Origin of the sequence: Streptomyces racemochromogenes, from assembly GCF_044129415.1 — a bacterium.
GTDB lineage: Bacteria > Actinomycetota > Actinomycetes > Streptomycetales > Streptomycetaceae > Streptomyces > Streptomyces racemochromogenes_A.
In genome coordinates, this window is record NZ_JBBDHD010000043.1 from 1 (window position 1) to 57,348 (window position 57,348).

47 protein-coding genes (1 of these 47 only partly in view) are annotated in these 57,348 nt (G+C 73.3%); 16 read left to right on the forward strand and 31 right to left on the reverse strand.

Annotation, left to right across the window (positions count from 1 at the left end; translation table 11 throughout):
- On the reverse strand, positions 1-668 hold a 668-nt coding region (locus WDV06_RS18065; RefSeq protein ID WP_395510783.1), incomplete at its 3' end, for an adenosylhomocysteinase.
- A 470-nt stretch (positions 669-1,138) separates the two neighbouring features.
- Here WDV06_RS18065 and lepB point away from each other — a divergent pair.
- Positions 1,139-1,930 carry a signal peptidase I gene (lepB, locus tag WDV06_RS18070; protein WP_395510784.1) on the forward strand — a complete coding sequence of 264 codons (792 nt, stop codon included), beginning with the start codon at positions 1,139-1,141 and terminating at the stop codon, positions 1,928-1,930.
- Between the two features lie 100 nt (positions 1,931-2,030).
- Here the strand turns inward: lepB and WDV06_RS18075 are convergent, their stop codons facing one another.
- The 6 genes from WDV06_RS18075 to WDV06_RS18100 form a co-directional block, all read right to left on the reverse strand.
- On the reverse strand, positions 2,031-2,966 hold the full coding sequence (locus WDV06_RS18075; RefSeq protein ID WP_395510785.1) for a cation diffusion facilitator family transporter: 936 nt from the start codon (positions 2,964-2,966) through the stop codon (positions 2,031-2,033).
- Between the two features lie 75 nt (positions 2,967-3,041).
- Positions 3,042-4,199, reverse strand: a complete 1,158-nt coding sequence (gene manA, locus WDV06_RS18080) for a mannose-6-phosphate isomerase, class I (RefSeq protein WP_395510786.1) — start codon at positions 4,197-4,199, stop codon at positions 3,042-3,044.
- Between the two features lie 48 nt (positions 4,200-4,247).
- Positions 4,248-5,381: an SIS domain-containing protein gene (locus tag WDV06_RS18085; RefSeq protein WP_395510787.1), complete on the reverse strand. Its 1,134-nt coding sequence runs from the start codon at positions 5,379-5,381 to the stop codon at positions 4,248-4,250.
- Between the two features lie 57 nt (positions 5,382-5,438).
- Entirely contained in the window at positions 5,439-5,624 is a 186-nt protein-coding gene (locus WDV06_RS18090) for a Trm112 family protein (protein WP_395510788.1), read from the reverse strand.
- A 192-nt stretch (positions 5,625-5,816) separates the two neighbouring features.
- Positions 5,817-7,187 (reverse strand): phosphomannomutase/phosphoglucomutase, encoded by a 1,371-nt coding sequence (locus WDV06_RS18095; RefSeq protein ID WP_395510789.1) that lies wholly within the window; start codon positions 7,185-7,187, stop codon positions 5,817-5,819.
- 78 nt (positions 7,188-7,265) lie between these two features.
- Complete coding sequence (locus WDV06_RS18100) at positions 7,266-7,685, reverse strand: DUF3499 domain-containing protein (protein ID WP_395510790.1); 420 nt, start codon at positions 7,683-7,685, stop codon at positions 7,266-7,268.
- Positions 7,686-7,856: 171 nt separating this feature from the next.
- On the opposite strand from WDV06_RS18100, the gene WDV06_RS18105 reads away from it, so the two are divergent.
- Positions 7,857-8,330, forward strand: a complete 474-nt coding sequence (locus tag WDV06_RS18105; protein ID WP_395510791.1) for a metallopeptidase family protein — start codon at positions 7,857-7,859, stop codon at positions 8,328-8,330.
- Positions 8,331-8,366: 36 nt separating this feature from the next.
- On the opposite strand, the gene WDV06_RS18110 is transcribed toward WDV06_RS18105, so the two are convergent.
- The 3 genes from WDV06_RS18110 to WDV06_RS18120 form a co-directional block, all read right to left on the reverse strand.
- Positions 8,367-9,857: a DUF5719 family protein gene (locus tag WDV06_RS18110; RefSeq protein ID WP_395510792.1), complete on the reverse strand. Its 1,491-nt coding sequence runs from the start codon at positions 9,855-9,857 to the stop codon at positions 8,367-8,369.
- On the reverse strand, positions 9,854-13,468 hold the full coding sequence (locus WDV06_RS18115) for a glycosyltransferase family 2 protein (protein ID WP_395510793.1): 3,615 nt from the start codon (positions 13,466-13,468) through the stop codon (positions 9,854-9,856). Before WDV06_RS18115 ends, WDV06_RS18110 begins: the two co-directional genes overlap by 4 nt.
- A gap of 274 nt (positions 13,469-13,742) precedes the next feature.
- The gene (locus WDV06_RS18120) at positions 13,743-14,006 is read right to left on the reverse strand and encodes a WhiB family transcriptional regulator (RefSeq protein WP_003983763.1); all 264 of its coding nucleotides are present in this window, start codon (positions 14,004-14,006) and stop codon (positions 13,743-13,745) included.
- Between the two features lie 650 nt (positions 14,007-14,656).
- On the opposite strand from WDV06_RS18120, the gene WDV06_RS18125 reads away from it, so the two are divergent.
- The 3 genes from WDV06_RS18125 to WDV06_RS18135 all read left to right on the forward strand — a co-directional run bounded on the left by WDV06_RS18125 (position 14,657) and on the right by WDV06_RS18135 (position 17,520).
- A complete protein-coding gene (locus WDV06_RS18125) occupies positions 14,657-15,205 on the forward strand; it encodes a cysteine dioxygenase (protein WP_395510794.1) in 549 nt (182 codons plus the stop codon).
- Positions 15,206-15,268: 63 nt separating this feature from the next.
- Positions 15,269-16,228, forward strand: coding sequence for a 2-phospho-L-lactate transferase (gene cofD, locus WDV06_RS18130; RefSeq protein WP_395510795.1), 960 nt, complete (start codon positions 15,269-15,271; stop codon positions 16,226-16,228).
- The gene (locus WDV06_RS18135) at positions 16,225-17,520 is read left to right on the forward strand and encodes a coenzyme F420-0:L-glutamate ligase (protein WP_395510796.1); all 1,296 of its coding nucleotides are present in this window, start codon (positions 16,225-16,227) and stop codon (positions 17,518-17,520) included. The genes cofD and WDV06_RS18135 overlap by 4 nt, the downstream gene beginning before the upstream one ends.
- Before the next feature lie 18 nt (positions 17,521-17,538).
- Here WDV06_RS18135 and WDV06_RS18140 read toward each other — a convergent pair whose 3' ends face one another.
- Both WDV06_RS18140 and WDV06_RS18145 read right to left on the reverse strand, forming a co-directional pair.
- The gene (locus WDV06_RS18140; protein WP_395510797.1) at positions 17,539-18,540 is read right to left on the reverse strand and encodes a DNA-3-methyladenine glycosylase family protein; all 1,002 of its coding nucleotides are present in this window, start codon (positions 18,538-18,540) and stop codon (positions 17,539-17,541) included.
- Positions 18,541-18,646: 106 nt separating this feature from the next.
- The gene (locus tag WDV06_RS18145) at positions 18,647-20,071 is read right to left on the reverse strand and encodes a peptidoglycan recognition protein family protein (RefSeq protein ID WP_395510798.1); all 1,425 of its coding nucleotides are present in this window, start codon (positions 20,069-20,071) and stop codon (positions 18,647-18,649) included.
- A gap of 140 nt (positions 20,072-20,211) precedes the next feature.
- Here WDV06_RS18145 and WDV06_RS18150 point away from each other — a divergent pair, with 140 nt between their 5' ends.
- The 4 genes from WDV06_RS18150 (at position 20,212) to WDV06_RS18165 (ending at position 26,264) form a co-directional block, all read left to right on the forward strand.
- Positions 20,212-20,961: a TIGR03089 family protein gene (locus WDV06_RS18150; RefSeq protein WP_395510799.1), complete on the forward strand. Its 750-nt coding sequence runs from the start codon at positions 20,212-20,214 to the stop codon at positions 20,959-20,961.
- Between the two features lie 179 nt (positions 20,962-21,140).
- Positions 21,141-22,427 (forward strand): LCP family protein, encoded by a 1,287-nt coding sequence (locus WDV06_RS18155; RefSeq protein WP_395510800.1) that lies wholly within the window; start codon positions 21,141-21,143, stop codon positions 22,425-22,427.
- Positions 22,428-22,649: 222 nt separating this feature from the next.
- Positions 22,650-24,395 (forward strand): LCP family protein, encoded by a 1,746-nt coding sequence (locus WDV06_RS18160; protein ID WP_395510801.1) that lies wholly within the window; start codon positions 22,650-22,652, stop codon positions 24,393-24,395.
- A 150-nt stretch (positions 24,396-24,545) separates the two neighbouring features.
- The gene (locus tag WDV06_RS18165; RefSeq protein ID WP_395510802.1) at positions 24,546-26,264 is read left to right on the forward strand and encodes an LCP family glycopolymer transferase; all 1,719 of its coding nucleotides are present in this window, start codon (positions 24,546-24,548) and stop codon (positions 26,262-26,264) included.
- 71 nt (positions 26,265-26,335) lie between these two features.
- On the opposite strand, the gene WDV06_RS18170 is transcribed toward WDV06_RS18165, so the two are convergent.
- A complete protein-coding gene (locus WDV06_RS18170) occupies positions 26,336-27,361 on the reverse strand; it encodes a glycosyltransferase family 2 protein (protein ID WP_395510803.1) in 1,026 nt (341 codons plus the stop codon).
- Between the two features lie 144 nt (positions 27,362-27,505).
- Between WDV06_RS18170 and WDV06_RS18175 the strand changes: the two genes are divergently transcribed.
- On the forward strand, positions 27,506-29,032 hold the full coding sequence (locus tag WDV06_RS18175) for an LCP family protein (protein WP_463668221.1): 1,527 nt from the start codon (positions 27,506-27,508) through the stop codon (positions 29,030-29,032).
- A gap of 21 nt (positions 29,033-29,053) precedes the next feature.
- Here WDV06_RS18175 and WDV06_RS18180 read toward each other — a convergent pair whose 3' ends face one another.
- Together WDV06_RS18180 and WDV06_RS18185 are read right to left on the reverse strand one after the other, a co-directional pair.
- Positions 29,054-30,553: a glycosyltransferase family 39 protein gene (locus WDV06_RS18180; RefSeq protein WP_395510804.1), complete on the reverse strand. Its 1,500-nt coding sequence runs from the start codon at positions 30,551-30,553 to the stop codon at positions 29,054-29,056.
- Between the two features lie 153 nt (positions 30,554-30,706).
- Positions 30,707-31,246, reverse strand: a complete 540-nt coding sequence (locus WDV06_RS18185; RefSeq protein ID WP_395510805.1) for an acyl-CoA thioesterase — start codon at positions 31,244-31,246, stop codon at positions 30,707-30,709.
- Positions 31,247-31,352: 106 nt separating this feature from the next.
- Here WDV06_RS18185 and WDV06_RS18190 point away from each other — a divergent pair, with 106 nt between their 5' ends.
- Together WDV06_RS18190 and WDV06_RS18195 are read left to right on the forward strand one after the other, a co-directional pair.
- The gene (locus WDV06_RS18190) at positions 31,353-32,759 is read left to right on the forward strand and encodes an LCP family protein (protein WP_395510806.1); all 1,407 of its coding nucleotides are present in this window, start codon (positions 31,353-31,355) and stop codon (positions 32,757-32,759) included.
- Positions 32,760-32,849: 90 nt separating this feature from the next.
- Positions 32,850-33,995: an acyltransferase family protein gene (locus WDV06_RS18195; protein ID WP_395510807.1), complete on the forward strand. Its 1,146-nt coding sequence runs from the start codon at positions 32,850-32,852 to the stop codon at positions 33,993-33,995.
- Between the two features lie 64 nt (positions 33,996-34,059).
- Here WDV06_RS18195 and WDV06_RS18200 read toward each other — a convergent pair whose 3' ends face one another.
- The 3 genes from WDV06_RS18200 to WDV06_RS18210 all read right to left on the reverse strand — a co-directional run bounded on the left by WDV06_RS18200 (position 34,060) and on the right by WDV06_RS18210 (position 37,596).
- Positions 34,060-34,866 (reverse strand): polyprenol monophosphomannose synthase, encoded by an 807-nt coding sequence (locus tag WDV06_RS18200; RefSeq protein WP_395510808.1) that lies wholly within the window; start codon positions 34,864-34,866, stop codon positions 34,060-34,062.
- A 24-nt stretch (positions 34,867-34,890) separates the two neighbouring features.
- Entirely contained in the window at positions 34,891-35,973 is a 1,083-nt protein-coding gene (gene manB / locus WDV06_RS18205) for a mannose-1-phosphate guanylyltransferase (RefSeq protein WP_395510809.1), read from the reverse strand.
- 465 nt (positions 35,974-36,438) lie between these two features.
- A complete protein-coding gene (locus WDV06_RS18210; RefSeq protein WP_042812866.1) occupies positions 36,439-37,596 on the reverse strand; it encodes an acyl-CoA dehydrogenase family protein in 1,158 nt (385 codons plus the stop codon).
- Positions 37,597-37,836: 240 nt separating this feature from the next.
- On the opposite strand from WDV06_RS18210, the gene WDV06_RS18215 reads away from it, so the two are divergent.
- Together WDV06_RS18215 and WDV06_RS18220 are read left to right on the forward strand one after the other, a co-directional pair.
- On the forward strand, positions 37,837-39,180 hold the full coding sequence (locus tag WDV06_RS18215; protein ID WP_395510810.1) for a UDP-glucose dehydrogenase family protein: 1,344 nt from the start codon (positions 37,837-37,839) through the stop codon (positions 39,178-39,180).
- 67 nt (positions 39,181-39,247) lie between these two features.
- Positions 39,248-40,555, forward strand: coding sequence for a glycosyltransferase 87 family protein (locus tag WDV06_RS18220; RefSeq protein ID WP_395510811.1), 1,308 nt, complete (start codon positions 39,248-39,250; stop codon positions 40,553-40,555).
- Here WDV06_RS18220 and WDV06_RS18225 read toward each other — a convergent pair.
- The 4 genes from WDV06_RS18225 to WDV06_RS18240 all read right to left on the reverse strand — a co-directional run bounded on the left by WDV06_RS18225 (position 40,552) and on the right by WDV06_RS18240 (position 44,634).
- Positions 40,552-41,625 (reverse strand): membrane dipeptidase, encoded by a 1,074-nt coding sequence (locus WDV06_RS18225; protein WP_395510812.1) that lies wholly within the window; start codon positions 41,623-41,625, stop codon positions 40,552-40,554. The genes WDV06_RS18220 and WDV06_RS18225 overlap by 4 nt on opposite strands.
- Before the next feature lie 170 nt (positions 41,626-41,795).
- Positions 41,796-42,974, reverse strand: coding sequence for a dipeptidase (locus tag WDV06_RS18230; RefSeq protein WP_395510813.1), 1,179 nt, complete (start codon positions 42,972-42,974; stop codon positions 41,796-41,798).
- Positions 42,971-43,498 (reverse strand): 5-(carboxyamino)imidazole ribonucleotide mutase, encoded by a 528-nt coding sequence (purE, locus tag WDV06_RS18235; RefSeq protein ID WP_395510814.1) that lies wholly within the window; start codon positions 43,496-43,498, stop codon positions 42,971-42,973. Before purE ends, WDV06_RS18230 begins: the two co-directional genes overlap by 4 nt.
- On the reverse strand, positions 43,495-44,634 hold the full coding sequence (locus WDV06_RS18240; RefSeq protein WP_395510815.1) for a 5-(carboxyamino)imidazole ribonucleotide synthase: 1,140 nt from the start codon (positions 44,632-44,634) through the stop codon (positions 43,495-43,497). Before WDV06_RS18240 ends, purE begins: the two co-directional genes overlap by 4 nt.
- A gap of 235 nt (positions 44,635-44,869) precedes the next feature.
- Between WDV06_RS18240 and WDV06_RS18245 the strand changes: the two genes are divergently transcribed.
- Positions 44,870-45,409, forward strand: a complete 540-nt coding sequence (locus tag WDV06_RS18245) for a GtrA family protein (protein WP_395510816.1) — start codon at positions 44,870-44,872, stop codon at positions 45,407-45,409.
- A 9-nt stretch (positions 45,410-45,418) separates the two neighbouring features.
- Here WDV06_RS18245 and WDV06_RS18250 read toward each other — a convergent pair whose 3' ends face one another.
- A complete protein-coding gene (locus tag WDV06_RS18250) occupies positions 45,419-46,684 on the reverse strand; it encodes an ATP-binding protein (RefSeq protein ID WP_395510817.1) in 1,266 nt (421 codons plus the stop codon).
- A gap of 31 nt (positions 46,685-46,715) precedes the next feature.
- Entirely contained in the window at positions 46,716-47,393 is a 678-nt protein-coding gene (locus tag WDV06_RS18255; RefSeq protein WP_395510818.1) for a response regulator transcription factor, read from the reverse strand.
- 471 nt (positions 47,394-47,864) lie between these two features.
- On the opposite strand from WDV06_RS18255, the gene WDV06_RS18260 reads away from it, so the two are divergent.
- Positions 47,865-49,385: a peptide MFS transporter gene (locus WDV06_RS18260; protein WP_395510819.1), complete on the forward strand. Its 1,521-nt coding sequence runs from the start codon at positions 47,865-47,867 to the stop codon at positions 49,383-49,385.
- A gap of 75 nt (positions 49,386-49,460) precedes the next feature.
- On the opposite strand, the gene WDV06_RS18265 is transcribed toward WDV06_RS18260, so the two are convergent.
- The 7 genes from WDV06_RS18265 to WDV06_RS18295 all read right to left on the reverse strand — a co-directional run.
- Entirely contained in the window at positions 49,461-50,822 is a 1,362-nt protein-coding gene (locus tag WDV06_RS18265; RefSeq protein ID WP_395510820.1) for a hypothetical protein, read from the reverse strand.
- Entirely contained in the window at positions 50,819-51,901 is a 1,083-nt protein-coding gene (locus tag WDV06_RS18270; protein ID WP_395510821.1) for a hypothetical protein, read from the reverse strand. Before WDV06_RS18270 ends, WDV06_RS18265 begins: the two co-directional genes overlap by 4 nt.
- Positions 51,898-52,932, reverse strand: coding sequence for a COG1470 family protein (locus WDV06_RS18275; protein ID WP_395510822.1), 1,035 nt, complete (start codon positions 52,930-52,932; stop codon positions 51,898-51,900). Before WDV06_RS18275 ends, WDV06_RS18270 begins: the two co-directional genes overlap by 4 nt.
- Positions 52,933-52,946: 14 nt before the next feature.
- A complete protein-coding gene (locus WDV06_RS18280; RefSeq protein WP_395510823.1) occupies positions 52,947-53,633 on the reverse strand; it encodes an LPXTG cell wall anchor domain-containing protein in 687 nt (228 codons plus the stop codon).
- Between the two features lie 166 nt (positions 53,634-53,799).
- On the reverse strand, positions 53,800-54,978 hold the full coding sequence (gene hutI / locus WDV06_RS18285; RefSeq protein WP_395510824.1) for an imidazolonepropionase: 1,179 nt from the start codon (positions 54,976-54,978) through the stop codon (positions 53,800-53,802).
- A 100-nt stretch (positions 54,979-55,078) separates the two neighbouring features.
- The gene (locus WDV06_RS18290; RefSeq protein WP_395510827.1) at positions 55,079-56,419 is read right to left on the reverse strand and encodes a formimidoylglutamate deiminase; all 1,341 of its coding nucleotides are present in this window, start codon (positions 56,417-56,419) and stop codon (positions 55,079-55,081) included.
- 14 nt (positions 56,420-56,433) lie between these two features.
- Positions 56,434-57,348, reverse strand: partial view of an allantoate amidohydrolase gene (locus tag WDV06_RS18295; protein ID WP_395510825.1) — the 3' portion only. Its footprint extends 276 nt past the window's final position; only the last 915 of its 1,191 coding nucleotides appear in the window; the start codon falls outside the window, past its right edge; its stop codon occupies positions 56,434-56,436.

The following is a 57,348-nucleotide window of genomic DNA, read 5'->3' on the forward strand; positions in this document are numbered from 1 at the left end:
ATCGCCGGGAACAGCAGCTCACCGGACTGCATCATCTCGTACAGACGGTGCACACCCGTGGTCGTCTCCTCCGTCACGCCGCGGATCTCGGACGCGAGCTGGGTCCACTTCCGGGGGGACTCGGCGAGGGTGCGGTTGAGGAGGGTGAGGATGTGGCCGTACTCCTCGGAGTCCGCCGTGGACGGGTCCGGGGCCGCGCCGGCCTTCTCGAACTCGACGCCCTTGTGGACGAGGAGGGTGGCGTCACCACCGTCGTCGAGGATCATGTTCGGGCCGCCGGTGGGGGTGTTCGGCCAGGTCAGCGCCTGCTCCGTGCACCACCAGTACTCCTCCAGCGTCTCGCCCTTCCAGGCGAAGACCGGAACGCCCTGCGGGTTCTCGGGGGTGCCGTTCGGGCCGACGGCGATGGCGGCGGCCGCGTGGTCCTGGGTGGAGAAGATGTTGCAGGAGGCCCAGCGGACGTCGGCGCCGAGCGCGACCAGCGTCTCGATCAGGACGGCGGTCTGCACGGTCATGTGCAGCGAGCCGGTGATGCGGGCGCCGGCCAGCGGCTGCGCCTCGGCGTACTCCCGGCGGATCGACATCAGACCCGGCATCTCGTGCTCGGCCAGGGTGATCTCCTTGCGGCCGAAGGCGGCAAGGGAAAGGTCGGCGACCTTGAAGTCCATGGGTGCTGCTCCTCATGGGTCGAGAGGTGGGTACGGCTGAGCCGCGCACGGGCGGGCCGGTGCGCCGAGCACAGTCCGTCGCGGGGCCCTCTCTCCCCTCGGCCGGTCCCGAGGACCGCCCGACCGCCATCAGCAGCGACGCCTGACACTGATGACGAATCTACACCGATCGGCGCAGCGGGCCCCAGCCCGCACGGGGACGAGTCATGCGTCGTTTTCGGGTCGTCCGGTGGAAGGTTCGGGGCCTTTCGGACTTTTGATCCACTCCTCGTGGGGTGGAGCATGCCCTGCGCCGAGGGCCGGGAGCACGGCGCCGCCATGGGCACGGCCGCCGCCGCGATCCGGGTCACGCCCCCCTTGCGGGCAGTGTCCGAATCGGTATCTACGGAGTGCCCGGACCAGGGCCCCGGCGGCGTTCGCGGCGCCGACGTCGACCTACGATGCAAGGCAGGTACATCGGAAGGGACGAAATGACACACAGGCCAGGACGCGGGCGCGGGATCGCGGCGATCGTCCTGCTGGTGCTCGGAGCGGTCATCCTCGCAGGGGTGACGGTGGCGAAGGCCGTGAACCCTCCGTCGCCCTATTCGGAGGGCGAGGCGGCCGGCTGGCAGATGGCGCCGACCTACACCGCCGGGGAGAGCATCTACCTGGAGCCGGTGGCCGCGGGGCAGGTCCGCCGGGGGGACATCGTCCTCTCCCCCGTTCCGTGGTCCCTGCAGAAGACGCAGATGAACCGGGTCATCGCCGTGGGCGGTGACCGCATCCGGTACAAGCCGAGCAGCAAGACCGCCGGCCAGTACCGCCTGGTGCTCAACGGTGAGCCGCTGGACGAGCCGTACCTGGAACAGTGGAAGAACCCGTCGGCCGTGGCCTTCGACGTGACGGTGCCCGAGGGGTACCTGTTCCTGATGGGCGACAACCGGATGAACTCGGACGGCTCGCAGTACGCGAACAACGGGCCGGTTCCGGCGGACGGGGTCGTCGCCAAGGTGGTGACCTACCCGATGGCGGAGCTGGCCGTGTGGGGGCAGCTGGCCGGCGGGCTGCTGCTGGTGGCCGGTGCGGTGCTGGCGTTCCTGTCCCTGCGGGCCGGGCGGGCGGCGCGGTCCGCCGACGCCGCCGCGTCCGGGCCCGGGTCCGACCCCGCGTCCGCTTCCGGGTCCCCGTCCGCAGCGGCGCCCGTGGCGGCCGCGGCCGAACCGGGGGAGGCCGGGGAGGTTCCGGCGGCGCCCGGGGAGCGCGCGGACGTGCCCTCGTAGCGTCCCCTCCGTCAGGGCGAAGGCCCCCGCGGCTCGATGGGAGCAGCGGGGGCCTTCGTGTGTCGGGGCGCGGGCGGGCCCGCGGGACGGAGCGGGCCGCTCAGCGGCCGTCGGCCTTGGCGGCCTCGGGGTTGTAGATGTCCGGCTCCAGGTAGATCACGCGGGCGATCGGCACGGAGGCGCGGATCCGGGCCTCGGCGGCGTTGATGGCGTTGGCCACCTCGGTCGCGGTGTCGTCGTGCTGGACGGCGATCTTGGCGGCGACCAGCAGCTCCTCGGGGCCCAGGTGCAGGGTGCGCATGTGGATGACGCCGGTGACGGTGTCCCCGTCGACGAGCGCCGCCTTGATCTTCTCAACCTCCGCCGTGCCGGCGGACTCGCCCAGCAGCAGGGACTTGGTCTCCAGGGCCAGGACGACGGCGATGACGAGCAGCAGCGCGCCGATGCAGACGGTGCCGACGCCGTCCCAGACGCCGTTGCCGGTGATCAGGGCGAGGCCGACGCCGAACAGGGCGAGGACCAGGCCGACGAGCGCGCCGAAGTCCTCCAGCAGGACCACGGGGAGCTCGGGGGCCTTGGCGCTCCTGATGAACTGGGTCCAGGACTGGCTGCCGCGGGTCTCGTTCGACTCCTTGATCGCGGTGCGGAAGGAGAAGCCCTCCGCGACGATCGCGAAGACGAGCACGCCGACGGGCCAGTACCAGGCCTCGATGGGGTGCGGGTCGTGGATCTTCTCGTAGCCCTCGTAGATGGCGAAGAGGCCGCCGACCGTGAAGAGGACGATGGAGACGAGGAAGGCGTAGATGTAGCGTTCGCGCCCGTACCCGAAGGGGTGTTGCGGGGTCGCCTCGCGCTTGGCCTTCTTGCCGCCGAGGAGCAGCAGGCCCTGGTTCCCGGAGTCGGCGACCGAGTGGACGCTCTCCGCGAGCATCGACGAGGAGCCGCTGAAGAGGAATGCCACGAACTTGGCCACAGCGATGGCCAGGTTGGCGGCGAGTGCCGCCACGATCGCCTTGGTGCCGCCCGACGCGCTCATGGGTGCTGGGTGTCCTTTCCTGGCCACTGGCTACGGCCGCACATTGTTGCAGCTGCCCGTGCGGCCGAAGTCACGTCAGATGACGACCGTGGCGCGGAAAACCGTACCGGTTCCGGACAGTTCGACCTTTTCGCCCGCCGGGACGAATACCGACTCACCCGGGGCGAGGGTCAGTTCGCCGGCCTTCGGGGTGCCCGCGACGCAGAGCAGGATCTGCGGGGTGGTGTCCGGGAGGGTGCGGGGGGTGCCGCCGGGGGCCAGCACGAAGCGGGAGAGGCGGAATTCGTCGACGGGGGTCTCGTAGACCTCCTCGCCGTCGCCCTCCGGGCGCAGCAGGCCGGGGACGCTGGGCTCGAAGACGACGACCTTCAGCAGCTCGGGGACGTCGACGTGCTTGGGGGTGAGCCCGCAGCGCAGCACGTTGTCCGAGTTGGCCATCAACTCGACGCCGAGGCCGTCGAGGTAGGCGTGCGGGATGCCGGCACCGAGGAACATGGCCTCGCCGGGCTGGAGCCGGACGTGGTTGAGGAGCAGGGCGGCGATCACGCCCGGGTCGCCGGGGTAGTCGTGGACGAGGCCCGCGTACGGGGCGTACGGGCCGCCGAGGCGCTCGGCGGCGGCCGCGGTCTCGGCGACGGTGTGGGCCATCTCCGCGCGGTCGGCGGTGAGGACGGCGGTGAGGACCTCGCGCAGGGCCGCGTCCTCGGGGTGGGCGCGCAGCAGGTCGACGTACGGCTTGAGGGAGTCCACGCCGAGGCCTTCGAGGAGGTCCGCGGCCTCCAGCGGCGGGCGGAATCCGCACAGGCCGTCGAAGGGGGTGAGGGCGCAGACCAGTTCGGGCTTGTGGTTGGGGTCCTTGTAGTTGCGGTGGCCCGCGTCCACGGGGACGCCGCGGCGCTCCTCGTCCTCGAAGCCGGCCCTGGCCTGCGCGAGGTCGGGGTGGACCTGGAGGGAGAGGGGGGCGCCGGCGGCCAGGAGCTTCAGCAGGAACGGCAGGGAGGGGCCGAACTTGGCGACGGCGGCGGGTCCGAGCTCGCCCTCGGGGTCGGCGGCGATGACGGCCGACAGGGTGGTCTCGCCCGCTCCGCGGTCGAGGCGGGACGGGGCTCCGGGGTGGGCGCCCATCCACATCTCGGCCTGGGGCTCCCCGGTGGGCTCGACCCCCAGGAGGGCCGGGATCGCGGTGGTGGATCCCCACGCGTAGGGGCGGATCGTGTTCGTCAGGCGGTCCATCGTCGTCGTCTTCCTGGAGCTGGTGCGGTGCGGGCACGGATGCGTGCCTCAGCTGTGTCCCCGCGCCGCCAGCGCCAGGTAGGCGGTGGCGAAGTCGGTGACGGCGAGGAGTTCGGCGAGCTGTTCCAGCTCACCGCCCTCCTCCGGTTCGAGCTCGCTGACGGCGGTGTCGTGGCTGAGGGCGAGCTCGCGCGCGGCCGGTGCGGCGGTGAGTCCGCCGGTGGGCCGGTCGCGCAGCAGTACGACGCGGGCGCGCAGGGCCTGGGGCTCCTCGACGCGGTCGCGGAAGAAGTCGTCGGGGTCGGCTCCGGCGGCGAGGGCACCGGAGAGCAGGACGCCGTGCGCGGGCAGCGCCTCGGGGAGGTCGGCGGCCAGCGCGGGGCGGCCGGCGAGCTCGGCGAGGGTCGCGGCGAAGCGGCGGCCGGCCGGGCCGGCGCCGGTGCCCTCGCTCCAGATGAGGGGGAGGGAGTCGGCGAGCTCGGCGGCGAGCGTCTTGGTCGGGTTGGAGTACGTGGCGATGGCCGGCCCGCAGCGCTCGGCGGTGCGGTCGAGGCGGTCGGCGACGCGCTGGAGGGTGTCCGGGGCGGCCGCGATCAGCCCGACCTTGTCGAGGAGCAGCAGCAGCGGGGTGAGCAGGGCCCACAGCGCGCCGGGTCCGGCCGCGGCCGATTCGTCGTACTCCTGGTACGGGGCCTTGGCCATCGGGACGAGGAGTCCGTGCGCGCCGTCGACGCTCTCGGCGAGGGGGGAGCGCTCGGGGGCGACGGCGACGACTGTGCAGCCGCGCCGGTAGGCCTGCTCCGCGAGGACGCCGAGCCCGGGCTCGGTGCCGTCGGTGGTGGCGAGGAGCAGCAGGTCCACGGGGCCCGCCCAGCCGGGCAGGGTCCAGCGCAGCGCCCCGGCGGCGTGCGCGACGCCGGTGGGGTGCAGGCGGGTGACCGGGGCGGAGGCTCCGGCGAGGGCGCCGAGGAGGTCGGCGACGCCGGTGGCGGCGGTGCCGGGGCCGGCGATGAGCACGGCGCGGGGGCGCCCGTCGGGGCGCAGGTCCGCGAGGCCGGCCTCGGCGGCGTGCCGGGCGGCGGTGCGCACTCTGGCCCCGGCCTCGGCGGCGCCGCGGAGCAGGCCGCGGCGGTCGGCACGGGCGAGATCGTCCGGTGCGTCGAGGAGTGACTCGTCGAGCATGGGGGCCTCCGGCGGGGTTGACGGATCCAGGCTGGTCGAGCGGGGGTGCGGGGCGGATCAGGCCGGGCGGCGGGCCTCGTCGACGAGGAGGACCGGGATGCCGTCGCGGACCGGGTAGGCGAGGCCGCAGTCCTGGCCGGTGCAGACCAGCTCGGGGTTGGTCTCGTCCGCCGAGTCGTCCCGGAGCGGGGCGTGGCAGGCGGGGCAGGCGAGGATCTCCAGCAGGCCGGCTTCGAGCGGCATGGGGCGGTGTCCCTTCGGGGATGCGGATTGGGCGTGGTCAGCGTACCGCCGAGTCACCTGCGGTGCCGCGTGGCTCCGGCTGGGTGCGGGGGGCCGGGGGCGGGTGGGTGTGGTTCCGTTGCCGCGGGCCCTGCTTCCGGACCCCCGCGCCCCGGAGGCCGGCGGGGCTGATCGTGCCCCGCCGGCCATGGCTTACGCCCGGACCAGGGCGAGGACCTCGTCGCGGAGCTTGGCGAGGGTGGCCTCGTCGCGGGCCTCGACGTTGAGGCGCAGGAGGGGCTCGGTGTTCGAGGGGCGGAGGTTGAACCACCAGTCGGCGGCGGAGACGGTCAGGCCGTCCAGCTCGTCGAAGGTGACGCCCTCGCGGCCGGCATAGGCGGCCTTGACCTCGGCGGTGCGGGCGGCCTGGTCGGCGACGGTCGAGTTGATCTCTCCGGAGCCGGTGTAGCGGTCGTAGGAGGAGACGAGCTCGGAGAGCGCGCCGTCCTGGCCGCCGAGGGCCGCGAGGACGTGGAGCGCGGCGAGCATGCCGGTGTCCGCGTTCCAGAAGTCCTTGAAGTAGTAGTGCGCGGAGTGCTCGCCGCCGAAGATCGCGCCGGAGGCGGCCATCTCGGCCTTGATGAAGGAGTGGCCCACGCGGGTGCGGACGGGGGTGCCGCCGTTCTCGCGGACGACCTCCGGGACCGACCAGGAGGTGATCAGGTTGTGGATGATCGTGCCGGTGCCGCCGTTGCGGGCCAGCTCGCGGGCCGCGACCAGGGCGGTGATGGCGGACGGGGAGACGCCCTCGCCGCGCTCGTCGACGACGAAGCAGCGGTCGGCGTCGCCGTCGAAGGCGAGGCCGAGGTCGGCGCCCTCGGCCTTCACGCGCTCCTGGAGGTCGACGATGTTCTTCGGGTCGAGGGGGTTGGCCTCGTGGTTGGGGAAGGTGCCGTCCAGCTCGAAGTACATCGGGACGAGGTCGAGCGGGAGGCCCTCGAAGACGGTGGGGACGGTGTGGCCGCCCATGCCGTTGCCCGCGTCGACGACGACCTTCAGCGGGCGGATCGCGCTGAGGTCCACGAGCGACTTCAGGTGCTCGGCGTAACCGGCGAGGGTGTCCTGCTCGGTGATGGTGCCCGGGACGGTGCCGGCGGGGATCTCCGGGGCGCCCTCGTCGGTCCACTTCTCGGCGAGCTCGCGGATGGTGGCGAGGCCGGTGTCCTGGCCCACGGGGGCGGCGCCGGCGCGGCACAGCTTGATGCCGTTGTACTGGGCCGGGTTGTGGGAGGCCGTGAACATGGCGCCGGGCAGGTCCAGCTTGCCGGAGGCGTAGTACAGCTGGTCGGTCGAGCACAGCCCGATGAGGGTGACGTCGACGCCGCGGGCGGCCGCGCCGCGGGCGAAGGCCGCCGACAGGCCGGGCGAGGAGGGCCGCATGTCGTGGCCGACGACGATGGCGCTCGCACCGGTGACCGCGACGAAGGCCGCGCCGAACAGTTCGGCCAGCGGCTCGTCCCACTCGTCCGGCACGACGCCGCGTACGTCGTATGCCTTGACGATGTTCGAAAGATCTGCGGCCACTGCCTGCCCTCCTGAAGGTTCCGTGCGGTGCAGCAAACCTACCTTGTACGGAGAGTGGCTTTTCAGACGATCCGGGTGTCAGGAATCGGGCGAACGCAGGACGCGGAGGTGTCCACGCCGGGTCTCGCCGGGCGTCGGGGCGCCCCCGGTGGAGCCGCCGGCCTCGGCCGCGCGCTCGGGCGGACGGGCCGCCTCCCGGACGGCGTTGGCCAGGGCTTCGAGGTCGTCGCCGCTGCGGGCGGACGGCCCGGAGCCGTCCGACAGGCGGACGACCTCCCAGCCGCGCGGGGCGGTCAGGCGCTCGGAGTGCTCGGCGCACAGGTCATAGCAGTGGGGTTCGGCGTAGGTGGCGAGCGGGCCGAGAACTGCGGTCGAGTCGGCGTAGACGTACGTCAGTGTGGCGACGGCAGGGCGGCCGCACGCGGTGCGCGAACAGCGACGTACAAGGCTCACGACGTTGGACGGTACCGCACTCTTGACCGGGCCGCGACGACTCACCCCCGGCCGCTCCCCCGTGTCGTGTCCCGCGGGCGGTGACGAAGGGGGGCAGCGAGTCCGGAATGGTGCGCGATCTTGCCCGGATCGTTCGGGCGGCGACACCGGCGCGACACCAGGTCGTGACCGGATCGAGGCCGTGGCGCGTCCTCGCGCGGGAGCTACCCTGCCGGGGTGACGGACAGTTCGCTTCCTCCTCGCCCCGCTCCCGACGCCGCGCCCCGGGAGCCCAGACTCCGGCGGCGCGACCGGCACGGCCGCGGGATGCGCGGGCCGCTGGCCCCGCCGCAGGTGCCGCTGTCGGCGAGCCGGGCGGAGCTGTTCGGCGACCTCGTACGGGATTCCGTGGAGCGGCTGGAGCGGCGCTGGCCGCAGCTGGACGAGGTGGAGTTCGTGGTCGCGGACGTGCCCGGGCCGCCGGGCGGCCCGGACGGCGGCTGGAACGACGAGGCGGTGCCGCTGGGCGGGCTGGTGGAGGCCCACGACGGGCGGCCGGCCCGGATCGTGGTGTTCCGGCGGCCGGTGGAGATCCGGGTGAAGACGCGCGACGAGCGGGCGCTGCTGGTGCACGAGATCGTCGTGGAGCAGGTGGCGGAGCTGCTGGGGCTCTCACCGGAGACGGTGGACCCCCGGTACGGGCAGGACTGAGTCCGCCGTCCAGGGGTCCCGGGCCGGCCGGGTTCCTCAGCGGAGCAGGACCGACGGGTCCTCGACGGCCTGGGGGACGGAGACCCGCGAGCGGTCGTCCGCGAAGGCCTGGACGGTGAACATCGGGATCCCGTCCTGCGGCAGGGTCAGGGTGCGGGCCGCGTGGACCGGGCCGCCGGAGAGCGTCTCGACGGTCAGCGCGTACGGGCCCTTGCCGCCGGAGGGGGCCGGCGTCGGGGTCAGGACGCGGGTGGTGCCCGCCTTGAGGGTGAGCTCCTGGACGGCCGGCTGGCCGCCCTCGGTGCCCGCGGAGGCGGTGACGCGGACCTTGGCGTCGGCGCCGGAGGCGGTGAGGGTCACGGTGGTGGCCTTGTCGTCGGCCCGGTTGTCGGCGACGGTGGCGCGCTCCCCGACCGGCGGGCTCGCCGGGATGAAGGCCACCTCCTGCTTGGCGCCGGTGCCGCGGACCACCCGCAGCGCCGCCACCACCGGTACGGGCTTCTTCGGGTCGGCGGGGGCCAGGAGCAGGGAGCCGGCCTCGCCGCGGGTGACGTCGGCCAGGTCGACCGAGGCCGTCATCCCCGCCTTGACGTGCAGCCGCTCCTTGCCGGCCGGGCTGATGGAACCGTTCTGGCCGGACAGCTTCACGGTCAGGTCCGCGTCGTCCTCGCCGGGTGCGAAGGCGACCAGCCGCACGGAGGCGGCGTCGGCCGGGATGCCCGGCAGGACCAGGGAGCCGGCCGGGCCCGCCGAGGCCGGCAGCCAGTCGGATCCGACGCCGTCCTCGGTGATCTGCGTGGAGGCGCCGACCCGGCCGGAGCCGGTCGTCACGTGCGCGGTGACGTCCGGGAGCTGGGCGTCGGCGGCCAGCTGGGCCAGCCACACCTTGGTGGTGGAGTGGGGTTCGACCGTGATGACGGGGTCGGCGGTGCCCGGCTTGGGCTTGAGCAGGCCGTCGGGTCCGTAGAGCTTGACGGTGACCTCGGCGACGGTGTCGTCGGGGTTGGTGAGGTGGACGTAGTCCTGCCGCCCCTTGGCGGTGCTGACGCCGGGGAACCAGAAGTCGGTCCCGGGCGCGGTGCAGGCGAGCCCGAGCAGGCCGCGGCCCTGCCCGACCGCGACCTTGGTGGTCTGCTGGGCGGTCCAGCCGGGGGCCAGGGCGCCCTGGGCGGAGCCCGTCAGCGCGGGCGCCTCGGCGCCGGAGGCGGTGGCCGCGACCGGCTTTCCGGGTTCCCGGGGCTCCAGGACGGCCTTGCCCTCCTTGGTGGCCAGCCGGGCCGTGCCCCGGGCGGCGGCCTTGCCGGGGGTGGCGGGGCTGAGGGAGGTGTAGGTGGTGTCGGCGATGTCCGAGGAGCTGGGGGCCGGGCAGACCAGGACGGACCGCTCCACCGGCATCCGGGCGGCGGCCGCCCGCTGGGCGCCGGCCGCCGGGGCCGCGGGGGCGGGGGCGGTGAGGAAGGCCAGCCCGCAGCCGGCGGCGAGGGCCGCGGTCACGGCGGCGAGCGTCAGGGGGGCGCGCTGCTTCACGGCTGGTGGCTCCCGTCCGGACGCGGGTGGTGCTGTCCGTAGGCGTCGTACTGCTGGGGTTCGTACTCGTACGGGTAGGGCGGCTGCTGTCCCTGCTGCTGGTGCGGGAAGGGCGGCTGCTGCGGGGGCTGGGCGTAGGTCCCGCCGTACTCGCCGTACTCCGGGTACTGCGGGTGCCGGTACTGCGGCGGCGCGTCGTACTGCTGCCCGTGGCCGGCCTCGTACGGGGGTTCGTGGAGGTAGGGCTCCTGGTAGGCGTACGACTCCTCGCCGTACACCTGCTGCGCCGGGATCTGCGCGTACGGGTCGACGAGGGCCTCCGCCGGGGCCGGCTCGGGCTCCGCGGCGGGCTGCGCGCCGCGGCGGCGGGCGCGGCGGCCCTGGCCCGGCTCGCCCGCGGCGGGATCGGGCCCCGTCTCCTCGGGCAGGTCGTCGTCGAGGCGGGCGCGGCGGCCCGGCAGGGCCATCACCAGCAGCACCAGGGCGAGCAGGCCCTGCGCCCAGTGCCAGGCGTCGCGGGCGGCGGAGTCCTGGTGGACGAGGTCGAGCCGGCCGCCGCCCCGGGGCAGCTCGAAGCCCTGCGCCCAGCCGTCGAGGGTGACGGGGGCGAGGGGCTTGCCGTCGAGGGTGGCCTTCCAGCCCGGGTCGGCGCGGTCGGCGAGGCGCAGGGTGCGGCCCTCCTCACCGGCCGGGACCTTGGCGTGGGCCTCGACGGGTCCGGCGTCGACGGCGATGGGGGCCTGGCCCTGCCTGGCGGGGACGATCGCGACGCGGGCGGGCAGGCGCTGGACCTCCCAGACGGCGGTGCCGTCGTCCTGGTGGTGCTGCTTGAGGCCGGGGGTGCCGTCGAGGACCTGCCGCAGGGCGGTGGGCCCGCCGGGCGGGATCATCACGTACCGCACGGCGAAGGCGCCGAGCTGCTCGGACTGGTCGGCGCCGGAGCCGGAGACCAGGCTGGAGACGGCCTGGGTGAGACGGCGCTGGGGGCCGGCGTCGGCGAGGACCTCGGCGTCGCCGAGGCGGACGCCGCCGCCGCGGACCAGGGTGTAGGAGACGGTGGCGGGCGAGTCGCCGCCGAGGACGAGGGTGCGGGTGCGGTTGCTGTCGTCGGACTGGGCGGCGACGAACGCCGGGACCTGGACGGGGTCGCGCCGCCGGATCGGCCCGTCGGCGCCGGCGGCCGTCCAGACGGCGGCGGCGAGCAGCGGTCCGGCGGCCGCGACGAGGGCGATCAGGGCGGCCAGCGGCTGGCGCCAGCCGAAGCTGCGGGCGGCGACGCGCTCCTTGGCGCCGTCGGCGCCGACGACGGCGGCGGCGGTCAGCGCGAGCCCGTAGAGGAGGGTGCCGGGGCCGGCCCAGCCGGTGCGGTTGAGCAGGACGGCGAGGAGCAGTCCGGCCAGGGCCGCGGTCCAGGCGGTGGCGAGGGCCTGGCGGCGGTCGGCGCGGAGCAGGGCGGCGAGGGCGGCGAGCAGGGTGCCGGCCAGGAGGAACCCGCTGCCGGTGCCGGGGCCGCCGGGGTCGGCGGTGAGCAGGCCGAGGGGGGTGGCGGAGCCGCCGCCGTAGGGGAGTCCGGCCTCGCGCAGGAGGCGGGCGGGGTGGGTGAGCAGGCCCAGCGACCAGGGCGCGAGGACGAGGACGGGTACGGCGAGGGTGGCGAGCAGTCTCGGGGCGTACGTCTTCCAGCGGGCGCGGCGCGCCAGGAGCGCGGCGGCGCCGAGGACGGCGGCGAGCGGCCAGGCGACGGGGGTGAAGGCGGTGGCCAGGGCCAGCAGGAGGGTGTACGTCCACACCGCGCGCCAGGTGCCGGGGGTGTCGCGGTCGGCGAGGCCGAAGGCGGTGACGGCCGAGCGGGCCAGGAGGGGCAGGAGGATCGCGAGGACGGCGGTGCCCAGGCGGCCCCCGGCGAGGGCGCCGGTGACGGCGGGGAGGAAGGCGTAGGCGACGGCGGCCCAGGCGCGCAGCAGCCGGGACTCGGCCAGCGGCCGGGAGGCGAAGTAGGCGGTGAGGCCGGCGAGCGGGACGGAGCAGACGAGCAGGAGGGTGAGCGCGGCCTTGGTGGAGCCGAACAGCAGGGCGGAGAGCGCGCCGAGGACGGCGAGGTAGGGGGGTGCTCCGGCGGTGGTGCCGGTGCCGGCGGGCTGCCAGTCGGTGGTGTACCGGTGCCACAGGTCCAGGGCGCTCGCGGGGGCGGGGAGCAGGGCGCCGCCCATGAGGCTGCCGCCGCCGATCAGGGCGCGGCAGGCGGCGAGGGAGACGAGCAGGAGCAGGGCGAACAGGACGGGGGCGGGCTTGCGGGCGATCCGCCTGAGCCGGGCGAACTGCTCGATCTCCAGGTAGTCGGCGTCGTCGCCGCCGGGCCCGGATTCGACGGCGCCGCCGTGCCGGCCGGTGGGGGCGGGGTCGGTGCCCTGGCCGGAGCCGAGGTAGCCGGCGAGCTGTTCGGCGCTCGCGCGCAGGGTGGCGCCGGGTGGAGGGAAGAGCGGGCGCAGTTCGGCCGCGGGTACGGCGGTGCGGCGGCGGGCCTTGCGGGCGGCGAGGATCCGGCCGGGGCGCAGGAGGGTGGCGAGGAGGCCGGTGAACTCGGCGGCGGCCTGGCCGGGGGCCTTGCCGACGAGGTAGCCGAGGGTGCGCAGGAGGGTGCCGAGGACCAGGCGCAGGAAGACGTACGGCAGGGCGCGGCCGGGGGTGTTGGCCAGCAGGGTGTGGACGGCGCCGGCCTTGTCGACGCGGTGGGGGTCGACGGAGGAGCGGCCGGCGCAGTCGACGGTGCGGCGTTCGCGGGCGGCGGCCTCGGCGTGGCGCAGGACGGCGTCGGGGGCGACGAGGACGGTGTGGCCGGCGCTGTGGGCGCGCCAGCACAGGTCGACGTCGTCGCGCATGAGGGGCAGGCGGCGGTCGAAGCCGCCGAGGGCGTCGTACACGTCGCGGCGCACGAGCATGCCGGCGGTGGAGACGGCGAGGACGGGGCGGACCTGGTCGTGCTGGCCCTGGTCCTGTTCGCGGCGGTCGAGGCCGGTCCAGCGGCGGCCGCTGCGGGCGATGGTGACGCCGGCTTCGAGGAGCTGCTTGGCGTCGTACCAGCCGCGGAGCTTGGGGCCGATGACGGCGGCTTCGGGGTTCTGGTCGGCGACGCGCAGGAGTTCGGTGAGGGCGTCGGGTTCGGGGGCGCTGTCGTCGTGGAGGAGCCAGAGCCACTGGACGGGTTCGCCGTGGGGGAGGTCGGGGAGGTCGTAGGCGTCGTCGCGCCAGGTGCGGCTGACGGGGTCCCAGCCGCTGGGGCGCTTGAGGTAGGGGAGGTCCTCGGGGGTGAGGGTGCCGGCGGCGCGGGCGGCCTCGTCGACGGCGGCGCCGAATCCGGTGCGGCGGGCGAGGTGCAGGACGCGGTCGTCGCCGAGGGCCTCGGCGAGGAGGCGGGCGGATTCGTCGGCGCTGCCGGTGTCGGCGGCGACGTGGGCCTGCGCGGGGCGCTCCTGGGCGAGGAGTCCGGCGAGGGTCCGGGGCAGCCAGCGGGCTCCGTCGTGGGCGACGAGGACGGCGGTGACGACGTGCCGGGGGAACTCGGGGATGGCGGCCGCCTGGTGGGAGACCGGCGAGTTGCTGTGCGGGGACATCGCGCTACGGGCCCTCCGGCCTGGGGATCCGGGGGTGATGTGCCCTCGGAGGCTGCTGGACAGCGCCCCACACTAACGGCTGGGAAGGGGCGGGTCCGCCTCCTGCCGAGAAGGCCCTGAACGCGACGGTCCGCCTCCTGCGGGGAAGGTGCGGGAGGCGGACCGTTCACTCGGTCTGCTGTGGCGTGCGGCGCTCCGGGGAGCGCGGTTGACCGGGGGGTCTTCGTCCGGTCTTCGTAAGGCCTTCGGGCGGTTCCGGGCGGTTTCCGCCGGGTCAGACCGCTGCCTTCTTCAGGCGGCGGCGCTCTCTTTCGGACAGGCCGCCCCAGATGCCGAATCGCTCGTCGTTGGCGAGGGCGTACTCAAGGCATTCGGAGCGGACCTCGCAGGCGAGGCAGACCTTCTTGGCTTCGCGGGTGGAGCCGCCCTTCTCGGGAAAGAAGGATTCGGGGTCGGTCTGGGCGCACAGAGCGCGCTCCTGCCATCCGAGCTCCTCGTCCGCCTCCTCGACCAGCAGTTCCTGAAACAGCTCGGTCATGTGCGCCCCTCGCTCTGTCTGTGCGTCCCCGTGGTGTTGCCGTTACCGATCGCCAGGTAACGACACGAGTGAAATTACAAGTGCGTGGCTTCTGCCCAGTCAAGCCGAGATCTGCTATTGGGCGCCTTATTCACTCTGCGGAACCAAGCCTATACAGAAAGTGTTCATATCGCCAAAAATCGTGACAGAAGCCACGGGCCTCCCGGCGAGCGACGCCCTCTTCCTGGGCGACGCGTCACTCCGTGGAGGGGTTGCAATCCAGCCGAAGATGCGGCGCGGATCACATTCCGGTCACGACTTGGCGTCGACAGGTTTGAGAACGGCTCCCACCGGGGTGCGTGCAGCGGCACATGCCCCGGGTCCGATTGCACAAACCTTTCTCCGCGGACAGCAACCGGATGAGGTGAAACTTTCCTCTCAATCCGGACATTGGGTTGACAGTCAGGCCCTCGGCCCGGTCTCCTTGTCTTCATGTCAGCGCCCGCAGCCACCACCCGGACCCCCATTCGTGGGTTCCTGTGCGCTGCCCAGGTTCGCTGTTGCTGTTGCAGCTGTTGATGCCCTCGGAGCCCCCGGCTCCCCCGAGCTCCGGCCGACCCCCCACAGCAACCGCCCCGCACGACTGACATACGTCGAGGACACCCCCCACGATGAACAGCGCCCCCGCTTCCACCGTCGCCGCCCCCGCCGTCACCGCGCCCGCCGCCCCCGTCGAGAGCGACCTGCAGATCGCCGGCGACATCCTCGCCGTCCAGCACCTCCTCCAGCCCGCCCGCGAACATCCGGCCACCGTCGCCGAGTTCGCCGGCCTCGCCCGCTCCATCGCCGAGGACCGCGCGAGCTGGGAGCACCTGGTCCGGTACGACGCCACCACCCGCTGGTACCACCGCCTGCGCACCGGCCCCGGCTACGAGGTCTGGCTGCTCAGCTGGGTCCCCGGCCAGGGCAGCGGTCTCCACGACCACGGCGCCTCCTCCGGCGTCCTGACCGTCCTCGACGGCGAGCTCACCGAGCACACCCCCCGGGGGCGCCTCACCCACCGCGCCGGCGCCCAGCGCGTCTTCGCCCCCGGGTACGCCCACGAGGTCGTCAACGACACCCTCGACGGAGCGGTCAGCCTGCACGTCTACTTCCCCGGCCTGACCGAGATGCCGATGCACGGCTGCTCCCCGGCCCGGCAGGACCACGTCCCCGCCTGACGGTCCCCCCGTCGCCCGGCCACCACCCCCCAGGCGGCAGCCTGCGGCTGACAGACTGTCCGCATGCGCATTGTTGTTCTGGCCGGCGGTATCGGCGGCGCCCGTTTCCTCCGCGGACTGCTGTCGGCGGTCCCCGACGCGGAGATCACCGTCATCGGCAACACCGGTGACGACATTCACCTGTTCGGGCTGAAGGTGTGCCCCGACCTGGACACCGTGATGTACACCCTCGGCGGGGGCATCAACGAGGACCAGGGCTGGGGCCGCACCGACGAGTCCTTCACCGTCAAGGAAGAACTCGCGGCGTACGGGGTCGGACCCTCCTGGTTCGGCCTCGGCGACCGCGACTTCGCCACCCACATCGTCCGCACCCAGATGATCGACGCCGGGTACCCGCTCAGCGCCGTCACCGAGGCCCTCTGCGACCGCTGGCAGCCCGGCGTCCGCCTGCTGCCCATGTCCGACGACCGGGTCGAGACGCACGTCGCCGTCAACGACCCCGAGACCGGCGAACGCCGCGTCATCCACTTCCAGGAGTACTGGGTCAAGCTCCGCGCCTCCCTGGACGCCGAGGCCGTCGTCCCCGTCGGCGCCGAGCAGGCCAAGCCCGCGCCCGGCGTCCTGGAGGCCATCGCGGCCGCCGACGTCATCCTCTTCCCGCCGTCCAACCCGGTCGTCTCCATCGGCACCATCCTCGCCGTCCCCGGCATCCGCGAGGCCGTGGCCGAGGCCGCCGCCCCGGTCGTCGGCCTCTCCCCCATCGTCGGCGGATCACCCGTACGCGGCATGGCCGACAAGGTCCTCGCGGCGGTCGGCGTCGAATCCACGGCCTCCGCCGTCGCCCTGCACTACGGCTCCGGACTCCTCGACGGCTGGCTCGTGGACACCTCCGACGCCGACGCCGTCGAGACGGTCACCGCCGCCGGCATCGCCTGCCGGGCCGTGCCGCTGATGATGACCGGCACGGACGCCACCGCCGCCATGGCCCGCGCCGCACTGGAACTCGCCGAGCAGGCCCGGTGAACAGCCCCTCCTACGAGGTGCGCGCCCTGCCGGGGATCCCCGAGGTCCGGCCCGGCGACGACCTCGCCCGGCTGATCGCCGACGCCGCGCCCGGCCTGCGCGACGGCGACGTCCTGCTGGTCACCTCGAAGATCGTCTCGAAGGCCGAGGGGCGGATCGTACGGGCCGACTCCCGCGAGGAGGCCATCGACGCCGAGACCGTACGGGTCGTCGCCCGCCGGGGCGCGCTGCGCATCGTCGAGAACCGGCAGGGCCTGGTCATGGCGGCGGCCGGCGTCGACGCCTCCAACACCGAGCCGGGCACCGTCCTGCTGCTGCCCGAGGACCCCGACGCCTCGGCGGCCGCCCTCCGCGACGGGCTGCGGACCCTGCTCTCCGTCGACGTGGGCGTGGTGATCACCGACACCTTCGGCCGGCCCTGGCGCGCCGGACTGACCGACGTCGCCATCGGCGCGGCCGGGGTGCGGGTCCTGGACGACCTGCGCGGCGGCACCGACGCCCGGGGCAACCCGCTGAGCGCGACGATAGTGGCGACGGCCGACGAACTCGCCGCGGCCGGCGACCTGGTCAAGGGCAAGGCGGCCGGGCTGCCGGTGGCGGTCGTCCGCGGCCTCGGACACGTGGTGGGCGGCACCTCCTCGGCCCGCGACCTGGTCCGGAACCCGGCCGACGACATGTTCCGGCTGGGCACGTCCGAGGCGGTGCGCGAAGCCGTCACGCAGCGGCGCACCGTACGGGCCTTCACCGACGAGCCGGTCGACCCCGGCGCGGTACGGCGAGCGGTCGCGGCGGCCCTGACCGCCCCGGCCCCGCACCACACCACGCCGTGGCGGTTCGTCCTGCTGGAGTCGGCCGGCGCCCGGCTGGAGCTGCTGGACGCCATGCGGGACGCCTGGATCGCGGACCTGCGGCGCGACGGCAAGTCCGAGGAGTCCATCGCGAAACGGGTGCGGCGCGGCGACGTCCTGCGGGGCGCCCCCTGCCTGGTGGTGCCGTGCATGGTGATGGACGGCGCCCACGCCTACGGACACGCGCGGCGGGACGCGGCCGAGCGGGAGATGTTCGTCGTCGCGACGGGCGCCGGCGTGCAGAACTTCCTGGTCGCGCTGGCCGGGGAACGGCTGGGCTCGGCCTGGGTGTCCTCGACGATGTTCTGCCGGGACGTGGTGCGCAAGGTGCTGGCGCTGCCGGAGGGGTGGGACCCCATGGGCGCCGTCGCGGTGGGCCACCCGGCCGGGCCTCCGGCGGAGCGGGGGGCCCGGCCGGTGGAGGACTTCATCGAGGTGCGCTAGGGCCTGTCGTCCCGGTGCTCAGATGCGGCCGATGTCGCTGCGGTACATCCGGGGGGCGCGGCGGGGCGGGGTGTGGCCCGCCAGGAGGATGAGGCGGGCCGCGCGGTGGCGCTGGCCCGCGTACGGGGAGAGGAGCTCCAGCATCTCGGCGTCGTCGACGTCGCGGTTGCCCGTGAGGGCGTAGCCGATGATGCGGGGCAGGTGCAGGTCGCCGGTGGTGACGGCGTCCGGCGCGCCGTTGCTGCGCTGGAGGGTCTCGGCGGAGGTCCACGGGCCGATCCCGGGCACCGCCTCCAGCCGGGCGGCCGCCTGCGGCAGCTCCATCGTGGCGGCCTCCTCCAGCCGGGCGGCCACCCGGGCGGCCCGCACGATGGTGTCGGAGCGCTTGATGTCCACCCCGGCGCGGTGCCAGTCCCAGGAGGGGATCAGCGCCCAGGCCCGGGCGGAGGGCATCACGTACAGCTCGGGCCGGCCGGCCGGCCCCGGGGCCGGCTCGCCGTGCCGGACGACCAGGCGGCGCCAGGCGCGGTAGGCCTCGTCCGAGGTGACCTTCTGCTCCAGGACGGTCGGGATCAGCGACTCCAGGACCAGCCCGGTGCGGGTGAGGCGCAGGCCGGGGCGGCGGCGGTGGCTGGAGTGCACGAGGCGGTGGCGGGGCACGAAGGCGGCGGGGTCGTCTTCGGCGCCGAGCAGCACGGGCAGCCCGTCGAGCACCCAGTCGGCCCCGGGCCCCCACGCCTCCGCCTCCACCCCGTCCGCGGTGAGCGAGACCCGGAGGGTGGCGGGGCCGGCCGGCGTCCGGGTGCCCCGCCACACGGAGCCGTCGGGGGTGGTGCGGAAGGTCGGGTCGCCGGGACCCCGGCGGAGGGGACCGAGCACGAGCCCGAGGTCGAGCGGCCCGCCCGGCGTCCACGCCCGCCGCTTGGCCCCGCCCCCGGCGACCGCCCCCCGCCCCGCGGGCACGGGCGTCCGCCCGGCCCGGAGGTCGGTACGGGTGAGGGGGTCGAATCGGCCGGCCATCCTTCGAGGGTAGCGGCGGGGGCTGACAGCGGAGCCGGCCCGCGACGGCCGCCGCACGCCCGGGGGCGGGGAGCGCGGGGCGGTGCGACGCGGGCGGCGGCCCCCGTCACCTCCCCTGGAGCTTCGCCGATGCCGTTCGCGTCGGAGGGAGCTGGTTGTAGAGGAGGCGGCCCGGGCATTCCGTGGCGAAGCCGTCGCGGTGGCCCGAGATGACGTTCAGCTTGACGTTGGTGCCCTTCTTGTACAGGTTGCCGCCGCCCGACCTCAGGGTGGTCTTGGCCCGGGGGTCCGCTCCGAAGAGGCCGAGCTTCCAGGCCGTGAGGCGGGCCACCGCGTCCACCGCCGCCTTCGGCGGGGCCGTGGACGAGTAGGTGCCGATCACCGCCACGCCCATGCTGTCGGCGTTGAAGCCCATGGTGTGCGCGCCGAGCACCGGCTTGGCGACCCCGCCCGCCCGGCCCTCGTAGACCGTCCCGCACCGGTCGACGGCGAAGTTGTAGCCGAAGTCCCGCCAGCCCTCGCTGACCACGTGGTAGCGGTAGAGGCTGCGCAGCACCGCCGGGGCGTCCGCGCAGGCGTAGTTGTTGCCGGAGGCCGTGTGGTGGACGAAGGCCGCCTTGACCGTGCTCGTGTAGACGAAGCCCGGTTCGCGCAGGGACTCGTCCGCGCCCCAGCCGCGCCGGGTGACGATCCGCGGGCGCGGGCCGATGTAGGGGCGGGCCGCGGCGGTGAGTCGGCCGTCGCCGGCGAGGACGGCGTCGGCGGTCGAGTCGGCCTTGTCGAGGGCGCTGATCGCCAGCGCGCCGAGCGGGGCGTGCGGGAGGTTGGCCGAGGAGGATTCCGACGCCTCCATGGACATCGCGGGGAGGGTGGCGGCGACGTCGCCCTTGTCGTCGTCCGGGGGGAGGTGGGACGGCGGTGAGATCGCGCCGTTCTTGCCGTCGGCGGCGGACGGGGGCTGCGCCGCGCCCGGGTCGACGAGTTCGATGCGCAGGCCCGCGGGGAGGCGGCCCGGGCGGGCGGCGGCGCGGCGGCCGGTGGCGGTGTTCTCCGCCTGGACGCGGACCTCGACGCCGTCGGACGGGCCGACCCACAGCGGGGCGGTGGCGCCGCGGAGCCGGCCGGTGCCGCGTTCCACGGCGCCGGGGTCGGCGGCGTGTTCGCCGTTGTGGGTGTCCACGTCCTGCCAGGCGGACCAGGTGCCGGTGGCCACGGAGCGGGTACGGACCTGGACCCGGCCGCCGAGTTCGGCGGTGGCGTCGTCCCAGACGACCCCGACCAGGGAGAACGTCGTGACGTCGCGCGGGGTCAGGCCACGGGTCTCGGCCCCCGGGCCCGGTGAGGTGCTCATGCCGGGTACGCCGGGGATCCGGGCGGCGGCGGACGGGCCGAGGGGGACGAGGGGCAGTGACTGGGTGGACCCCGGGGTGACGGGGGCCGCCTCGGCCAGGGCCGGAGTGGAGAGCGCGAGCGGCACCGCCAGGGCGGCGGCCGTCACGACACCGATCGAGGAAGCAAGGAATCCGCGCATGGAAGCGATGCTGGGCACAGCCGCCACGAAGCGCCATCGGAGAACTGACGGACCGTCCGACGGCGCGCCGGGCGCGGCTCCCCTGGACGGAGGAGCCGCCGCCCCCCGTACGAGGGAGGGCGCCGCGTACGCTGGGGCGGGTGAACGCCACTGACCGCACCCCTGCCGACCTGCTGCGATCCGCGCTCGCCGCCGATCCGGGCCGCCCGCTCGTCACCTTCTACGACGACGCCACGGGCGAGCGCGTCGAATTGTCCGTCGCCACCTTCGCCAATTGGGTGGCCAAGACCGCCAACCTGCTCCAGGGCGACCTGGGCGCCGAGCCGGGCGACCGGCTGGCGCTGCTGCTGCCCGCGCACTGGCAGAGCGCCGTGTGGCTGCTCGCCTGCGCCTCCGTCGGGGTGGTCGTGGAGGTCGGCGGGGACCCCGCCGACGCCGATCTGGTGGTGAGCGGGCCCGACACGCTGGAGGAGGCGCGGGCCTGTACCGGCGAGCGGGTCGCGTTGGCGCTGCGTCCGCTGGGCGGGCGGTTCCCGCAGCCGCCTGCCGGGTTCGCGGACTACGCGGTGGAGGTGCCGGGGCAGGGCGACCGGTTCGCTCCGTTCGTCCCGGTGGACGCGGACGGGCCGGGGCTGGTGGTCGGCGGCGAGGAGCTGTCGTACGCGGCGCTGGTGGAGCGGGCCCGCGAGGACGCGGGGAAGCGGGGGCTGGGTGAGGGCGCCCGGGTGCTGTCGGGACTGGGCTTCGACACCTGGGAGGGGCTGTCGGCGGGCCTGTACGCGCCGCTGGCCGCGGGCGGCTCGGTGGTGCTGTGCCGGAACCCGGACCGGCTGGCACCGGAGGCGCTGGCCCAGCGGGTGGAGAGCGAGCGCGTCACCCACACCGTCTAGCCGGCCGGCCGGTGCGGCCCGGTCCCGGCCATTTGTCACCCGCATGGGTCTAGACAGACCCCCGCCCCCGGGCCGCCCGCCGCGCGCGGGGCGAGTATCGCTGCAGGCCGTGCTCACCCGCACGGCCCGCTGCCGGTGCGGTGGAGCCGCGGCCGGCGAGGCGAGGGGACGGTGCGCGAGTGAAGGACGGCGCGGGCATACCGAACGGCGACTCCGGCGCGGAGGCGCGGGCCGCCGCGGGCGCGGGCGCGGGAACGCCCCCGCGCGGCCGCCGGCGGCGGCTGCTGCGCTGGATCGGGCTCGTGGCCGTCCTGCTGGTCCTCGCGGGGGCGGCGGCGGGCTGGTGGCTGTACGCCAAGCTCGACGGGAACATCACCGAGGACACCTCGGCCGCGGCCGAGCTGCGCCGCTACGAGCGCGAGCGCCCGTCGCACTTCGCGTCGGGCGCCCAGAACATCCTGCTGATCGGCTCGGACTCGCGCTCCGGCTCGGGCAACGCGGGCTACGGGCAGGACGGCGGCACCCAGCGGTCGGACACCACGATCCTGCTGCACCTGCCGGCGGACCGGCGCAGCGCGACGGCGGTGTCGATCCCCCGGGACCTGATGACGGAGGTGCCCGAGTGCCTGGGGGCGGACGGCTCCCGCACCGGGGACCGGTTCGCGCAGTTCAACTGGGCCTTCCAGTGGGGCGGGGCCGCCTGCACGATCCGCACGGTCGAGAAGATGACCGGCATCCGCGTCGACCACCACATGGTGGTGGACTTCGGCGGGTTCAAGAAGATGGTCGAGGCCGTCGGCGGTGTGGAGGTCTGCCTGAGGCGGCCGGTGGACGACGTCGAGGCGCACCTGCGGCTGCCGGCGGGCCGGCAGGTGCTGCACGGGGAGCAGGCGCTCGGTTTCGTCCGGGCCCGCTACAGCCTGGGCAACGGCAGTGACACCGAACGGATGGAGCGCCAGCAGCAGTTCCTGGGCTCGCTGTGGGAGAAGGTGAGCAGCAACGGGGTGCTGTTGAATCCGGCGAGGCTGTATCCGCTGCTGGACGCGGCGACCTCCTCGGTGACCACCGACCCGGGGCTGGCCTCGTTGCGGGGACTGTACGAACTCGTACGGGGCGTACGGGACATACCGGCCGACCAGGTCAAGTTCCTGACCGTGCCCCGTCGACCGTACGCGGCGGATCCGAACCGGGACGAGCTGGTGGAGCCGGACGCGGCCCGGCTCTTCGAACGGCTCCGGGCGGACCGGCCGGTGACGGTGACCACGCCCACGGTGTCGCCGAGCCCGGATCCGGAGCCCGCGGTTACACCCCGCGAAGGTTCCGGGGAGGGGGACGCCGAGGCCTCCGGGGACGGCTCCGGCGCGGGTACGGGCGGGCCGTCGCCGACGGGAAGCGGAACCTCCGCGACACCCACACCGGCCCCCACCTTCACCGGAACGACAGCGGGCACGGCCGACTGCCGGTAAAGCAATCCAAAAGCCGCCCGCCCAACCGAGCCGGATGAGCGCTTTGGCCCGTTATAGGGGGAGTGGATTTTGTCACCAGCATGGTTTGCGGCTGACCTGGCCGGATAAGGTGAGCGATCCGGTGCACCGGCTGTGAAGAGGCCGTGCACCAGCAGCCGGATCGTTGACCGCGCGCCTGGGGGGAGGCGCGTCGCGAAGCACCGACGGAGGATTCGAGCAACCGTGGATGCGCAAAGCCGTGGGCGGGCGGACGAGATCGACCCCGCTGACCAGTGGGTCCTCAATCCCCGCACTGGCAACTACGAACTGCAACTGGGCCGTTCCGCTGCGCAGCAGCGTTTCGCCTCGGCCCCCCGCAGAACCCGCAGATCCTCCACGTCCACGGCCGCCCCGGCTCCGGCCGCCCCCTCCCCCGCCGTCCCCAAACCCCGCCGCGGGGAGGGCCCGGCCGGCGGGCGCCGCGGCGTCGGCGGCCGCTCCCGCAAGGGCGGCGGCGGTCCGGGCCGGCGCAAGCGGCTGCTCACGGTCACCGGCGGCACCCTCGCCTTCCTGCTGGTCGGCGGCGGCGTCGGCTCGTACCTCTACTACCAGCACCTCAACGGCAACCTGAACGTGATCGACACCGGCGGGGCGGGCGGCGGGTTCAAGAAGGACCAGCCGATCAACGTCCTGGTGATCGGCACGGACAAGCGCAGCGGCAAGGGCAACGAGGGGTACGGGGACGCGGAGAGCGTCGGCCACGCCGACACCACGATCCTCTTCCACGTCTCCAAGGACCGCAGCAACGCGACCGCGCTGTCCATCCCGCGCGACCTGATCACCGACATCCCGTCCTGCCCGACGAAGATCGACGGCTCGGTCAAGGAGATCCCCGGCACCCGGGGCACCCGCTTCAACAACAGCCTGGGCCAGGAGGGCCGCGACCCGGGCTGCACGATGCGCACGGTCAAGCAGCTGACCGGCATCGACGTCGACAACTTCATGATGGTCGACTTCAACGCGGTGAAGAACCTGAGCACGGCGGTGGGCGGGGTGCCCGTCTGCCTGGCGAAGGACGTCAACGACCGCGATTCGAAGCTGAACCTGAAGGCGGGCGAGCACCGGCTGGAGGGCGAGCAGGCGCTGGCCTTCGTACGCACGCGGCACTCCTTCGGCAACGAGAGCGACCTGGACCGGATCAAGACCCAGCAGCAGTTCCTGGGTTCGATGATGCGCGAGATGAAGTCCAAGGAGACGCTGACCAGTCCGAAGAAGTTCTTCTCGCTGGCGGAGGCGGCGACGAAGTCGCTGACGGTGGACCAGGGGCTGGGCTCGATCGGCAAGCTCACCGCGCTCGCGGGCGAGTTGAAGGACATCAACCCCAAGAACGTCACGTTCACCACACTGCCGGTGGTCGACAACCCGAACGAGCCGGCCAACCGCAAGGCGACCGTCGTCGTGAACTCCGCGCAGGCGGACCCGCTCCTGCAGATGATCCGCGGGGACGTGTCCCTCACGGAGGTCGAGAAGAAGGAGCAGGCCGCCAAGGACGCGGCCGAGGCCGACGCCAAGAGCAAGCAGGACGCGCTGCTCCAGGGGAACCGCGCTCCCGCCGGGGACGTCCGGGTGGACGTGTACAACGGCGGCGGGCCCCCGGGGGCGGCCTCCACCACCCTGACGTGGCTCCAGAACACCAAGGGCGTCTACAAGTCCGGCAACCACGGCAACGCCTCGGCGCGCCTGGCCGCCACGCAGCTGGAGTACGCGCCCAACCAGGCCGACCAGGCCAGGGCGCTGGCCGACATGATGGGCCTGCCGGCCTCGGCCCTGAAGCCCGGCGCGGTCGACGCGGCGGCGAGGACCCCGATGAAGCTGACCCTGGGCTCCGACTTCAAGGAGCCCGGGACACCGCTCGGCGCGGCGGTCCCGCAGCAGGCCCCCGAGGGGGTCCAGCGGGTCGAGGCCGACAAGGCGGTCTGCGCCAAGTGAGCGGCCGCGCCGGCCGACGACGCACGGTGCGGCCAAGCAGGAGCGGGCGGCGGTCAGACCGCCCGCCGAGCGTCCACAGACCGCCTGGGGGCGGTAGCCGGCGGGGCCGGCACAACACCGACCAGTGAAGAAATCTTGAGGGGGGTACGCGTGGTGCACAGCAGCGTGCGGGGGGAGGGGGCGCCCGAGCAGGCCGCCGACGGCATATCCGACGGCGGCGGCACGAAGAAGGCGTCCGCCACGGTGCCTCCACCCCGGGACGGTTCGGGCGGCGGCGCCCGGCCCCCGGGCGGTGGTGTCCCCACCCGCCGGCGCCGCCGGCGGGTGCTGTTCTGGGTGGCGTCCGTCCTGGCGTTCCTGATCCTGGGGACCTCGGCGGCCGGGTACCTCTACTACAACCACCTCAACGGCAACATCCGCAGCGGACAGCGCCTGAGCGGTGAAAGCGGTGTGGAGAAGACCCACGCCAACGCCAAGGGCCAGCGGCCGCTGAACATCCTGCTGATCGGCTCCGACAGCCGCAACAAGCCGGAGAACGTGGAACTCGGCGGCAGCCGCGACACCGTGGGGAACCCGCCGCTCGCGGACGTGCAGATGCTGCTGCACGTGTCGGCGGACCGGGAGAACGCGTCGGTCGTGAGCATTCCGCGCGACACCCGGGTCGACATACCCGAGTGCACGGATCCGAAGACCGGCGAGAAGTTCAAGAAGACCAACGCGATGATCAACGAGTCGCTCGGCCGCGGCGGTCCCGGCTGCACCCTGGCCACCTGGGAGAAGCTGACCAACGTCTACATCGACCACTGGATGATGATCGACTTCTCCGGTGTCGTGAAGATGGCCGACGCCATCGGCGGCGTCCCCGTCTGCGTCAAGGACAACGTCTGGGACCGGCCGCTGCCCACCTCCGGCGGCGGCTCCGGGCTCAAGCTGCAGAAGGGCACGACCCGGGTCAAGGGCGAGCAGGCGCTCCAGTGGCTGCGCACCCGGCACGCGTTCAGCAGTGACCTGGGCCGGGCGCAGGCCCAGCACATGTACATGAACTCGATGATGCGCGAGCTGAAGAGCCAGAACGCGTTCACCGACGTAGGCCGGATCACGGACCTGGCCGAGGCGGGCACCAAGGCCCTGGAGGTCTCCGAGGAGATCGGCTCGGTCAAGAAGCTCTACAACCTGGCCATGCAGCTCAAGGACGTCCCCACCAACCGCATCACGATGACGACCATGCCGACGTTCCAGGACCCGCGGGACGAGGACCGGCTGATCGTGAACCAGCCGGACGCCGAGAAGCTGTGGACGATGCTCCGCAAGGACATCGCGTTCGACAAGAACGGCGCGCCGCAGGCCGGGCAGACCCCGGCGGCCCCGCAGCCCTCCGCGGGTGCCTCGCAGCCCGCGCCGGCCGGTTCGCAGCCGGCGGCCCCGGCCGGCCAGGTACCGTCGAAGGTCCCGGGCACCGCGCCGGACAAGATCGCCGTCAACGTGGTCAACGGCACGGCGGCCGGTCAGCCACTGGCCCCCCACCGGGCGAACGCCATCGCGGACGTCCTGGTCTCCAAGGGCTTCACCGGGGCCAAGGCGGACACCGCGCTGATCCCGGAGAAGACCACCGTGGTGCGCTACCCGGCGCCCGACCTGGCGGACGAGGCGCAGAACGTGGCCGCGTCGCTGGGCATCCCGAACACGGCGGTGCAGCAGTCCGCGGAGGTCTCGAAGATCACCCTGATCGTGGGCGCGGACTGGCGCGAGGGCAACGCCTTCCCGGCGCAGACCCCGCCGGCGGCCGGGTCGATCCCGGACTCCGCCGACGCGATCAACGGTTCGGACACCGGCGCCTGCATGGAGGTCTACAAGCCCTACCGCTGGTAGCGGGGGCTCGGCCGCAACACGAAGGGGTGACCCGGTCCCGTACGGACCGGGTCACCCCTTCGCGTGGGGCCTCAGACCTCGGCCGGGTCGCGGCGCACCGACGGGCGGCGGCTGGCGATGACCTTCTGGGCGAGCGAGCGCGGGCTGGTGAGGAAGCCGTAGCCCCAGGACATGTGCATGGTCGCGAGCGCCACGGGGATCTGCGCCCGCGCCTTGAGCGACAGGCCCCTGCCCGCCGGAACCGACCCGGCGGTGATCGCCGCGAGGTAGCCGGCCGGGACGGCGAACGCCCACGGGGTGACGGCGACACCCGCGACCACCCCGGCCGCGATCGCGCAGACGGCGGTCGGCGGGGCCAGGTAGCGCAGGTTGATGGAGCCGGAGTGGTAGCGGGCCACCACGTGCCGCCAGCGGCCGTAGTCCTTGTACTGCTTGGCCAGGGCCCGGACGGACGGGCGCGGGCGGTACTGGACCTTCAGCTCGGGCGAGAACCAGATCAGCCCGCCGGCCTCGCGGATGCGGAAGTTCAGCTCCCAGTCCTGGGCGCGGATGAACTCCTCGTTGTAGCCGCCCTGCTGTTCGAGGGCCTCGCGGCGGAAGACGCCGAGGTAGACGGTGTCGGCGGGGCCGGCCTGGCCGCCGGTGTGGAAGGCCGCGTTGCCGACGCCGATCTTCGAGGTCATCGCGGCGGCGACGGCGTCCTCCCAGGCGTTCTCGCCCTCGGCGTGCATGATGCCGCCGACGTTCTGCGCGCCGGTCTCCTCCAGCAGGCGGACGGCGGTGGCGATGTAGTTCGGGGAGAGCATGCCGTGGCCGTCGACGCGGACGACGATCGGGTGGCGGGAGGCCTTGATCGCGGCGTTGAGGGCGGCGGGGGTGCGTCCGGTGGGGTTGGGCACGGTGTGGACGCGGGGGTCTTCTCGTACGAGCTCGGCGGCGATCTCGTCGGTGCGGTCCGTGGACGGTCCGAGCGCGATCACCACCTCCATCTCGCCTGCGTACTCCTGTCCGAGGATGTGCCGGACGGAATCGCGCAGATGGCGCTCCTCGTCGAGCACCGGCATGATCACCGAGACTGCGGGCTGCTGGGCGGGCATGGCGTCCTTCACGGTCGGGTATCGGTGTCACGTTACCGCGTACGGGGGAAACGGGTGCGCGGCGGACGGGCGGTACGGACAGACGCTGATCGTATGGGCCTACTGTTCCGATGAATCTGCCCGACGTACCGGGAGGTGTCCCCCGTGCCCCAGCCGCACCGTCCCACCCGGCCCGCCGGGCCGGCCCAGTCGCAGCGCGCACGCAAGGGCGGCGGACGCGGCGGGACGGCCCGCGGCAGGCGCGACCGGCCCCGGTGGGGCGTGCGGATCGCGGCCGGGCTCTCCCTGGTGGTCCTGGGCTCGGGCGCCGTCGGGCACGCCGTGATGACCGGCCTGGACACCGGCATCGACCGGGTGGACCCCTTCAAGGACATGAAGAACCGCCCGCAGGCCGGGCACGGGGTGAACTTCCTGCTGGTCGGCACCGACGGCCGGGACAAGATCACCCCGGAGGAGAAGCGCGAGTACCGCCTCGGCGGGGAGCCCTGCCACTGCACGGACACGATCATGCTGGTGCACCTCTCCGCCGACCAGCAGCGGGCCAGCGTCGTCAGCCTGCCGCGCGACAGCTACGCCGAGCTCCCCGCCCACCAGGACCCGGTCACCGGCAAGCCCCACCGGCCCCACCCCGTGAAGCTCAACGCCGCCTACGCCGAGGGCGGGCCGAACCTGACCGTGCGGACCGTCGAGGCCATGACCCGGGTCAAGATCGACCACTACCTGGAGGTCGACTTCACCAGCTTCATGCGCACCGTCGACGCGATGGGCGGCGTCGAGATCTGCACGGCCAGGGCCCTCGACGACCAGAACACCGGCCTGCACCTGCTGCCCGGCGCCCACCGCCTCACCGGCGGCCAGGCCCTCCAGTACGTCCGCTCCCGCCATGTGGACGGAGCCTCCGACCTGGGCCGGATGCAGCGTCAGCAGCGGTTCGTCGCCGCCCTGATCAAGCAGGCGACCGGCGGCGGGGTGCTGCTCAACCCGGTGAAGTTCAAGGAGGTCAGCTCCACCCTGCTGGGCTCGGTCCGCGCCGACAAGGACTTCGGCTCCGAGCAGATGCTGGCGCTCGGGCAGGCCATGCGCGCCTTCACCCCCTCCTCGTCCGAGTTCGCCTCCGTACCGATCGGGGACGCCTCGTACCCGGTCAAGGGCATCGGGTCGACCGTCAAATGGGACGAACACAAGGCCGCCCAGCTCTTCGAGTCCCTGCGCGAGGACCGCCCCCTCGCCCCGCCCCGCCCCGGGCGGCCCGCCGGGCCGGCCGCCGGCCGGCCCGCGGCCGCCGCGACGCCCACGGCCGTCCCGGTGGACGTGCCGCCGCAGCAGGTCCGGGTCCAGGTGGAGAACGGAACCCGGATCGACGGGCTCGGCGGGCGGGTGGACTCCGCCCTGCGCGCCACCGGCTTCGACACCACCGGCACCCCGGCCGGCGGCGCCGGCCGCGACGTCCGGCGCACGGTGATCTCCTACGACCCGCGCTGGGACCGCTCCGCCAGGACGGTTGCCGCGGCCCTGCCGGGCAGCGAACTGCGCGCGGTCCCCGGGCAGGGCCGGACGGTCCTGGTGATCGCCGGCTCCGACTACGCCAAGGTCGTGCCGGTGCGGGCCGAGGACCCCTACCAGGGCGAGGCCGGGGTGGTCACCGGCGACCAGGTGGTGTGCGGCCGCTAGGGGGTGCCGGCCTGCCGGCCGCTACTTCACCCGCTCCAGCAGGGACACGTGCAGGCCGCGCACCTCGGTGGTCCGGGCGATCCGGAAGTGGTCCTTGAGGACCTTCCTGGGGGCCGCGGGGAGCTGGTTGTACGGGTCGTCGTGGTCGTCGTCGGTGTCCCGGGTGACCAGCCAGATCCGCCGGGTGTCGCCCAGGCAGCGCTCGGGCTGCCGGCACTCCACGGGGAACAGGTCGTCGGACGCCACCGCCGAGCGCTCGGCGAAGACGTCGCGCAGCCGGACCCGGTCGGGCAGGTAGTAGGAGAGCTGGTAGTCGATCATGAACACCCGCTCCTTCTTGCCCCGCGGCGGGACGAAACCGTCGCCGGGCCGGTACCCCTGGGCGATCACCCGCGCCGCCGCGATCCCGTCGGAGGTCTCCTTCGCCTGCTCGGTGCGCAGCTGGCGCTGGTCGGGGGCGCCGAGCAGGACCAGCGCGGCCAGCCCGGCCGCGCCGGCCGCCCGGGGCCGCAGCGCGGCCAGCCCGGCGGCGGCGAGGATCGCCCAGGCGGGGACGGTGAAGAGCAGGTAGCGGTCGATGAAGTACGAGGAGCTGCCCTGCGAGGCCACGAAACAGGCGGCGATCGGCACGGCCCCCAGCAGCATCAGCTCGACGGCGTGGCGCCGGCCCCGGGGCCAGGCGAGCGGCAGCAGCGCGAGCGCGGCGATGCCCAGGCCCACCAGCGGGGAGGTGAACAGGTTGTCCCAGAGCCCGGAGACGTCGCGCATGCGCGGGGTCTCGATCCAGCTGATCTGCCGGGTGACCTGGCGCTGCCCCAGCAGCACCAGCGGAACGACCGGCAGCAGGCCGGCGGCGGCCGCCGCCGCGAAGGACAGCGCGGTACGGGTGCTGCGCCCGCGCCACCACCGCAGGGCGACGATCAGCGCGTGCGGCAGCAGGACCAGCAGGGAGACCATGTGCAGCAGCCCCGACGCGGCGACCAGCGCGGCGTACCCTGCCCACCGCCGCACCGCCCCGCGCTCCAGCGCCCGCAGCAGCAGCCAGGTCGCCGCCGTGACCGTCAGCACCACGAAGGCGTACGAGCGGGCCTCGGTCCCGTACCGGGTGACGGCGGGGAGCAGAGCGAACAGCAGGCCCGCGAAGACGGCGGTCCGGCGGTCGAAGAGGGCGCGGGCGATCTGCACCACCAGGGCGGCGGAACCGGCCATGGCCAGCGCCGACGGCAGCCGGAGCATCGCGGGGGAGTCACCGGCGACGGTGACCCAGAAGTGCAGCAGCAGGTAGTAGAAGCCGGAGACGGCGTCGACGTGCTGGAGCATCGCGATCAGCTCGCCGGTACTGCGGGACGCGGCGTTCCAGCTGGCCAGCTCGTCACGCCACAGCTGCGGGGTCCCGGCCCGGAAGGTGGTCACCGCGAGGGTCAGCAGCGCCGCCCACAACCAGTCGGGCCCGGGCGGCCGCCGCCGGCCCGCGCGGGCGGGGGCGGTGGTCGCGGGGGCGGTCTGGGTGGCAGTCGGCATCAAAGGGTCTCCGCGGCAGAGCCGGTCGTGGGTGCACGGCCGTCCCTCACGCGGGAGCCGGACGTCGACGTATCAGCATAAGGGGGCCGCCCATAAAGCTCCTGTATGCGCAGGAGACTCCCGTACGTCCCGCCTCCGTCCGTCCGTCCCGGGTCAGTCCTCGTCCAGGCCCTCGGCGATGCGCCGCTCGCGCAGTTCCCTGATCGCCTGGCGGCGGGCGAGGCGGTGCGTGCGGCGGATCTGCGCCTCCTGGTAGCGGCGCTCGTCCTGCTCGGTCTCCGGGATCACCGGCGGGACCCGGCGGGGCTTGCCGTCGGCGTCGACCGCCGTGAAGACGAGGTAGGCGCTGCCGACCTGGGTGGCGGGGGTGGACTCGTTCCAGCGCTCCGCGAGGACCCGTACGCCGATCTCCATCGAGGAGCGGCCGGTCCAGTTGACCTGTGCCCGGACGTGGACCAGATCGCCGACGCGGACCGGGGCGAGGAAGGCCATCTCGTCCATGGAGGCGGTGACGGCGGGGCCGCCGGAGTGCCGCCCGGCCACGGCGCCGGCCGCGTCGTCCACCAGCTTCATGATCACGCCGCCGTGCACGGTGCCGAGGAGATTGGTGTCGGCCGCGGTCATGATGTGGCTGAGGGTGGTGCGGGACGCCGAGATCGGCTTGCCCTCGGGTTCCTCCGGTATCTGTGTCATACAGCCACCTTAAGTGCGTCCCGGAGGCATCAGGTGTGCAACAGCACCGGTACGAAGACCCCGCCGGGGTGTCCCGGGGTGCGCGCGGCCGGGCATCCTTGTCCGCATGAGTGACTGGGACGGTTTCGGCGGCGAGCGCGACGCGCACGGCCGCCGTGGTGACGGGTACGGGCGGGGCAGCGGGCAGGGGCAGCCGGAGGGACCGCAGCGGATGCGGCACGTCCAGCGGCAGCCGCAGGGCCCCCGGCCTCCCCAGTCGCCGTCCCGTCCCGCGCCCCGGGCCGCCCGGCCGCCGGTCCCGCCGCAGGCCCCGCCCCCGGGCGGGCGGCCCGGCACGCGGCCCGGGTCGGGCTACGGGGTGCCGCCGCAGCAGACGCAGGGCCCCGACGCGGCGTACGACAGCGGCTACAACACCGGCCAGGTCTACGGGCGCCCCTCGGGCCCCGGGCGGCCCGGCGGGCCGGGGGGTCCCGGCGGCACCGGGGGCCACGGCGGCCCGGGGGGGCCCGGCGGCCCCGTTCCCGTCCGGGTGGTCGTGGACTGGCGCAAGCGGATCAAGATCGGTTCGATCGCGATCGTCTCCGTCCTCCTGGTGACCACGATCGGCACCTACTTCTGGGCCGACTCCAAGGTCCGCCGCGAGGTCGACCTGTCCAAGGTGATCGAGCGGCCCAAGGAGGGCGACTGCACGACGTACCTGATCGTCGGCTCCGACAGCCGCGAGGGCATGTCCGACGAGGAGAAGAAGAAGCTCCACACGGGCTCCGCCGAGGGCAAGCGCACCGACTCGATGATGGTCCTGGCCAAGTGCTCCAGCGGGAACACCATGGTCTCGCTGCCGCGCGACTCCGACGTGGAGATCCCCTCCTTCGTCGGCTCCCAGTCGGGCAAGAAGTACGCCGGCACCGGCAAGCGGACCAAGCTGAACGCCGCGTACGCGGACGACGGCCCGGAGCTGCTGGTGCGGACGGTGGAGTTCAACACCGGCCTGCGCATCGACCACTACGCCGAGATCGGCTTCGCCGGCTTCGCGAACATCGTGGACGCCCTGGGCGGCGTGGAGCTGAACATCGAGCAGGGCTTCAAGGACGAGAAGTCCGGCGCCGACTTCAAGGCAGGGAAGCAGACCCTCAACGGCGAACAGTCCCTGGCCTTCGTCCGCACCCGCTACGCCTTCGCCGAGTCGGACCTCCAGCGGACGAAGAACCAGCAGAAGTTCCTGGCCGCGCTGGCCAGCCAGGCCGCCACCCCGGGCACCGTCCTCAACCCCTTCTCCCTCTACCCGGTGCTGGGCGCCGGCCTGGACACCCTCATCGTCGACAAGGACATGTCGCTGTGGGACATGGGCGAGATGTTCTTCGCCATGAAGGGCATCAACAGCGGAGAGGGCGTCTCGATGAACATGCCGATCTCCGGCCAGCGGGGCGGCAACCTCGTCTGGGACAAGGCGAAGGTCCAGCAGCTGGTCAAGGAGATCCAGAACGACCAGAAGGTCACCGTCCGGGGGCAGTGACATGAAGCACTCGTTCCGCGACGTACTGGACAGCCCGACGGGTTCTTCGTAAGACTGATCCGCCTTTTGCACGCCTGCTCTGGAGCGTAGATGTCTTTGCCCGCGGCCCCGCCCCAACTCGGCGACCAGAGGCGGGACGGAGCCCCAGCGGCGGCGCCCGTGATCCGGCAGCACCAGCCGGCCTCCGCCCCCAAGCCGCGGCTGCGCGTCCTGGACGGACTGCGCATCGTGGCGGCCGTGGTGGTGCTCAGCGCCCACTACGTCCACCCCGTGATCTGGGGCAGCCGGGAGAACAAGGAGCTGTTCGGCCCGATCGCCACGGCCTCGCGCTACGGCTGGCTCGGCGTCGAACTGTTCTTCATGATCAGCGGGTTCGTCATCTGCATGTCCGCCTGGGGCCGGCCGCTCGGCAGCTACCTGCGCAGCCGCGTGGTGCGGCTGGGTCCCGCCTACTGGTTCTGCGCCCTGGTGACCGGCACCGTCATGACGGTCTACGCGCAGTTCTACGGCGGCAACCACCCCACGCCCAGTCAGATCCTGACGAATCTGACGATGGTGCAGATGCCGCTGAACAACCCCTCGCTCGACCCCTCCTACTGGACCCTGTGGTCGGAGGCCCGGTTCTACCTGATCTTCGCGATCGTCGCCTGGAAGGGCCTGACGTACCGCCGGGTCATGAACTTCTGCTGGATCTGGACCGTGGTCTCGATCCTCGCGCCGAACTCCGGTCTGCCGGTGCTGGAGGCGGTCGCGAACCAGGTGTACTCGCCGCTGTTCATCTCCGGCATCTGCTTCTACCTGATCCGCCGCGAGGGCGCCCGCGTGGGCGAGCCGTGGATCCTGCTGGCCCTGTCCTGGCTGCTGATGCAGCGCTACATGACCGACATCCACGGCTGGAACACCCGGCCCGGGGACAAGCTCTCCTGGGCCGTCTGCGTCGCCGTCGTCACCTTCTTCTACGCCGTGATGGCCGCGGTCGCGCTGGGCTGGCTGGACCGGGTCAACTGGCGCTGGCTGTCGGTGGCGGGCGCCATGTCCTACCCCCTGTACCTGCTGCACCAGCAGGTGGGCGTGACGCTGATGGAGCACTGGTCGGGCGATGTCCACCCGTACGTGCTGATCCTGTCGACGACCGGCTCGATGCTGCTGGCGTCCTGGCTGGTCGTGCGGTTCGTGGAACGGCCCGGCTCGGCCGCGCTCAAGCGGATGCTGGAGCGGCGGCCGGTCAGGGCCTGAGGCCGGCGGGCACGAAGAAGGGGCACCCCCCGGGGGGTGCCCCTTCTTCGTGGTCCGTACCGGGTCAGCGGCCGGCGCGGGCGCGGAGCTTCCACGGCATCGCGATGGACTCCAGCTGCACGGCCAGGTTCATCTTCGACTCGCCGACGGTGCGGTCCTCGAAGTGGATCGGGACCTCCATCACCTGGAAGCCGCGGCGCAGGGCCTTGTACTTCATCTCCACCTGGAAGCTGTAGCCGGCGCTGCCGATCGACGCGAGGTCGATCGCCTTCAGCGCGCCCGCGCTCCACAGGTTGAAGCCGCCCGTGATGTCGCGGACGCGGGTGCCCAGGATGGTGCTCGCGTACGCGTTCGCCCAGCGGGAGAGCAGCTTGCGGTGCGCGCCCCAGGCGTCGGACAGGGTGCCGCCCGGCACGTAGCGGGAGCCCACGACGAGGCCGGCGCCGGTGGAGCGGGCCACGCCCAGCATCTCGGCGATCTTCCCGGCCGGGTGGGAGCCGTCGGCGTCCATCTGGAGCACGTACTCGGCGCCGTCCTCCACGGCCTTGGCCATGCCCGCCGCGTAGGCGCGGCCGAGGCCGTCCTTGGCGGTGCGGTGCAGGACCGACATGCGCGGCTTGCCGTCCTCGGTGAGGAAGCCCTCGGCGAGCTCGTCGGCGATCTTGCCGGTGCCGTCGGGCGAGGAGTCGTCGACGACCAGCAGGCGCAGGCCCGGCTGGTCGAGGCCCATGAGCAGGTCCACCATGCCCGGGAGGTTGCCCGCCTCGTTGTAGGTCGGCATGACCACGGTGAGGGGGGTGTGCGCCCAGGTGTCGGGGAGCCTGGTGGTGGCGACGTCGGTCGTGCGGGGAGTCTGCTGCTCGCCTATCACAGGGTTATGCCTCACTGGAGTTGGTCACCGGTCGGAGGAGAAGCGGACGGCTGCGTCGGGCAGTTCGGCCTCGCACCACACCCGCACCCCTGAACGGAGTTCGTTGTCAGCCCCCACGACGGCACCGTCGCCGATGACGGCACCGGTCAGCACGGTGCGCGATCCCACCGAGGCGCCGGCGCCGATGAGGCTGGCGTTCACCACCGTGTCCGCGCCGAGGATCGCGCCGTCCAGCACGATGGAGCCCTGGACGACAGCACCCGACTCGATGCGGGCGCCGGCGCCCACCACGGTACCGCCCGTCAGCTTGGCGCCTTCCGCCACCTGGGCTCCGGGCAGGACGAGGGCCTCGCCGCGGGGGCCGGGAACGGCCGGGGAGGAGACGACGCCGCGCACGAGGTCGGCGGAGGCCTGGACGAAGGACTCGGGCTTGCCGAGGTCCAGCCAGTAGGTGTCCTCGGTGACGCCGTGCAGCTTGGCACCGGAGGCGAGGAGGCCGGGGAAGGTCTCGCGCTCGACGGATACCGGTCGGCCGGCCGGAATGGTGTCGATCACGCTGCGGCGGAAGACGTAGCAGCCGGCGTTGATCTGGTCGGTGATGATCTCTTCGGGGGTCTCGGGCTTCTCGGTGAAGGCGAGCACCCGCCCGTCGGGGTCGGTGGGGACCAGGCCGAAGGCCCGGGGGTCCTCGACGCGCACGAGGTGGAGGGAGACGTCGGCGTCGGCCGCCCGGTGGGACTCGACCAGGCCGGCGATGTCGAGGCCGGTCAGGATGTCGCCGTTGAAGACGAGGACGGGCGAGTCCGGGCCGCCGGTCAGGCGCCGGGCGGCGTTGCGGATGGCGCCGCCGGTGCCGAGGGGCTCCTCCTCGACGACGTATTCGAGGGTGATGCCGAAGTCGGACCCGTCGCCGAAGTAGGGCTCGAAGACCTCGGCGAGGTAGCAGGTGGCCATCACGATGTGCGTGACACCGGCGGCAGCGGCCCTGGCGATCTGGTGGGCGAGGAACGGGACGCCCGCTGCCGGAACCATCGGCTTGGGGGTGTTCACCGTCACGGGGCGCAGACGCGTCCCCTGCCCGCCGACCAGCAGGATCGCTTCCGTCATTTTGTTCTCTCCCCAACCGGTTCAGGCGTACGAAGCTTCAAAGTTAGCCCATCCGGCACAGTGCGAAGCCCGGCGGATCCCCGCCCCCGCCGCCTCCGGCAACGTTCCGGTTACGGCGGGTTCCGCACGGCGCGGGCACCGGGAGCCCCTGCCGTCCCCCTTATATAGGGGACACCCGCCCCTCCCCGCGGGAGACGCCCTGCTCAGCCTTGGAACCCCGCCCGCCACTTCCGGCCGCGCCCCACGACGCGCCGCCGGTCCCGTCGGGCGCCCTCCGCCGCGGACGGCACACCGGCCGCGGGTGCACACCGGGCGGGGCGCAGCACCCGCTGGATCGGAATCGTTACAAAAGAACCCTTCGCCTCCCGGCCCGCCCGCCCGGGCCCCGCGGCCGGCCGCACGCGCGACAAGGCCCTCGGCGCGACGCCGGGGCCTTGTCGTGGGGAGCGAGCGGGTCGGTCCGCGTTACGGCAGGTTGCGGGCCATGACGATGCGCTGGACCTGGTTCGTGCCTTCGTAGATCTGGGTGATCTTCGCGTCGCGCATCATGCGCTCGACCGGGTAGTCGCGGGTGTAGCCGTAGCCGCCGAGGAGCTGGACCGCGTCCGTGGTGACCTCCATCGCGACGTCGGAGGCGAAGCACTTGGCCGCGGCGCCGAAGAAGGTGAGGTCGGAGTCGACGCGCTCGGACTTGGCGGCGGCCGCGTACGTCAGCTGGCGGGCGGCCTCGATCTTCATGGCCATGTCCGCGAGCATGAACTGCACGCCCTGGAAGTCGCCGATCGGCTTGCCGAACTGCTTGCGCTCCTGGACGTAGCCCTTGGCGTAGTCCAGGGCGCCCTGGGCGATGCCGAGGGCCTGGGCGGCGATGGTGATGCGGGTGTGGTCGAGGGTCTTCATCGCGGTGGCGAAGCCGGTGCCCTCGGCGCCGATCATGCGGTCGGCGGGGATGCGCACGTTGTCGAGGTAGACCTCGCGCGTCGGGGAGCCCTTGATGCCGAGCTTCTTCTCGGGGGCGCCGAAGGAGACGCCCTCGTCCGACTTCTCGACGACGAAGGCCGAGATGCCCTTGGAGCGCTTCTCCGGGTCGGTGACGGCCATGACCGTGTAGTAGTCGGAGACGCCCGCGTTGGTGATCCAGCGCTTGACGCCGTTGAGCACCCAGAAGTCGCCGTCGCGGACCGCGCGGGTCTTCATGCCGGCCGCGTCGGAGCCCGCGTCGGGCTCCGAGAGGCAGTAGGAGAACATCGCGTCGCCCTTGGCCAGCGGGCCGAGGTACTTGGCCTTGAGCTCCTCGGAGCCGGAGAGGATCACCGGCAGGGAGCCCAGCTTGTTCACGGCCGGGATCAGGGAGGAGGAGGCGCAGACGCGGGCAACTTCCTCGATCACGATGACCGTGGCGAGGGCGTCGGCGCCGGCGCCGCCGTAGGTCTCGGGCACGTGGACGGCGTGCAGGTCGTTGGCGACGAGGGCGTCGAGGGCCTCCTGCGGGAAGCGGGCCTCCTCGTCGACCGCGGCCGCGAACGGGAGGATCTTCGCCTCACAGAGCGCGCGGACCGACTCGCGGAGCATGTCGTGCTCCTCGGCCGGGCGGTACAGGTCGAAGTCGGCAGAACCCGCCAAGATCTCTCACTCCCCAGGGTGACGCGCCGTAGGGCACTGACAGCCGTGTGTCGCTGGCGTGCGCGCGGCGCGGGATGCTAACTACCGTTAAGTAACCCAAATTCTAGTTCCCGGCGCCGGTCCAGCGATATGCAGCGCGTACGTGAGCTGCGTGACAGCCGGGTACTCCTTGGAACGTCCCCCCGGACCGGCCCGACTATGCTCGGGGGCCGCAAACGGCCCCGCACCTCTGGAGCATCCATGGCCCCCCTCAAGATCACCGTGATCGGCACCGGCTACCTGGGCGCGACGCACGCCGCGGCCATGGCGGAGCTCGGGTTCGAGGTGCTGGGGCTGGACGTGGTGCCGGAGAAGATCGAGATGCTGGCCGCCGGCCGGGTCCCGATGTACGAGCCGGGGCTGGAGGAGCTGCTCTCCCGGCACGTCGCGGGGCTTGCGGGGGCCACCGGCCGGCTGCGGTTCACCCACTCCTGGGAGGAGGTCGCGGACTTCGGCGACGTGCACTTCGTCTGCGTGAACACCCCGCAGAAGCACGGCGAGTACGCGTGCGACATGTCCTACGTGGACTCCGCCGTGGAGTCGCTGGCCCCGCACCTGACGCGGCCCGCGCTCGTCGTGGGCAAGTCCACCGTGCCGGTCGGGTCGGCCGAGCGGCTCGCCGCGAAGCTCGCCGCGCTGGCCCCGGCGGGCGAGGACGTCGAGCTCGCGTGGAACCCGGAGTTCCTGCGCGAGGGCTTCGCCGTCCAGGACACCCTGCACCCCGACCGGATCGTCATCGGCGTGCGCGGCGAACGCGGCGAGAAGCTGCTGCGCGAGGTGTACGCGACGCCGATCGCCGAGGGCAGCCCGCTGGTGGTGACCGACTTCCCGACCGCCGAGCTGGTCAAGACCGCCGCCAACTCCTTCCTGGCCACCAAGATCTCCTTCATCAACGCCATGGCCGAGGTCTGCGAGGCCGCCGGCGGCGACGTCGTCAAGCTCGCCGAGGCCATCGGCCACGACGAGCGGATCGGCGCCAAGTTCCTGCGCGCCGGCATCGGTTTCGGCGGCGGCTGCCTGCCCAAGGACATCCGCGCCTTCATGGCCCGGGCCGGCGAGCTGGGCGCCGACCAGGCACTGACCTTCCTGCGGGAGGTCGACTCCATCAACATGCGCCGCCGCGGGCACATGGTCGAGCTGGCCCGCGAGGCGGTGGGCGGGTCCTTCCTGGGCAAGCGGGTCGCCGTGCTCGGGGCCACCTTCAAGCCGGACTCGGACGACGTGCGCGACTCCCCCGCGCTCAACGTCGCCGGGCAGATCCACCTCCAGGGCGGGCAGGTGACCGTCTACGACCCCAAGGGGATGGACAACGCCCGCCGCGTCTTCCCCACCCTCGGCTACGCCGACTCCGCGCTCGCGGCCGCCCGCGGGGCCGAGGTCGTGCTGCACCTCACCGAGTGGCGCGAGTTCCGCGAGATCGACCCCGCCGAGCTGGGATCCGTCGTCACGGACCGGCTGATCCTCGACGGCCGCAACGCCCTCGACCCGCTGCGGTGGCGGGAGGCCGGCTGGACGTACCGGGCCATGGGACGGCCGCAGGCGTAGGGCCGGGGCGCGGGGCCGGGGCGTACACCCGTACCCGCTGGTGAAGGTTCTCGGTCAAAGAGGCGGAATGAGCGACTGGGTAGACTTCGCGCCGATGACCACGACCAGCAGCCCCGCAGTCCACCCCACCGCGCCCGCCACGACGGCGCCGGCCACGCGTGGGGGCTCCTTCGAAGCAGCCGTGCGAGGACGGGGCGCCCTGCTGGGCATCGCGGTCTTCTGGCTGGCCAGCAGGGCGGCGATGCTCTGGACGCTCGTCCACGACGTCGGGCACTCCACCAACACCCGTGTGGAGGTCACCCTGACCTACCACAACTGGTACAACGTGCTCGTCCACTGGACGATGCCGCACAACGACGTCATGTGGCAGTACCCGCCGGCCGCCGCGGCCGTCTTCCTCTCACCGGACCTGCTGCCGTTCCTCACCTACTTCCAGGGCTTCGTCGCCCTGACGGTGCTCTGCGACGCCGTCATCCTGCTCGGCCTCCTGCGGGCGGCGCGGCGCGAGGACGGCAGCGTGGCCGGTGCGCTGATGTGGCTGGTGGCGCTGCCGCTGATGATGGCGACCCCGTTCGCCCGCTACGACATCCACGTCACCCTGTTCGCGGTCTTCGCGCTGCTCTGCATGCGCAACCGCCCCCGGCTCGGCGGGGTCGTCGCCGGTATCGGGGCGATGGTCAAGGTGTGGCCGCTGCTGACCCTGCTCGGTGTCCCCCGCGGCAAGTCCACGCGTGACGCCTTCGTCGCGGCGGCGCTGTCCTGCGCCGCGCTGCTGGGCGTCTTCGCGGTGCTGTTCAAGGACACGCTGGGCTTCCTCGGCAACCAGGGCAACCGCGGTGTCCAGGTGGAGTCGCTGGGCGGTTCCGCGCTGATGGCCGCCAAGCTGGTGCACCTGTGGCCCGGCAAGACCAACTTCCAGTACGGGGCGTTCGAGTACGTCGGCCCCTATGTGTCGAGCATCGCGCGGGCCTCGGTGGGCCTGACGGTGCTCGGCTTCCTGCTGCTCCTGCTGTGGCGGGTGAGGGCCAACCGCTGGTCGAGCGCGACGCCGTTCGACGCCGCGCTCTGCGCGATCCTGGTGTTCACGGTCACCAGCCGGGTGATCAGCCCGCAGTACATGATCTGGCTGCTGGGCCTCGGGGCCGTCTGCCTGACCTCGAAGCACAGCACCCAGCGGCCGGTCGCCTGGCTGCTGGTCGCCGTGACCGCGGTGACCACGCTGGTCTTCCCGGTCTTCTACGACGACGAGGTCCTCACGACCAGCACGCTGGGCACGGTGCTGCTCTGCTCCCGCAACGCCCTGCTGCTGTACGCGACGGTGTGGTCCGGCGTGCGGCTGTGGAAGGCGACCGTGCGGCCGAAGGCCGAGCTCTAGCCGGGGGTCGCCTTGTACTGTGCGGCGCGTGCCGTGAACTCCGCCTCGCGCAGCACCCGCTGGGCGTTGCCCCAGGTGAGCAGGGCGAGGTCGGCTTCCGACCAGCCGCGTTCCAGGAGTTCCGCGAGCAGCCGCGGGTAGCCCGAGGGGTCGGCGAGTCCGGCCGGCCTCGGGCTTCCGGGTTCGGCGCCGAAGGCGGCGCCGAGGCCGACGCCCTCCGGACCGGCGAGGGCCCGTACGTGCTCCACGTGGTCGGCGACGGCGTGCAGGGAGTCGCCGGTGCGCTCGGTGTCGAAGGTGACCATCGCCAGTCCGCCCGCCGCGCGCAGCGCGAGGAGGACCTCGTCGGTGGCGTTGTCGGGGTGCGGGGTCAGGGAGGCCGCCCCGGTGTTCGAGATGATCACCGGCGCCTTGGAGGCGGCCGCGAGCTGGCAGGCGGCGGCCGGTGAGCAGCCCGTCAGGTCGATCAGCATCGCGAGCCGGTTCAGCTCCTTGACCACCTCGTGGCCGAAGGCCGTCAGTCCCTCGTCGGCCCAGGGGGCCCCGGCGGGGGCGAGCAGGCGTACGCCGAGGGCGTGGAAGGCGCGCAGGGCGCCGAGGGAGCCCGTGAGGGTGCTGCCGGGGACGGGGCCGAGGAAGGAGGCGATCCGGCCGCGGTTGCGGGCGTCGACCATGTCGTCGGCGGTCAGCGCGAGGCAGAGGCTCTCGGAGTAGCGGCGCATCAGGGCGAGGGCCGCGTCGATCTGTTCGAGGGTCTCGCACACGGCCTGGGCACAGGAGTCCGCGCGGGGCGGGCCGGGGGGTACGAGGAGGGTCCAGAACTGGGCGCCCACTCCCCCGGCGCGCAGCCGGGGGATGTCGGTGTCGACGCCCGTGTCGGGGGTGTCGATGTCGTGGTACGGGCTCTGGCGCAGGGTCCAGACGAGGGTGTTGCAGCCGTCTGCGACGGGATGGACGGCGAGCAGCGCGGCCGCGCGGTCCAGGGACCCGCCCGCCCTCAGGGGGGCGGTGACGGGGACGTCTTCGGCTCCGACACCCACGGAGTGGGGTTCATCCTGCAGGTCGGCCATGGCATTCGCTCCGGTCTCGGCGGCAGCAGGGAAATATGGGGCCACCGTGACATGCGCGGCGCGGGTGCCGCCCGGCGAGTGTGGCGTTCGGGTGTACGGCCGTACGGGACAGGGGCGGGACCGGGGTGTTCCCGGTCCCGCCCCTGTGCGCGGTCTGCTGCGGGTGCGGGTCAGAGCACCGCGTTCGAGGGGCCGCGGGTGGCCTGGAGGTCGCGGGCGACGGCTTCGGCGTCACGCAGCGCCCGTACCGCGTTGGACCAGGTCAGCTTGGCCAGGTCGGTCCGGGACCAGCCGCGGTGCAGGAGCTCCGCGATCAGGTTCGGGTAGCCGGAGACGTCGTCGAGCCCGGCCGGGGTGAAGGCGGTGCCGTCGAAGTCGCCGCCGATGCCGATGTGGTCGACGCCGGCGACCTCGCGCATGTGGTCGAGGTGGTCGGCGACGGTGGCGGCGGTGGCCATCGGGCGGGGGCGGGCGGCTTCGAAGGCCCGGTGCAGGGCCATCGCCTCGGGCGTGGTGTCGAGGTGGTGGAAGCCGTGGGCGCGCAGGTTCTCGTCCGCGGCGAGGGTCCACTCGACGGCGGCGGGGAGGATGAACTTCGGCACGAAGGTGGCCATGGCCACGCCGCCGTTGGCGGGCAGCTGCGCCAGCACGTCGTCGGGGACGTTGCGCGGGTGGTCGCAGACCGCCCGGGCCGAGGAGTGCGAGAAGACCACCGGGGCGGCCGAGACGGCGAGCGCGTCGCGCATGGTGGTGTCGGCGACGTGCGAAAGGTCGACGAGCATGCCGGTGCGGTTCATCTCGCGCACCACCTCGCGGCCGAAGTCCGTGAGGCCGCCGTGGCGGGGTGCGTCGGTCGCCGAGTCCGCCCAGTCGATGGTGTCGTTGTGGGTGAGCGTCATGTACCGCACGCCCAGCTGGTGCAGGGCGCGCAGGGTGGCGAGGGAGTTGTTGATGGAGTGGCCGCCCTCGGCGCCCATCAGGGAGGCGATCCGGCCGTCGGCGCGGGCCGCCTCCATGTCGTCCGCCGTCAGGGCCCGCACCAGGGCGCGGGGGTAACGGGCGATCAGCTGGCCGACGGCGTCGATCTGCTCCAGGGTGGCGCTGACGGCTTCGTCACCCGCGAAGTCGGAGCGGACGTAGACGGACCAGAACTGCGCACCGACCCCGCCGGCGCGCAGCCGGGGGATGTCGGTGTGCAGGTGGGCCGACTGGTCGCCGGCGATGTCGCGCCGGGCGAGGTCGTAGCGGACCTGCTCGCGCAGGGCCCAGGGCAGGTCGTTGTGGCCGTCGACGACCGGGTGCTCCGCGAGGAGCCCGCGGGCCTCGGCGAGCAGGTCCGCCGCGCTCACTTGCCGAACCCGAAGGACTCCGCGCCGGCGACCTTGGCGCGGAGCCGCTTGCCCTTCTCGGTGGCCTGGTCGTTCAGCTCCTGCTGGAACTCCCGCATCCGGCCGAGGAGCTCCGGGTCGTGCGCGGCGAGCATGCGCACCGCGAGCAGGCCGGCGTTGCGGGCGCCGGCGACGGAGACGGTGGCGACGGGGACACCGGCGGGCATCTGGACGATCGACAGGAGGGAGTCCATGCCGTCCAGGTACTTCAGCGGGACCGGCACGCCGATGACGGGCAGCGGGGTGACGGAGGCGAGCATGCCGGGCAGGTGGGCGGCGCCGCCCGCGCCGGCGATGATCGCCTTGAGCCCGCGCTCGGCGGCCTGCTCCCCGTACGCGACCATCTCGCGCGGCATCCGGTGGGCGGAGACGACGTCGACCTCGTAGGGCACCTCGAACTCGTCCAGGGCCTTGGCCGCGGCCTCCATGACCGGCCAGTCGGAGTCCGAGCCCATGACGATGCCTACGACGGGGGAAGTGCTCATTCGGTGATCGTTCCTCTGAGGTAGCCGGCTGCGTGGCGTGCGCGTTCCAGCACATCGTCCAGGTCGTCGCCGTAGGTGTTGACGTGGCCGACCTTGCGGCCGTGTTTCACGTCCTTGCCGTACATGTGGATCTTCACCTGCGGGTCGTGGGCCATGCAGTGCAGGTACGCCGCGTACATGTCGGGGTAGTCCCCGCCGAGGACGTTGGCCATCACGGTCCAGCGGGCCCGGGGGCGCGGATCGCCCAGGGGGAGGTCCAGGACCGCTCGGACGTGGTTGGCGAACTGGGAGGTGACCGCGCCGTCCTGGGTCCAGTGGCCGCTGTTGTGCGGGCGCATGGCCAGTTCGTTGACGAGGATGCGGCCGTCGGTGGTCTCGAACAGCTCCACGGCCAGGTGGCCGGTCACGTCGAGTTCCTTGGCGATGCGCAGGGCCAGCGCCTGGGCCTCGCCCGCGAGCTCCTCGGAGAGGTTCGGGGCGGGGGCGATCACCGTGTCGCACACGCCGTCGACCTGGATGGACTCGACGACGGGGTACGCCACGGCCTGGCCGTGCGGGGAGCGGACGATGTTGGCCGCGAGCTCGCGGACGTAGTCCACCTTCTCCTCCGCGAGGACGGGGACGCCCGCCTTGAACGGGGCCTCCGCGTCCTCGGGCGTGCGGACGAACCACACGCCCTTGCCGTCGTACCCGCCGCGCACCGTCTTGAGGATGACGGGGAAACCGCCGACCTCTTCCGCGAAGGCCGCCGCGTCCGCCGGATCGCTCACGATCCGGTGGCGGGGGCTGGGCGCGCCGATCTCGTCGAGCCGGGCGCGCATCACCCCCTTGTCCTGGGCGTGCACCAACGCGTCGGGCCCCGGCCGGACGGGGATGCCGTCCGACTCCAGGGCCCGCAGGTGCTCGGTGGGTACGTGCTCGTGATCGAAGGTGATCACGTCGCAGCCGCGCGCGAAGGCGCGCAACGTCTCCAGGTCGCGATAGTCGCCGATGACGACGTCGTTCACGACCAGGGCCGCCGAGTCCTGGGGGGTGTCACTGAGGATCTTGAATCTGATGCCGAGGGGGATACCCGCCTCGTGGGTCATGCGGGCGAGCTGACCGCCGCCGACCATGCCGACTACCGGGAACGTCACACCTCCAGGGTATCCGCCGGTATTCCGCCATACGGACGCAGGCCTGGCGCGGACCCGTCGGTGGGGCCCGGAGGCCTTGTGTGCGTTGCGTCGCAGGGGTGCCGAGGCGCCGTCGGGCTCCCGGGGCGACACTTAACATGGTGGGGTTGACGAGATCGGGCGACACGCCCGGCCGGCCGTCGCCGGCGGCTCCCCCCGCGACTCACACGACGACTGACAGGGACTGAACCATCACATGAGCACGCCGAACGCAGTACCGCTGTCCGAGCGCTTCCGAGGGATCCTCCGCGAGGTCGTCAAGTTCGGCGCGGTCGGCGGCGCGGGCGTGCTGGTCAACTTCGGCGTCTTCAACCTGCTGCGCAGCACCACGGACCTGCAGACGGTCCGGGCGAACGTGATAGCCATCGTGGTGGCCATCATCACGAACTACGTGGGGTTCCGCTACTTCACCTACCGTGACCGCGACCTGGGCGGCCGTCGCCGCGAGATGATCCTGTTCGTCCTGTTCAGCCTGATCGGCATGGTCATCGAGAGCGGCGTGCTCTACGTGGCCACGTACGGGTTCGGCCTGGACAGCTCCCTGCAGAACAACATCTTCAAGTTCTTCGGCATGGGGGTGGCGACGGTCTTCCGGTTCTGGTCGTACCGGACGTGGGTCTTCAAGGCGCTGCCCACGGACGCCGCGCCCTCGCTGGTCGTGGAGCAGCGCGACGGGCGCGAGCCGGCGGCCGTCGCCGCCTCCCTCACCCCGGAACCGGCGGGCCGGCAGGGCTGAGGCCGGGGGCTACCTGACCGTCCGCTCCGGCTCCGCGCGCTCGGGGGCGGTCCGGCTGAGGAAGAGCGCGAACACCGGCGGCTGACTCTGGAGGAGCTCCAGGCGGCCGCCGTCCGCTTCCGCGAGGTCCCGGGCGACGGCCAGGCCGATGCCGGTGGAGTTGCGGCCGCTGATGGCCCGCTCGAAGATCCGGTTGCCGAGGTCGGGCGGGACGCCGGGGCCCTCGTCGGTGACCTCGATGACGGCCTGGTTGCCGGTGACGCGGGTGCGCAGGGCGACGGTGCCGCCGCCGTGCATGAGCGCGTTCTCCACGAGAGTGGCCAGGACCTGGGAGACCGCCCCGGGCGTGCCGACGGCCCGCATGCCGGTCTTCCCGGAGCGGACGATGGCCCGCCCCGCGCTGCGGTAGGCCGGCCGCCACTCCTCCACCTGCTGCTTGACGACCTCGTCGAGGTCGAAGGGGACGGCGGAGCCGGTGCGGGGGTCGCGGGAGTTCGTCAGCAGCCGCTCGACCACGTCCGTGAGCCGCTCCACCTGGGTGAGGGCGATGGTCGCCTCCTCCCGTACGGTCTCCAGGTCGTCGGTGACCGTGATCTCCTCCAGCCGCATCGAGAGGGCGGTGAGGGGGGTGCGCAGCTGGTGGGAGGCGTCGGCGGCGAGGCGGCGCTCGGCGGTGAGCATCCGTCCGATCCGCTCGGCGCTGGCGTCGAGCACGTCGGCGACCCGGTCCAGCTCGGGGACCCCGTAGCGCTTGTGCCGGGGCCGGGGGTCGCCGGAGCCGAGCCGCTCGGCGGTCTCGGCGAGGTCGGTGAGGGGGGAGGCCAGCCGGTTGGCCTGGCGCACGGCGAGCAGCACGGCCGCCACGACGGCCAGCAGCGCCACCGCCCCGACGACGGCCAGGGTGCGTCCGACCTCGCGGGTGACGGTGGAGCGGGACTCCTCGACGACCACCACCTCGCCCTGCTCGCCGCGCGCGGTGCCCCGGATGACGTTGTCGGCGATGCGCTCGCCGACCTCGACGGTCGGCTGCCCGGGGAGGGTGATGCGGGCGTAGGTGCCGACGTCCAGCTGTTCGGAGAGGGAGCCCGCGTCGACCCTGCGGTGCTCCAGGGCGTCGGCTTCGACGACGCCCAGCAGGCGCAGCGCCTCGGAGCCGATGCGGTCCTGGGCGCTGCTGGTGATGGTCCGGGTCTCCACGATGACGAGGGAGACCCCGAACACGGCGATCACGACGAGGACCACGGCGAGCGTGGAGTTGATCAGGCGGCGGCGCATGCCCTAGAGCATGCCCTAACGGAGGAACGCGTCAGCTCTTCTCGAACCGGAAGCCGACGCCGCGGACGGTGGCGATGTAGCGGGGGTTCGCGGCGTCGTCGCCCAGCTTCTTGCGCAGCCAGGAGATGTGCATGTCGAGGGTCTTGGTGGAGGACCACCAGGTGGTGTCCCAGACCTCGCGCATCAGCTGGTCGCGGGTGACGACCCGGCCGGCGTCGCGGACCAGGACGCGCAGGAGGTCGAATTCCTTGGCGGTGAGCTGGAGCTCCTCCTCGCCCATCCAGGCGCGGTGGGACTCGACGTCGATGCGGACCCCGTGGGTGGCGGGTGCCTGGGCGGTGTCGTTGGCGCCGCGCCGCAGCAGGGCCCGTACGCGGGCCAGCAGCTCGGCGAGGCGGAAGGGCTTGGTCACGTAGTCGTCGGCGCCGGCGTCCAGGCCGACCACCGTGTCGACCTCGTCGGCCCGGGCGGTCAGGACCAGGATGGGGAAACCGTGGCCTTCGGCGCGCAGTCGCCGGGCCACCTCCAGGCCGTCCATTCCGGGCAGTCCGAGGTCCAGGACGACGAGATCGACGCCTCCCTGCAGTCCGGCCTCCAGGGCGGTGGGGCCGTCCTCCCGGACCTCGACCTCGTACCCCTCCCGGCGCAGGGCGCGGGCCAGGGGTTCCGAGATGGATGCGTCGTCCTCGGCGAGCAGTACACGCGTCATGTGGGTGATGGTAGTCCGCGGCGGCTGAAAGGAGGCGCTTGCCTGCATACCCCTCTCGAACTGGGGTTATTAACTACTATCGGCCTTCGAACTTGACGAATCGGTTCCCGTCTTCCCTGTGATCCATATCTCAAGCCCTTCCATATGCATCGGTGCCCTGTCGTATGGTGGCGGAACGCCCGATGCACTATCGAGGGGACATTTGCGCTCAAATCCGAGCCGAGAACCTCAAATTCTGCTCTGGCCGGCTCGATCCGGCCCAGATGACAGTGAATGACCTATGGGCCGGGCCCGGCACGCGAGGAGGCGTGCAGGGCGTGGATCCCGGTTACGGCTGCCCCGTCACCCCGCACATCGGGGAACGAGACCCCAGGGCGTGGGGTGGGACATCCGTCGCCGGTGCCGGCCACCCCCCCACCGGGCGCTGAACAGCTCACGAAGCCGAGCGTCCCGAGCAAGCAAGGATCGACCATGGCTTCCAGCCTGACGAAGGCCTCGCCGAGCGCAGCTCACGAGAAGACCTTCCTCGGCCACCCCGTTGGCCTGGCCACGCTGTTCATGACCGAGATGTGGGAGCGCTTCTCCTACTACGGCATGCGTGCGCTTCTCGTTCTGTACTTGGTTTCCGGCGGCGCCGACGCCGCGACCGGCAGCCAGGGCGGGGGCCTCGCCTTCACGGCCGCCACGGCCACGGCGATCTACTCGGTCTACGTGGCCATGGTGTACCTCATGGCCATGCCCGGCGGCTGGTTCGGCGACCGCGTCTGGGGCGCCCGCAAGACGGTCGCCATCGCCGGCATCGTGATCATGGCGGGCCACGTCTCGCTGGCTCTCCCCGGCCAGATCGCGTTCTTCGTCGGCCTGCTGCTCGTCGCGCTCGGCTCCGGTCTGCTGAAGGCCAACATCTCCACGATGGTCGGCCACCTGTACAAGGGCCTGGACGACTCGCGCCGCGACAGTGGCTTCACGATCTTCTACATCGGCATCAACGTGGGTGCCTTCGCGGCGCCGCTCGTGATCGGCACGATCGGCGAGACCGTCAACTGGCACCTCGGCTTCCTGCTCGCCGCCATCGGCATGGGCGTCGGCCTGGTGATCTACCTGCTCGCCGCCCGCACTCTGAACCCGGAGAGCAGCGTCGTCCCGAACCCGCTGTCCCCGGCGGAGCGCAAGGCCGTCATCGTCAAGGCCCTCGCCGTTCTGGCCGTCATCGCCGTCTTCTACGGCGCGGTGGCCGCCGCGGGCATGTTCACCATCAAGTGGGCGCTGTACCCGATCACCATCGCCGGTCTGATCATCCCGGTCGCCGTCCTCGTGCGCATCAAGCGCGACAAGGACCTGTCCGCCGGCGAGCAGTCCAAGATGAGCGCCTACATCTGGTTCTTCGTGGCCGCCGCCGTCTTCTGGATGATCTACGACCAGGGTGGTTCGACCCTCTCGCTCTTCGGTGACAAGAACTCCGAGCGCAGCCTGCTCGGCTGGGAAGTGCCCACCGTCGTCTTCCAGTCGCTGAACCCGCTCTTCGTGGTGGCCCTGGCCCCGGTCTTCGCCGCCCTGTGGGTGGTTCTGGCCCGCCGCAACCGCGAGCCCAGCACCATCGTGAAGTTCTCGGGGGCCCTGGTCCTCGTGGGCTTCTCGTTCTTCCTCTTCGCGATTCCGCTCAACCAGACCGCCGGCAACGACACCAAGGTCACCATGTGGTGGCTGGTGCTGATCTTCCTCGTGCAGACCGTCGCCGAGCTGTGCCTGTCCCCGGTCGGCCTCTCGGTCACCACGAAGATGGCGCCGCAGAAGTACGCCTCCCAGATGATGGGCGTGTGGTTCCTCGCCGTCACCGCCGGCGACTGCGTCACCGGTCTGCTCGGCCTGGCCGACGTGAAGCTGGACGGCGTCGGCGTGATCCTCTTCCAGGCGGCCGCCGCCGTGGCCGCCGGCCTCGCGATCTACATGTACCGCAAGAAGGTCGACGCCCTGATGGGCGACACGAAGTAACGCCTCGCTCCCAGGGGTAGGCGAAGGCCCGGCACACCGGATGGTGTGCCGGGCCTTCGTCCGTTCTGGGCCGGGCTACCTCGTGCCGCGCAGGCGGCGCCAGGGGGTGAAGGTGAAGACGGCGCCGCCGAGCAGGATGACGGTGCCGGCGACCAGGGCGAGGGCCTTGATCCCGCCGTCGTCCTGGGCGCCGGTCTCGGCGAGGCCGCCGGAGGCGGAGGCCGCCGAGGAGCCGCCGGTGGACGGGCCGGCGCTGGTGGAGCCGGAGCCGCCCGGCTGGGCGGTGGTGTCCAGCTCCAGGGAGACCCCGCTGGCGGTGGCCTTGCAGGGCACGTTGATCGGGGTCGAGCCGGGGGCCATCGTGACGTCGATGGTCAGCTGGTCGGGGGTCAGGGTCACCTTGCCCGACGCGCCCGGCTTGTAGGTGCCGGTCATGTCGGTCAGGCTGACGGGCGCCCCGTTCGGGATCGGCTCGGCGTTGGCCGGGCCGGTGACCTTGACGGTGCCGCTGTCGGCGCCGCCGAGCTTGATGTCCATCGACGGCTTGAGGGCGCCGGCCGGGAGCTGCATGGGGCTGGCCATCGCGCCCTTGGCGGTCTTGACGGTGAGGGCGTAGTCCCCGCCGTTCTTCTTCGCGCTGATCGTCACGGGCGTTTTGATGCCGTTGGGCACCACCGCACCGCAGTCGTAGGTGACGTCCACCGCCTTGCCGGGGAAGTCGGTCTGGCCGCCGGAGCCGCCGGTGGTCGACCCTCCGCCGGTGGAGCCGCCCGTCGTGGAGCCGCCCGTCGTGGAGCCCGTGGTCCCGCCGGTGGTCGTCGAGCCGCCCGTCGTGGAACCCGTGGAGCCGCCCGTCGTGGAGCCGCCGGTGGTTCCGCCGGTGGTCGTCGAGCCGGTGGTGCCGCCCGTCGTGCCTCCGGTGCCGCCGGGGGCGGTGACGTCCAGCTCCAGGGAGGGCTCGGGGCTGTTGCCGGGCGTGCAGGTGGTGGTGGTCCCCATCGCCTTGATGGTCAGGACCCCCGCCGTGAAGGTGACCCTGCCGCTCTTCTTCGGGGTGTAGGTCCCCGACAGGTCACTGATCTTGATCGGGGTGTTGGCGGGTATCGGCTCGGCGTTGGCCGGGCCCGTCACCGGTACGGACGTCTTCTCCGCCCCGTCGACGACGATGACGGCGCTGGGGGTCATCGCGCCGGCACCGAGCTGGATGGGGCTGGAGGAGACGCCCTTCTGGAAGGACATCGTCAGCTTGTAGCCGCCGCCCTCCTTCACCCCCTTGATGTCGATGGGCGACACCGCCGACTTGTCCCCGATCGGGGTCTTGCAGTCGTACCGGACGTCGATCACTGCTGCGTGGGCGGTGCTCGGCGCCAGGAGCATGCCCGCGCCGCCGAGCAGCAGTGCGGCCGCTGCCGCACCAGCCCTCCGTTGGGTCTTCACGAATGTCCCTTCGTCGTCGGACGGTTCTCGGACGGTGCGGATGTCTGTGGGGGCTGCGGCTCCCGCGGCTCGGGCGTGAACCACGGCAGGGGCGGCGCCGGGGGCCCGGGAGCCCCGGCGGCCGGAACCTCGGGGAGGCGGGCGGTCACCGCCGCCGCCCCCTCCGGGGCCGGCGGGGCGCCCCGGTGCCGGCCGGGGGCACCGGGGCGGGGGCGGACCCGGTCCACGACGGCCATGCCGAGGCGGAACAGCGCCGTCGGGATCACCACCAGCAGCAGGCCCCAGAACAGCAGCACCCCGTACGGCCGGTCCACGCCCCACGGCTGGGTGGCGAGGACGGTCTCCCCGTACTTCAGCGAGACCGTGTAGTCGCCGTGGGCGCCCGCCGGGAGTTCCACGTCCAGGGCCACCTCCGCCTTGCCGCCGGGCGGGATGGTTCCCTTCCAGCGGGCCTCCTCCCACTGCGGGGCGAACACCCCGTGGGCGGTGCCCAGCCGGAAGACCGGGTCCTTGACGGGGGCCGAGCCGAGGTTGCCGACGGTGGCGGTGAACCTCCGCGACGGCGGGGCCCCGAACCAGGTCAGCACCCCGTCCCCGCCCCTCAGCCGGACGCCCGTCAGCAACGCAAGCCGCGCGGTCCCGGACTCGGTGGGCAGGTCGGCCACCGGATGGTCGGTGATCTTCAGGGGGACGGCGACGGTGGACTGGTCGCCGTTGACCGAGGCCACGTCGACCACGCAGGGGCAGGGCCTGGGCGGCGCCACGACCGGCAGCCGGGCCGTGAAGCGGCCGTCGTCGCCGACCGAGACGGCCACCCCGTCGGCATTGGCGCAGCTGTTGGTGCCACCGATCATGTTCTGACCGCAGACGAGCAGCATGACCAGGGTCCTGGCCCGCCAGCCGGTACCGGTGGCGGTGAGCTCGGTGCCCTTGGCCGCCTCCTGCTGCGACAGCGCCGCGGTGGGCTTCCCCTCCGAGGCCGAGGCCGGCGGGGCGGCGGCCAGGAGGACCAGGAGGGCCAGGGCCGCCAGCACTGCCCCGGCGCGGGATACGGCCCTCGGGCCGGGCGTGCGGCTCACCTGGACGCTCCCATCGGCTCGGATGCGGCGGATTCGGACACCGCCGGGGTGTTCGGGCCCCCTGCCCGCTCCTGCGGCCCCGCGTGCGGTTTCCCGCGCCGGCCGGGCGGGCGGCGGCGCAGGGCCCGTACGAGGAGGACCGCGCCCGCGCCGGGCAGCAGCAGGCCGGCCCCGGCCCGGGCGGCCCTCCCCCAGGGCACGCGCCAGGCCGTGGCGGTGGCGGTGGCCGGGGCGGCGCCCGGGGCGGTGGCGGTGAGGCGGAGCGAGACCCGGTCGAAGGCGGGCGCACCCGGCCAGGGCTCGGTGAGGGCGACCCGCCGGCCGGGCAGCAGCTCGACCGGCAGGGCGTGGGCGGGCCGGGCGGCGGAGGCCCCGCCGAGGGCGCCTTCGGCGTACAGGGCGAGCGCGGGGGTGAGGGCGACGTTGCCCCGGTTGACAAGGGTGTACGCGACGGCGGTGGCCGCGCCGTGACCGCGGACGGAGACCTCCTCGACGGTGAGGGCCGCCAGGGCCGGGCCGGCCACGCGCAGGTCTACCCGTACGCCCGCCTCGCGCCCGCCCTCGGCCGCGACGACGGCGGCGGGGTGGTCGCCGGGCGGGGCGGCGGGCGGCACGGTGACCGTGAAGGGGACCACCGCGCGGGTGTGCGGCGGGAGCGTGACGGTGGCGGCCGCGCCGAAGCTGATCCAGGAGCCGACGTCCTGCGCGCCCCGGGCGGGGCGTACGGCGAAGGCGCCGTCGGGCGTGTCGGAGGCGTCGGCCCCGCGCAGGGTGACGGTCCGCTCCCGGTCGCCGGTGTTGGCGAGGGCGAGGCGGTCCTCCAGCACGGTGCCGGCGGGACCCGCGAGGTAGAAGGAGGTGCGGCGGGCGGCGGACGCGCTCCCGGTGTCGGGCGCGGCGGTCCAGCCGGGCCCGCCGGCGTCGGCGGCGTCGGCGGCGGCGGCGGCCGCCGGGGTCCCGGGGAGGGCGGCGGCCAGCAGGAGCAGCGCGGCCAGGCGGCGCAGGGTGCGGGGCGTGGGGGCGGGGAGCACGGGGGGTGCTCCGTTCAGGACGGCGTGCGCCGGGCCCGTCGGCCGCGCCGGGTCAGCCAGAGCAGGCCGGCGGCGCCGGACAGCGCCACGGTGGCGCCGAGGGTGCCGAGGGCCAGGGCGGAGTCGGCGGGGCCGGTCTGCGGGAGGGTGCCGTCGGAGGCTCCGTCGCCGGAGGGGGCGCCGCCTCCGGCGGCCGCCGTCACGTCCAGTTCCAGGGAGGGCTTGGGGTTGTTGCCGGGCGTACAGGTGGTGGTGGTCCCCATCGCCTTGATGGTCAGGACCCCCGCCGTGAAGGTGACCCTGCCGCTCTTCTTCGGGGTGTAGGTCCCCGACAGGTCACTGATCCTGATCGGGGTGTTGGCGGGTGCGGCCTCGGCGTTCGGGGGGCCGGAGACCGGTACGGAGGCCTGCTCGGCGCCGGCGGCCGTGATGACGGCGCTGGGGTTCATCGCGCCCTTGCCGAGCTCGATGGGGCTGGAGGAGACGCCCTTCTGGAAGGACATCGTCAGCTTGTAGCCGTCGCCCTCCTTGACGGCCTTGATGTCGATGGGCGAGACCGCCGACTTGTCCCCGATGGGGGTCTGGCACTTGTACTCGACGTCGACCACGTCGGCGTGGGCCGCGGGGGCGGCGAGCAGGACGGCGGATCCGGCCAGCGCGGAGGCCAGCGCGAGCGCGGTGGAGCGTTTCCGGTCGGACACCTTCGTCTTCCCCTCGGGCCACGGAACGGCTTACTGACGCCATGTCAGATTGGTGGCTCAAGGTACGCCCGGGACCTTGCGGAGGGAAGACAAAGGACGGTCCGGCGTGAAAGGCCCGGCGGACCGCCCCTCGGGCGGCCCGCCGGGCTGCGCTCGGGACGGCGCCTCAGGCGGCGCGCACCCCTCGGTTCCAGACGGCGGACACCAGCGGGACGCCGGGCCGGTAGGCGAGGTGGACGTGGCTGGGGGCGTCGAGGAGGGCCAGGTCGGCGCGGGCGCCGGGCGCCAGACGCCCGACGTCCCCGCGGCGCAGCGCGCGGGCCCCGCCGGCGGTGGCCGACCACAGCGCCTCGTCGGGGGTCATGCGCATGTCCCGGACGGCGAGCGCGATGCAGAACGGCATGGAACTCGTGTACGAGGAGCCGGGGTTGCAGTCCGTGGACAGGGCGACGGTCGCGCCCGCGTCGATCAGGCGGCGCGCGTCCGGCCACTGGGCGCGGGTGGAGAACTCGGCGCCGGGCAGCAGGGTGGCGACGGTGGTGGCGGACGCCTGGGCGAGGGCGTCCACATCGGCGTCGGTGAGGTGGGTGCAGTGGTCGGCGGAGGCGGCCTCCAGCTCCACGGCCAGCTGCACGCCGGGGCCGTAGGAGAGCTGGTTGGCGTGGACGCGGGGGATCAGCCCGGCGGCGGCGCCGGCGGTGAGGATCGCGCGGGCCTGGTCGCCGTCGAAGGCGCCCTTCTCGCAGAAGACGTCCACCCAGCGGGCGTACGGGGCGCAGGCCGCGAGCATCTCGCCGGTGACGAGGTCGACGTAGCCGGCCGGGTCGTCGGCGTAGTCGGGGGAGACGATGTGCGCGCCGAGGTAGGTGACCTCGTCGGTGTGGGCGGAGGCGATGCGCAGGGCGCGGGCCTCGTCCTCGACGGTGAGGCCGTAGCCGGACTTGGTCTCGAAGGTGGTGGTGCCCTGGCGGAGGGCCTCGTCGAGGTGGCGGACGAGGCCCGCCTCCAGCTCGGCGTCGGTGGCGGCGCGGGTGGCGGCGACGGTGGTGCGGATGCCTCCGGCGGAGTAGGCGCGGCCCGACATGCGGGCGTTGAACTCGGCCGTGCGGTCGCCGGCGAAGACGAGGTGGGAGTGGGAGTCGACGAACCCGGGGATGACGGCGCGGCCCTTCGCGTCGAACGCGCTGTCGGCGGCGGGGGCCTGGCCGGCGGGGCCGGCCCAGGCGATGGTGTCGCCTTCGATGACCAGGGTGGCGTTCTCGATCAGGCCGAGGGGTGATCCGTCGCCGTAGGCGGGGTCGTTGGTGACGAGGCTGCCGATGTTGGTGATGGCGGTGGTGGTCATGGGTTCCTCTCGGGGGGTTCGCCCCCCACGCCGGCGGGCCGGTGCCGGCCGCACCGGCGCGGGGGCGACGGACGCGCAGCGCCCGTACGGGTCGGGGGCCTCAGCCCCGGACGGCGGCGATCGCTTCGGACAGGGCTCCCGCGACGTCCCCCACGAGGGCGTGGACGCCGTCGCGGACCACGTGGCGGCCGCCGACCACCGTGTGGCGGACGTCGGCGGCCGAGGCCGCGAAGACCGCCGTCTCGGCGCCGAGCCGCGGCACGGGGCCCGCCGTGCGGACGGTGTCCAGGGCGATGGTCGTGAAGTCCGCGAGCGCCCCGGCTTCCAGCCGGCCCGCGTCCGGGCGCCCGAGGGCCGCGTGCCCGTCGGCGGTGGCGGCCGTCAGCAGGGCGTTGGCCGTCCAGTGCCCCCGCGTCCGGCTGCGCAGCCGTTCGTTCAGCTCCATCGCCCGCGCCTCCTCCAGCAGGTCGATCACCGCGTGGCTGTCGCTGCCCAGGGACAGCGGGCTGCCCGCGCGCTGGAGCCGGCCGGCCGGGCCGATGCCGTCGGCGAGGTCGCGTTCGGTGGTCGGGCACATGCAGGTGCCGGTGGCGGCGGCGCCGAGCAGGGCGATGTCCTCGTCCGTCAGGTGCGTGTTGTGGACGCCGGTGGTGCGCGGGCCCAGCACGCCGTGGTCGGCGAGCAGCTGCGTCGGGGTGCGGCCGTGCGCGGCGAGGCAGGCGTCGTTCTCCGCCGTCTGCTCGGACAGGTGGACGTGCAGCGGGGCCTGGCGCTCCTGCGCCCAGGCGGCGACGGTGGCCAGCTGGCCGGCGGGGACGGCGCGGACGGAGTGGACCGCCGCGCCGATCAGCGCGTGCTCGCGGGGCTTGAGGGCCGAGACCCGTTCGGCCCAGGCGTCCGCGGTGCCGTCGGAGAAGCGCAGCTGGTGCGGGTTGGGGGCCTCGCCGAAGCCCGACGCCAGGTAGGCGGTGTCGAGGAGGGTGATGCGGATGCCGGCCGCCGCGGCCGCCTCGATCAGCGCCTCGCCCATCGCGTTGGGGTCGGCGTACGGGGTGCCGCCGGGGGCGTGGTGGACGTAGTGGAACTCGCCGACGTCGGTGATGCCGGCCAGGGCCATCTCCGCGTAGACCGCGCGGGCGAGGGCGAAGTAGTTCTCGGGGGTGAGGTTCTGGGCGACGCCGTACATGACCTCGCGCCAGGTCCAGAAGGTGCCCGAGCCGACCTGGACGGTGGAGCGCAGCGCCCGGTGGAAGGCGTGGGAGTGCGCGTTGGCCAGGCCGGGGACGGTGAGGCCGCGCAGCACCTCCGCCCCGGGGGGCGGGGTGTCGGCCCCGGTGCGCAGTTCGGCGATGCGGCCGTCGGCGCTCACGCCGAGGGCCACGCCCGGCTCGACGTGGTCGCCGAGCCAGGCGTGTTCCAGCCAGTACGTCTTCTGTGCGATCAGCACGTGCCCCTTCAACGGCATGCGAGGCCTTCCAGTACGTCGGCGAGGGCGAGGACTCCGGCCACGCAGTCGTCCTCGGCGGCGAACTCCCGCGGGGAGTGGGAGACGCCGGTGGGGTTGCGTACGAACAGCATCGCGGTCGGAACGGCAGCGGAGAGGATTCCGGCGTCGTGTCCCGCCCCGGTGCCGAGGACGGGGACCGCCCCGCCCAGGATCCGGTTGAGCTCCTCGCGCAGGGCGTGCTCGAACTCGACGACCGGGGTGAAGGACTCCCGGACGACGTCGAGGTCGATGCCGTCGCGCTCGGCCTGCTCGCGGGCGGCCTTCTCGACGGCGGTGACGACCGTGTCGAGGGTGGCCTGGTCGGCGGCCCGGGAGTCGAGCCAGCCGCGCACGAGGGAGGGGATGGCGTTGACCCCGTTGGGCTCGACGGAGATCTTCCCGAAGGTGGCGACGGCCCCGGCGAGGGCGGCCTCCCGGCGGGCGGCCAGGACGGTCTGCGCGTACGTCAGCATCGGGTCGCGGCGGTCGACGAGGCGGGTGGTGCCGGCGTGGTTGGCCTCGCCGTGGAAGTCGAAGCGCCAGCGGCCGTGCGGCCAGATCGCGGAGGCGATGCCGACCCGGTCGCCGGACAGGTCCAGGGCGCGGCCCTGTTCCACGTGGAGTTCGACGAAGGCGCCGATGCGGGCGAGGCGCTCGGGGTCGGCGCCGATCGTCTCGGGGTCGTACCCGGCGCGCTCCATGGCCTGCGGGAGGGTGGTCCCGTCGGCGTCGCGGAGCTCGTACGCCTTCTCCTTGGTCAGCTGCCCGGCCGCGAGGCGGGAGCCGACGCAGGCCAGCCCGAAGCGGGCTCCCTCCTCGTCGCCGAAGTTGGTGATGGCGAGGGGGCGGGTGAGGGCCGCGCCGCGGGCGCGGAGCTCGTCCAG

Bases quoted from the DNA above. Each gene is read 5' to 3' on its own strand.
- lepB (WP_395510784.1), top strand. From the start codon at position 1,139: ATGACACACAGGCCAGGACGCGGGCGCGGGATCGCGGCGATCGTCCTG.
- WDV06_RS18075 (WP_395510785.1), bottom strand. From the start codon at position 2,966: ATGAGCGCGTCGGGCGGCACCAAGGCGATCGTGGCGGCACTCGCCGCC.
- manA (WP_395510786.1), bottom strand. From the start codon at position 4,199: ATGGACCGCCTGACGAACACGATCCGCCCCTACGCGTGGGGATCCACC.
- WDV06_RS18085 (WP_395510787.1), bottom strand. From the start codon at position 5,381: ATGCTCGACGAGTCACTCCTCGACGCACCGGACGATCTCGCCCGTGCC.
- WDV06_RS18090 (WP_395510788.1), bottom strand. From the start codon at position 5,624: ATGCCGCTCGAAGCCGGCCTGCTGGAGATCCTCGCCTGCCCCGCCTGC.
- WDV06_RS18115 (WP_395510793.1), bottom strand. From the start codon at position 13,468: ATGTCCCCGCACAGCAACTCGCCGGTCTCCCACCAGGCGGCCGCCATC.
- WDV06_RS18120 (WP_003983763.1), bottom strand. From the start codon at position 14,006: ATGACCGAGCTGTTTCAGGAACTGCTGGTCGAGGAGGCGGACGAGGAG.
- WDV06_RS18125 (WP_395510794.1), top strand. From the start codon at position 14,657: ATGAACAGCGCCCCCGCTTCCACCGTCGCCGCCCCCGCCGTCACCGCG.
- cofD (WP_395510795.1), top strand. From the start codon at position 15,269: ATGCGCATTGTTGTTCTGGCCGGCGGTATCGGCGGCGCCCGTTTCCTC.
- WDV06_RS18140 (WP_395510797.1), bottom strand. From the start codon at position 18,540: ATGGCCGGCCGATTCGACCCCCTCACCCGTACCGACCTCCGGGCCGGG.
- WDV06_RS18145 (WP_395510798.1), bottom strand. From the start codon at position 20,071: ATGCGCGGATTCCTTGCTTCCTCGATCGGTGTCGTGACGGCCGCCGCC.
- WDV06_RS18170 (WP_395510803.1), bottom strand. From the start codon at position 27,361: ATGCCCGCCCAGCAGCCCGCAGTCTCGGTGATCATGCCGGTGCTCGAC.
- WDV06_RS18180 (WP_395510804.1), bottom strand. From the start codon at position 30,553: ATGCCGACTGCCACCCAGACCGCCCCCGCGACCACCGCCCCCGCCCGC.
- WDV06_RS18185 (WP_395510805.1), bottom strand. From the start codon at position 31,246: ATGACACAGATACCGGAGGAACCCGAGGGCAAGCCGATCTCGGCGTCC.
- WDV06_RS18190 (WP_395510806.1), top strand. From the start codon at position 31,353: ATGAGTGACTGGGACGGTTTCGGCGGCGAGCGCGACGCGCACGGCCGC.
- WDV06_RS18195 (WP_395510807.1), top strand. From the start codon at position 32,850: ATGTCTTTGCCCGCGGCCCCGCCCCAACTCGGCGACCAGAGGCGGGAC.
- manB (WP_395510809.1), bottom strand. From the start codon at position 35,973: ATGACGGAAGCGATCCTGCTGGTCGGCGGGCAGGGGACGCGTCTGCGC.
- WDV06_RS18215 (WP_395510810.1), top strand. From the start codon at position 37,837: ATGGCCCCCCTCAAGATCACCGTGATCGGCACCGGCTACCTGGGCGCG.
- WDV06_RS18220 (WP_395510811.1), top strand. From the start codon at position 39,248: ATGAGCGACTGGGTAGACTTCGCGCCGATGACCACGACCAGCAGCCCC.
- WDV06_RS18225 (WP_395510812.1), bottom strand. From the start codon at position 41,625: ATGGCCGACCTGCAGGATGAACCCCACTCCGTGGGTGTCGGAGCCGAA.
- purE (WP_395510814.1), bottom strand. From the start codon at position 43,498: ATGAGCACTTCCCCCGTCGTAGGCATCGTCATGGGCTCGGACTCCGAC.
- WDV06_RS18245 (WP_395510816.1), top strand. From the start codon at position 44,870: ATGAGCACGCCGAACGCAGTACCGCTGTCCGAGCGCTTCCGAGGGATC.
- WDV06_RS18250 (WP_395510817.1), bottom strand. From the start codon at position 46,684: ATGCGCCGCCGCCTGATCAACTCCACGCTCGCCGTGGTCCTCGTCGTG.
- WDV06_RS18255 (WP_395510818.1), bottom strand. From the start codon at position 47,393: ATGACGCGTGTACTGCTCGCCGAGGACGACGCATCCATCTCGGAACCC.
- WDV06_RS18260 (WP_395510819.1), top strand. From the start codon at position 47,865: ATGGCTTCCAGCCTGACGAAGGCCTCGCCGAGCGCAGCTCACGAGAAG.
- hutI (WP_395510824.1), bottom strand. From the start codon at position 54,978: ATGACCACCACCGCCATCACCAACATCGGCAGCCTCGTCACCAACGAC.